This window comes from Sporosarcina sp. BI001-red (genome assembly GCF_003384035.1).
In the GTDB taxonomy this organism is placed as follows: domain Bacteria; phylum Bacillota; class Bacilli; order Bacillales_A; family Planococcaceae; genus Sporosarcina.
In genome coordinates this window covers 115,198-171,909 of record NZ_QQAK01000017.1, presented here as the reverse complement: position 1 = coordinate 171,909, position 56,712 = coordinate 115,198, and the positions used below count along the sequence as shown (strand labels likewise).

General features: G+C 42.8%; 65 protein-coding genes and 2 riboswitches (2 of these 67 cut by a window edge). Of the genes, 14 read left to right on the top strand and 51 right to left on the bottom strand.

Going from position 1 to position 56,712, the window contains the following annotated elements; all coding sequences use genetic code 11:
- Positions 1–277 carry the start of a peptidylprolyl isomerase gene (locus DVB69_RS17360; RefSeq protein ID WP_304466162.1) on the bottom strand. 476 nt of this gene lie to the left of the window's left edge, so the window shows 277 of its 753 coding nt (coding positions 1–277); it begins with the start codon at positions 275–277; the stop codon falls past the left edge of the window.
- A 125-nt stretch (positions 278–402) separates the two neighbouring features.
- On the opposite strand from DVB69_RS17360, the gene DVB69_RS17355 reads away from it, so the two are divergent.
- Together DVB69_RS17355 and DVB69_RS17350 are read left to right on the top strand one after the other, a co-directional pair.
- Positions 403–1,632 carry an MFS transporter gene (locus DVB69_RS17355; RefSeq protein ID WP_116020356.1) on the top strand — a complete coding sequence of 410 codons (1,230 nt, stop codon included), beginning with the start codon at positions 403–405 and terminating at the stop codon, positions 1,630–1,632.
- 73 nt (positions 1,633–1,705) lie between these two features.
- Positions 1,706–3,559 carry a transglycosylase domain-containing protein gene (locus DVB69_RS17350; RefSeq protein WP_116020355.1) on the top strand — a complete coding sequence of 618 codons (1,854 nt, stop codon included), beginning with the start codon at positions 1,706–1,708 and terminating at the stop codon, positions 3,557–3,559.
- On the opposite strand, the gene DVB69_RS17345 is transcribed toward DVB69_RS17350, so the two are convergent.
- Positions 3,556–4,158, bottom strand: a complete 603-nt coding sequence (locus DVB69_RS17345; protein ID WP_116020354.1) for a DUF5366 family protein — start codon at positions 4,156–4,158, stop codon at positions 3,556–3,558. The two genes, DVB69_RS17350 and DVB69_RS17345, sit on opposite strands and share 4 nt — an antisense overlap.
- Before the next feature lie 175 nt (positions 4,159–4,333).
- Here DVB69_RS17345 and DVB69_RS17340 point away from each other — a divergent pair, with 175 nt between their 5' ends.
- From DVB69_RS17340 to mnhG, 7 genes are read left to right on the top strand one after another with little or no spacing between them, the layout of a single operon-like run.
- Positions 4,334–6,742 (top strand): Na+/H+ antiporter subunit A, encoded by a 2,409-nt coding sequence (locus DVB69_RS17340; RefSeq protein WP_116020353.1) that lies wholly within the window; start codon positions 4,334–4,336, stop codon positions 6,740–6,742.
- Positions 6,729–7,151, top strand: coding sequence for a Na(+)/H(+) antiporter subunit B (locus tag DVB69_RS17335; protein ID WP_116020352.1), 423 nt, complete (start codon positions 6,729–6,731; stop codon positions 7,149–7,151). Before DVB69_RS17340 ends, DVB69_RS17335 begins: the two co-directional genes overlap by 14 nt.
- Positions 7,151–7,492: a Na(+)/H(+) antiporter subunit C gene (locus DVB69_RS17330; protein WP_116020351.1), complete on the top strand. Its 342-nt coding sequence runs from the start codon at positions 7,151–7,153 to the stop codon at positions 7,490–7,492. Before DVB69_RS17335 ends, DVB69_RS17330 begins: the two co-directional genes overlap by 1 nt.
- Positions 7,485–8,966 carry a Na+/H+ antiporter subunit D gene (locus tag DVB69_RS17325; RefSeq protein ID WP_116020350.1) on the top strand — a complete coding sequence of 494 codons (1,482 nt, stop codon included), beginning with the start codon at positions 7,485–7,487 and terminating at the stop codon, positions 8,964–8,966. The genes DVB69_RS17330 and DVB69_RS17325 overlap by 8 nt, the downstream gene beginning before the upstream one ends.
- Positions 8,967–8,972: 6 nt before the next feature.
- On the top strand, positions 8,973–9,452 hold the full coding sequence (locus DVB69_RS17320; RefSeq protein WP_116020349.1) for a Na+/H+ antiporter subunit E: 480 nt from the start codon (positions 8,973–8,975) through the stop codon (positions 9,450–9,452).
- Positions 9,449–9,730, top strand: a complete 282-nt coding sequence (locus DVB69_RS17315) for a Na(+)/H(+) antiporter subunit F1 (protein ID WP_116020348.1) — start codon at positions 9,449–9,451, stop codon at positions 9,728–9,730. Before DVB69_RS17320 ends, DVB69_RS17315 begins: the two co-directional genes overlap by 4 nt.
- Positions 9,714–10,079 carry a monovalent cation/H(+) antiporter subunit G gene (mnhG, locus tag DVB69_RS17310; RefSeq protein ID WP_116020347.1) on the top strand — a complete coding sequence of 122 codons (366 nt, stop codon included), beginning with the start codon at positions 9,714–9,716 and terminating at the stop codon, positions 10,077–10,079. The genes DVB69_RS17315 and mnhG overlap by 17 nt, the downstream gene beginning before the upstream one ends.
- 47 nt (positions 10,080–10,126) lie before the next feature.
- On the opposite strand, the gene DVB69_RS17305 is transcribed toward mnhG, so the two are convergent.
- From DVB69_RS17305 to DVB69_RS17295, 3 genes are all read right to left on the bottom strand, one after another.
- Complete coding sequence (locus DVB69_RS17305; RefSeq protein ID WP_199562895.1) at positions 10,127–10,417, bottom strand: hypothetical protein; 291 nt, start codon at positions 10,415–10,417, stop codon at positions 10,127–10,129.
- Positions 10,418–10,617: 200 nt separating this feature from the next.
- Positions 10,618–10,923, bottom strand: coding sequence for a hypothetical protein (locus DVB69_RS17300; protein WP_199562894.1), 306 nt, complete (start codon positions 10,921–10,923; stop codon positions 10,618–10,620).
- A 62-nt stretch (positions 10,924–10,985) separates the two neighbouring features.
- The gene (locus tag DVB69_RS17295) at positions 10,986–12,500 is read right to left on the bottom strand and encodes a leucyl aminopeptidase (RefSeq protein WP_116020345.1); all 1,515 of its coding nucleotides are present in this window, start codon (positions 12,498–12,500) and stop codon (positions 10,986–10,988) included.
- Positions 12,501–12,617: 117 nt separating this feature from the next.
- Between DVB69_RS17295 and DVB69_RS17290 the strand changes: the two genes are divergently transcribed.
- Entirely contained in the window at positions 12,618–13,094 is a 477-nt protein-coding gene (locus DVB69_RS17290; RefSeq protein ID WP_116020344.1) for a divergent PAP2 family protein, read from the top strand.
- 35 nt (positions 13,095–13,129) lie between these two features.
- On the opposite strand, the gene DVB69_RS17285 is transcribed toward DVB69_RS17290, so the two are convergent.
- The 3 genes from DVB69_RS17285 to DVB69_RS17275 all read right to left on the bottom strand — a co-directional run bounded on the left by DVB69_RS17285 (position 13,130) and on the right by DVB69_RS17275 (position 15,614).
- The gene (locus DVB69_RS17285) at positions 13,130–13,471 is read right to left on the bottom strand and encodes a YuiB family protein (protein WP_116020343.1); all 342 of its coding nucleotides are present in this window, start codon (positions 13,469–13,471) and stop codon (positions 13,130–13,132) included.
- A 126-nt stretch (positions 13,472–13,597) separates the two neighbouring features.
- On the bottom strand, positions 13,598–14,815 hold the full coding sequence (locus tag DVB69_RS17280; RefSeq protein ID WP_116020342.1) for an NAD(P)/FAD-dependent oxidoreductase: 1,218 nt from the start codon (positions 14,813–14,815) through the stop codon (positions 13,598–13,600).
- A gap of 433 nt (positions 14,816–15,248) precedes the next feature.
- A complete protein-coding gene (locus DVB69_RS17275) occupies positions 15,249–15,614 on the bottom strand; it encodes a HesB/IscA family protein (RefSeq protein ID WP_116020341.1) in 366 nt (121 codons plus the stop codon).
- A 119-nt stretch (positions 15,615–15,733) separates the two neighbouring features.
- Here DVB69_RS17275 and DVB69_RS17270 point away from each other — a divergent pair, with 119 nt between their 5' ends.
- Positions 15,734–16,411, top strand: coding sequence for a DUF2225 domain-containing protein (locus DVB69_RS17270; protein WP_116020340.1), 678 nt, complete (start codon positions 15,734–15,736; stop codon positions 16,409–16,411).
- Positions 16,412–16,458: 47 nt separating this feature from the next.
- Here the strand turns inward: DVB69_RS17270 and DVB69_RS17265 are convergent, their stop codons facing one another.
- The gene (locus DVB69_RS17265; protein ID WP_025782972.1) at positions 16,459–16,695 is read right to left on the bottom strand and encodes a NifU family protein; all 237 of its coding nucleotides are present in this window, start codon (positions 16,693–16,695) and stop codon (positions 16,459–16,461) included.
- An 82-nt stretch (positions 16,696–16,777) separates the two neighbouring features.
- Between DVB69_RS17265 and DVB69_RS17260 the strand changes: the two genes are divergently transcribed.
- Positions 16,778–17,107 carry a YuzD family protein gene (locus DVB69_RS17260; protein ID WP_116020339.1) on the top strand — a complete coding sequence of 110 codons (330 nt, stop codon included), beginning with the start codon at positions 16,778–16,780 and terminating at the stop codon, positions 17,105–17,107.
- Positions 17,108–17,211: 104 nt separating this feature from the next.
- Here DVB69_RS17260 and DVB69_RS17255 read toward each other — a convergent pair whose 3' ends face one another.
- Positions 17,212–18,276 (bottom strand): NAD(P)/FAD-dependent oxidoreductase, encoded by a 1,065-nt coding sequence (locus DVB69_RS17255; protein WP_116020338.1) that lies wholly within the window; start codon positions 18,274–18,276, stop codon positions 17,212–17,214.
- A gap of 139 nt (positions 18,277–18,415) precedes the next feature.
- Between DVB69_RS17255 and DVB69_RS17250 the strand changes: the two genes are divergently transcribed.
- Positions 18,416–18,652 (top strand): YuzB family protein, encoded by a 237-nt coding sequence (locus DVB69_RS17250; RefSeq protein WP_116020382.1) that lies wholly within the window; start codon positions 18,416–18,418, stop codon positions 18,650–18,652.
- A gap of 117 nt (positions 18,653–18,769) precedes the next feature.
- Here DVB69_RS17250 and DVB69_RS17245 read toward each other — a convergent pair whose 3' ends face one another.
- From DVB69_RS17245 to DVB69_RS17140, 22 genes are all read right to left on the bottom strand, one after another.
- Complete coding sequence (locus tag DVB69_RS17245; RefSeq protein WP_116020337.1) at positions 18,770–19,534, bottom strand: TIGR01457 family HAD-type hydrolase; 765 nt, start codon at positions 19,532–19,534, stop codon at positions 18,770–18,772.
- Complete coding sequence (gene hepT, locus DVB69_RS17240; protein ID WP_116020336.1) at positions 19,521–19,985, bottom strand: type VII toxin-antitoxin system HepT family RNase toxin; 465 nt, start codon at positions 19,983–19,985, stop codon at positions 19,521–19,523. The genes DVB69_RS17245 and hepT overlap by 14 nt, the downstream gene beginning before the upstream one ends.
- Positions 19,986–20,073: 88 nt before the next feature.
- Positions 20,074–20,433 (bottom strand): YutD family protein, encoded by a 360-nt coding sequence (locus DVB69_RS17235; protein ID WP_116020335.1) that lies wholly within the window; start codon positions 20,431–20,433, stop codon positions 20,074–20,076.
- A 6-nt stretch (positions 20,434–20,439) separates the two neighbouring features.
- Positions 20,440–21,369 carry a lipoyl synthase gene (gene lipA / locus DVB69_RS17230; RefSeq protein ID WP_116020381.1) on the bottom strand — a complete coding sequence of 310 codons (930 nt, stop codon included), beginning with the start codon at positions 21,367–21,369 and terminating at the stop codon, positions 20,440–20,442.
- 412 nt (positions 21,370–21,781) lie between these two features.
- Positions 21,782–22,489, bottom strand: coding sequence for an ABC transporter ATP-binding protein (locus DVB69_RS17225; protein WP_116020380.1), 708 nt, complete (start codon positions 22,487–22,489; stop codon positions 21,782–21,784).
- A 2-nt stretch (positions 22,490–22,491) separates the two neighbouring features.
- Positions 22,492–23,268 (bottom strand): ABC transporter ATP-binding protein, encoded by a 777-nt coding sequence (locus DVB69_RS17220; RefSeq protein ID WP_116020334.1) that lies wholly within the window; start codon positions 23,266–23,268, stop codon positions 22,492–22,494.
- The gene (locus tag DVB69_RS17215) at positions 23,258–24,208 is read right to left on the bottom strand and encodes a branched-chain amino acid ABC transporter permease (protein WP_116020379.1); all 951 of its coding nucleotides are present in this window, start codon (positions 24,206–24,208) and stop codon (positions 23,258–23,260) included. The genes DVB69_RS17220 and DVB69_RS17215 overlap by 11 nt, the downstream gene beginning before the upstream one ends.
- A 13-nt stretch (positions 24,209–24,221) precedes the next feature.
- Positions 24,222–25,097 (bottom strand): branched-chain amino acid ABC transporter permease, encoded by an 876-nt coding sequence (locus tag DVB69_RS17210; RefSeq protein ID WP_116020333.1) that lies wholly within the window; start codon positions 25,095–25,097, stop codon positions 24,222–24,224.
- Positions 25,098–25,176: 79 nt separating this feature from the next.
- Positions 25,177–26,361, bottom strand: coding sequence for an ABC transporter substrate-binding protein (locus DVB69_RS17205; RefSeq protein WP_116020332.1), 1,185 nt, complete (start codon positions 26,359–26,361; stop codon positions 25,177–25,179).
- Between the two features lie 291 nt (positions 26,362–26,652).
- Positions 26,653–28,230 carry a Na+/H+ antiporter NhaC family protein gene (locus DVB69_RS17200; RefSeq protein WP_116020331.1) on the bottom strand — a complete coding sequence of 526 codons (1,578 nt, stop codon included), beginning with the start codon at positions 28,228–28,230 and terminating at the stop codon, positions 26,653–26,655.
- Between the two features lie 134 nt (positions 28,231–28,364).
- Positions 28,365–28,545: riboswitch (Lysine riboswitch) on the bottom strand.
- 54 nt (positions 28,546–28,599) lie between these two features.
- On the bottom strand, positions 28,600–29,367 hold the full coding sequence (gene yunB / locus DVB69_RS17195) for a sporulation protein YunB (protein ID WP_116020330.1): 768 nt from the start codon (positions 29,365–29,367) through the stop codon (positions 28,600–28,602).
- 54 nt (positions 29,368–29,421) lie between these two features.
- Positions 29,422–30,804: a bifunctional metallophosphatase/5'-nucleotidase gene (locus DVB69_RS17190; RefSeq protein ID WP_116020329.1), complete on the bottom strand. Its 1,383-nt coding sequence runs from the start codon at positions 30,802–30,804 to the stop codon at positions 29,422–29,424.
- Positions 30,801–31,625, bottom strand: coding sequence for a sulfite exporter TauE/SafE family protein (locus DVB69_RS17185; RefSeq protein WP_116020328.1), 825 nt, complete (start codon positions 31,623–31,625; stop codon positions 30,801–30,803). The genes DVB69_RS17190 and DVB69_RS17185 overlap by 4 nt, the downstream gene beginning before the upstream one ends.
- Positions 31,626–31,627: 2 nt before the next feature.
- Positions 31,628–32,488 (bottom strand): DUF72 domain-containing protein, encoded by an 861-nt coding sequence (locus tag DVB69_RS17180; protein ID WP_116020327.1) that lies wholly within the window; start codon positions 32,486–32,488, stop codon positions 31,628–31,630.
- Between the two features lie 123 nt (positions 32,489–32,611).
- On the bottom strand, positions 32,612–33,322 hold the full coding sequence (locus DVB69_RS17175) for an N-acetylmuramoyl-L-alanine amidase family protein (protein WP_116020326.1): 711 nt from the start codon (positions 33,320–33,322) through the stop codon (positions 32,612–32,614).
- Between the two features lie 159 nt (positions 33,323–33,481).
- Entirely contained in the window at positions 33,482–34,306 is an 825-nt protein-coding gene (locus DVB69_RS17170) for an urease accessory protein UreD (RefSeq protein WP_116020325.1), read from the bottom strand.
- Entirely contained in the window at positions 34,307–34,918 is a 612-nt protein-coding gene (gene ureG, locus DVB69_RS17165) for an urease accessory protein UreG (protein ID WP_116020324.1), read from the bottom strand.
- An 18-nt stretch (positions 34,919–34,936) separates the two neighbouring features.
- Positions 34,937–35,623 (bottom strand): urease accessory protein UreF, encoded by a 687-nt coding sequence (locus tag DVB69_RS17160; RefSeq protein ID WP_116020323.1) that lies wholly within the window; start codon positions 35,621–35,623, stop codon positions 34,937–34,939.
- Positions 35,616–36,071 (bottom strand): urease accessory protein UreE, encoded by a 456-nt coding sequence (gene ureE / locus DVB69_RS17155; RefSeq protein WP_116020322.1) that lies wholly within the window; start codon positions 36,069–36,071, stop codon positions 35,616–35,618. Before ureE ends, DVB69_RS17160 begins: the two co-directional genes overlap by 8 nt.
- Before the next feature lie 11 nt (positions 36,072–36,082).
- On the bottom strand, positions 36,083–37,795 hold the full coding sequence (gene ureC / locus DVB69_RS17150; RefSeq protein ID WP_116020321.1) for an urease subunit alpha: 1,713 nt from the start codon (positions 37,793–37,795) through the stop codon (positions 36,083–36,085).
- The gene (locus tag DVB69_RS17145; protein WP_116020320.1) at positions 37,795–38,115 is read right to left on the bottom strand and encodes an urease subunit beta; all 321 of its coding nucleotides are present in this window, start codon (positions 38,113–38,115) and stop codon (positions 37,795–37,797) included. Before DVB69_RS17145 ends, ureC begins: the two co-directional genes overlap by 1 nt.
- 22 nt (positions 38,116–38,137) lie before the next feature.
- On the bottom strand, positions 38,138–38,440 hold the full coding sequence (locus tag DVB69_RS17140; RefSeq protein WP_116020319.1) for an urease subunit gamma: 303 nt from the start codon (positions 38,438–38,440) through the stop codon (positions 38,138–38,140).
- A gap of 315 nt (positions 38,441–38,755) precedes the next feature.
- Between DVB69_RS17140 and DVB69_RS17135 the strand changes: the two genes are divergently transcribed.
- Complete coding sequence (locus DVB69_RS17135; RefSeq protein ID WP_116020318.1) at positions 38,756–39,685, top strand: urea transporter; 930 nt, start codon at positions 38,756–38,758, stop codon at positions 39,683–39,685.
- 48 nt (positions 39,686–39,733) lie between these two features.
- Here the strand turns inward: DVB69_RS17135 and DVB69_RS17130 are convergent, their stop codons facing one another.
- From DVB69_RS17130 to DVB69_RS17040, 19 genes are all read right to left on the bottom strand, one after another.
- Positions 39,734–39,949 (bottom strand): hypothetical protein, encoded by a 216-nt coding sequence (locus tag DVB69_RS17130; RefSeq protein ID WP_116020317.1) that lies wholly within the window; start codon positions 39,947–39,949, stop codon positions 39,734–39,736.
- A 109-nt stretch (positions 39,950–40,058) separates the two neighbouring features.
- The gene (locus tag DVB69_RS17125; RefSeq protein ID WP_116020316.1) at positions 40,059–40,670 is read right to left on the bottom strand and encodes an ATP-binding cassette domain-containing protein; all 612 of its coding nucleotides are present in this window, start codon (positions 40,668–40,670) and stop codon (positions 40,059–40,061) included.
- A 24-nt stretch (positions 40,671–40,694) separates the two neighbouring features.
- A complete protein-coding gene (locus tag DVB69_RS17120; protein WP_116020315.1) occupies positions 40,695–41,477 on the bottom strand; it encodes an ATP-binding cassette domain-containing protein in 783 nt (260 codons plus the stop codon).
- Positions 41,446–42,318 (bottom strand): ABC transporter permease, encoded by an 873-nt coding sequence (locus tag DVB69_RS17115; RefSeq protein ID WP_116020314.1) that lies wholly within the window; start codon positions 42,316–42,318, stop codon positions 41,446–41,448. The genes DVB69_RS17120 and DVB69_RS17115 overlap by 32 nt, the downstream gene beginning before the upstream one ends.
- Complete coding sequence (locus tag DVB69_RS17110; RefSeq protein ID WP_370453001.1) at positions 42,318–43,310, bottom strand: ABC transporter permease; 993 nt, start codon at positions 43,308–43,310, stop codon at positions 42,318–42,320. Before DVB69_RS17110 ends, DVB69_RS17115 begins: the two co-directional genes overlap by 1 nt.
- Positions 43,311–43,322: 12 nt before the next feature.
- Entirely contained in the window at positions 43,323–44,924 is a 1,602-nt protein-coding gene (locus DVB69_RS17105) for an ABC transporter substrate-binding protein (RefSeq protein ID WP_116020377.1), read from the bottom strand.
- Positions 44,925–45,201: 277 nt separating this feature from the next.
- Entirely contained in the window at positions 45,202–46,599 is a 1,398-nt protein-coding gene (sufB, locus tag DVB69_RS17100) for a Fe-S cluster assembly protein SufB (RefSeq protein ID WP_116020313.1), read from the bottom strand.
- Positions 46,600–46,621: 22 nt separating this feature from the next.
- Positions 46,622–47,059 carry a Fe-S cluster assembly sulfur transfer protein SufU gene (gene sufU, locus DVB69_RS17095; RefSeq protein WP_116020312.1) on the bottom strand — a complete coding sequence of 146 codons (438 nt, stop codon included), beginning with the start codon at positions 47,057–47,059 and terminating at the stop codon, positions 46,622–46,624.
- Complete coding sequence (locus DVB69_RS17090) at positions 47,059–48,279, bottom strand: cysteine desulfurase (protein ID WP_116020311.1); 1,221 nt, start codon at positions 48,277–48,279, stop codon at positions 47,059–47,061. Before DVB69_RS17090 ends, sufU begins: the two co-directional genes overlap by 1 nt.
- On the bottom strand, positions 48,279–49,586 hold the full coding sequence (gene sufD, locus DVB69_RS17085; RefSeq protein WP_116020310.1) for a Fe-S cluster assembly protein SufD: 1,308 nt from the start codon (positions 49,584–49,586) through the stop codon (positions 48,279–48,281). The genes DVB69_RS17090 and sufD overlap by 1 nt, the downstream gene beginning before the upstream one ends.
- A gap of 18 nt (positions 49,587–49,604) precedes the next feature.
- Entirely contained in the window at positions 49,605–50,384 is a 780-nt protein-coding gene (gene sufC, locus DVB69_RS17080) for a Fe-S cluster assembly ATPase SufC (protein WP_116020309.1), read from the bottom strand.
- A 336-nt stretch (positions 50,385–50,720) separates the two neighbouring features.
- Positions 50,721–51,914: a dicarboxylate/amino acid:cation symporter gene (locus DVB69_RS17075; RefSeq protein ID WP_116020308.1), complete on the bottom strand. Its 1,194-nt coding sequence runs from the start codon at positions 51,912–51,914 to the stop codon at positions 50,721–50,723.
- A 139-nt stretch (positions 51,915–52,053) separates the two neighbouring features.
- The gene (locus tag DVB69_RS17070) at positions 52,054–52,896 is read right to left on the bottom strand and encodes a MetQ/NlpA family ABC transporter substrate-binding protein (protein WP_116020307.1); all 843 of its coding nucleotides are present in this window, start codon (positions 52,894–52,896) and stop codon (positions 52,054–52,056) included.
- A gap of 246 nt (positions 52,897–53,142) precedes the next feature.
- The gene (locus DVB69_RS17065; RefSeq protein ID WP_116020306.1) at positions 53,143–53,811 is read right to left on the bottom strand and encodes a methionine ABC transporter permease; all 669 of its coding nucleotides are present in this window, start codon (positions 53,809–53,811) and stop codon (positions 53,143–53,145) included.
- Positions 53,808–54,830: a methionine ABC transporter ATP-binding protein gene (locus DVB69_RS17060; protein ID WP_116020305.1), complete on the bottom strand. Its 1,023-nt coding sequence runs from the start codon at positions 54,828–54,830 to the stop codon at positions 53,808–53,810. The genes DVB69_RS17065 and DVB69_RS17060 overlap by 4 nt, the downstream gene beginning before the upstream one ends.
- Positions 54,831–55,198: 368 nt before the next feature.
- Positions 55,199–55,304, bottom strand: a riboswitch (SAM riboswitch).
- A gap of 50 nt (positions 55,305–55,354) precedes the next feature.
- Positions 55,355–55,654 (bottom strand): thioredoxin family protein, encoded by a 300-nt coding sequence (locus DVB69_RS17055; protein WP_116020304.1) that lies wholly within the window; start codon positions 55,652–55,654, stop codon positions 55,355–55,357.
- Positions 55,655–55,721: 67 nt separating this feature from the next.
- Positions 55,722–56,105, bottom strand: a complete 384-nt coding sequence (gene gcvH, locus DVB69_RS17050) for a glycine cleavage system protein GcvH (RefSeq protein ID WP_039043418.1) — start codon at positions 56,103–56,105, stop codon at positions 55,722–55,724.
- 77 nt (positions 56,106–56,182) lie between these two features.
- A complete protein-coding gene (locus tag DVB69_RS17045; protein ID WP_116020303.1) occupies positions 56,183–56,542 on the bottom strand; it encodes an arsenate reductase family protein in 360 nt (119 codons plus the stop codon).
- 88 nt (positions 56,543–56,630) lie between these two features.
- A protein-coding gene (locus tag DVB69_RS17040) for an acyl-CoA dehydrogenase family protein (protein ID WP_116020302.1) crosses the window boundary here: on the bottom strand, positions 56,631–56,712 show its 3' end. It continues 1,706 nt past the right edge of the window; 82 of the gene's 1,788 nt are visible here — the last part of the coding sequence; the start codon falls outside the window, past its right edge; it ends in the stop codon at positions 56,631–56,633.

Below are 56,712 nucleotides of genomic sequence, written 5' to 3'. Positions count from 1 at the left end.
TGACCGTTTTTGGTGCTTTTTCTTCAAATAGCTTGATTTTAATTGGACCAAGCGTGGTATTCATTGTAATAAGCTTTTCTCCTGCTGCTACTTCATTAGATAATTGCGGATACATCTGAGAGTCCTCCTTAGGAATCGTTTTATTTGGTTCGTCTGCTTGAGTCGTTTCACTTTTTTTAGGTGTCGACTCGTTCTCTTTAGCCTCTTGCTTTCCGCACGCGGATACCACAAGGACCAATGCTAAAGAAAGCATGAGCATATAAAGTTTTTTATGCAAATCTCTCACCCTGAATTAGTTTACCACATGACTCAGTGAAACCGAACTACGAGCACTTGACTTCCTTCGGAGGCCGAATTGTTTTATACTACTTAAATACAATTTTTTTAGAAGGAAGGCCACCAATGGATATTCAAAAGAGAAATTTCATCATTATCTGGGTGTCAAACTTTCTAGTTGCCGGAACAATGACCATGATTATGCCATTCTTATCATTATATATTGAGACTTTTGGCAACTATTCAGATGCATACGTTCAAAAATGGTCGGGTCTCGTTTTTGGAGCGACATTCATATCCGCCCTTATCATGTCTCCGATTTGGGGAAGAATTGCAGATAAATACGGATTTAAACCCATTCTAATCATTAACGGATTTGGGATTGCGCTTTCAGTATTCTTAATGGGATTCGTACATTCTGTTGAAGCGTTCTTCGTACTCCGTCTACTGAATGGTGTTGTTACTGGTTTCATCCCCACATCTCTTGCATTCATCTCCGCGAACACAAAACGAGAAGAAGCTGGTAAACGATTAGGTACGCTTCAAATGGGAAGTGTGACAGGTACGTTATTCGGACCTGTGTTAGGCGGTCTTCTCGCCGATGCTTTTGGATTCAAATACACATTTGTCATTACTTCGATTTCTGTAATCATCGCTGCCCTCATAATTGTGTTCGGTATTAAAGAGCAACGGAAAGTGAAAACGGGTCGGGAAGTTGTCTACTCACGGAAGACGATTTTAAGTGGTCTCCTCCACCACCGTTTGATGTTGAACGTAATGGTTGTCACTGCACTCATTCAAATCGGGAACTTCAGTATACAACCGTTGCTTTCCCTCTATGTCTCGCATTTGACCGACGCAAAAGATGTCGCTTTTCTAGCAGGGATCACATTTAGTGCTGCAGGTGTCGGGAACTTATTGTTTGCTCGTAAGTGGGGCAAGCTTGGTGATGATATCGGGTATGAAAAAGTCCTTGGATTTCTATTGTTGCTGTCGTTCATCTTCATCGTCCCTCAAGCATTTGTCGGTAGCTTATGGCAGCTTGTTATCTGGCGATTGCTCTTCGGTATTGCCATGGGCGGTATGATTCCGATTACGACCGCACTCGTTCGAAGGGAAGCACCACTTGATATACAAGGTGAAGTGATGGGCTACAATACAAGTTTCCGTTTCCTAGGGAATATCATCGGGCCTATGTTCGGTGGAATTATAAGTGGCTTCGTTGGTATTTCATCGGTCTTCATATTCACTGGCGTGTTGTTCTTGCTTGGTTTCGGTTTCCTCTATTATGCAAAACGCAAACCGACACAAGATTTCGAAGATTTCTTGGCAGAGTCAGAGCAAAAAAACACCTAAAAATATAGCACACTCCATATACTGGAGTGTGCTATATTTTGTATAGGCACTTGTAAGAACGGAGGGACCAGTTGTGAGACAGCTTGCAGGATTTGCTGTCGCTTTGTTAAGTCTCCCGCTACTTTTCTGGCTTCAACAAGGAGTCGCAGCGGAATGGCATGAGGCGAATGCGTATAAAGAACAAGTAGAAGAAACCATCGAATTCTCAGAACCTGAAGTGACAATTCCAATGTCACTCTACGATCGTAACGGACAATTATTTGCAGAAGAATATGCGGAGTGGCGAGATCCTCTTCCTTTATCCGAAATTCCATTGTTCGCTAAACAATTGTTTCTTGAAAGCGAGGACAAAGGGTTTTACGAACATAGAGGGTATGATGTCGCTGCGATCGCACGAGCATTCGCGGTAAATGTGAATTCAGATGGATTGAGTCAAGGAGCTTCAACTATTACTCAACAAGTTGTACGCATGCGTTTTCTATCTCCTGAAAAAACCTATGAGCGTAAATTCAAAGAAATTCTTTATGCTGCTGAACTGGAAAACCAATCGACAAAAGATGAAATCTTGGAAATGTACATGAATGAGATGTACTTTGGAAATCAAGTCTATGGAATTGGTGCAGCAGCTACCTATTACTTCAGCAAGCCATTAGCACAGTTAAGCGAAGCGGAAACAGCTTTTTTAGCAGCGATTCCGAACAACCCTTCTTTGTATGATCCATTAAAGCATTTTGATCGTACCAAAAAGCGACAAGAGCGACTCCTACAAGTTCTTGTGAACAATCAGGTGCTTTCTAAGGATGAAAGTAAAATTGCTCAGAGCGCTCCTGTCGAACTTCGTCTTAAACAGAAAAACAGTCGATTCCCTGCCTATCATAGCTTGGTAGTTGACGAGCTTAAGCAGTTAATCAGTGAAAAAGAAGGGTTTTCCGCCCAACTACAAACAGCAAAAGATGAAGATGCAAAAAAAGCGATTCAGCAAACATTATCGAAGCGTATCGCTGAAGTGATCAATTCTGGCGTCCGGATCGACACTTCGCTAGATCCTGTCAAACAAAATAGTCTCGAGAATGGAATTTCAAGTGCGCTTACGGGGAGTGGTATCCAATCCGGTGCAGCCGTTGTGGATAACGATTCTCGTGAACTTATAAGCGTGTATGGAGGATTCGGTTATCGCAAAACGGACTTCAATCGTTCGTTTCAAGCTGTGCGACAGCCTGGCTCGATTATAAAACCATTACTCGTATACGCTCCTTACTTAGAAAGCGGACCGTATACCGAGAACTCTCTTATCGATGGTAGTAGTATTTGCATCGGTAATTTCTGCCCTGAAAATTTCGGCAGGTATTCGTACGGAGTTTCAACTGTCAAAAAAGCGTTTAGCCAAAGTTATAATACGACGGCAGTCCGGATTTTTCAGCGCGTTGGTATTGAAGAGTCGTTTGCTCACCTAGTTCCATTTGGATTCAAATACGTTACTGAAAAAGATCATCAGTCTACTGCAGCTCTTGGTGGATTTGAAAATGGCATGACCCCGTATGAAATGGCAAATGCCTATACGAGCTTCATAGATGGTACGTTTAAACCCGCTAGAGCGATTCGTTCCGTAAAAGACCGGAAAGGGAATGTGTTATATCAGTGGGAAGATGAACGTAAAGAGGTGTGGTCGCAGAAGACAACGGCGGCAATCCGATCCATGCTTGAAGAAACTGTTAGGACTGGAACAGCTCGTGGTCTTCGTTCCACAACGGAGTACACAGGGGCAAAAACAGGAACAACAAGTCATTATAAAGACTTATGGGTTGCGGGATTGAACGACACATATACTGCTGCTGTCTGGATCGGGTATGACCGGCCCCAGTCACTCCAGCGAGAAAGCGAACAAAAATTACATTTGAAGGTATTTTCAGCCGTCCTACCCGACTAGCTGCCTATTGGCAGCTGGTCTTTTTCGACTCCAGGGATACTTGCGGCAATCCCGTTATAAAGTCTTAGTAAGATGTAAACTACAGCAGAAAGTAATATTGCCCACACGATGAACTCGAAGAAGATAATTCCAATGACTGCTGAAAATGGTAGATGATGATGCAACATATACGTGCTGTAGACAAAGTAAATGAACGTGACTGTCAAAAACACGATAAGCAACCAGTAAATTGATTGGATAGCGAAAGCAGAAACAAGCGCCCCGATGAAGTAAATGAGTTTCCCTCCTCGATCGTCTATCACACGCTTGACAGGAGAATCCATGGTAGGAGCCGCTTTATAAAAGAATAACATGGCTGTCTCATGAATCGTTGCTGCAATAAGTTTGAGCGCACTAAAAATCATGAAGTAAAAGAGCGCATAGATGGTTAGCAAGAACAATCGAAGCTGGGTATCTGTCAGAAACTCCAGTAGACCATTGTACAAGCCTATTTCTCGAAATAAGCTCAATGAAAAACTGACTGTATACACGCCAAACGTTAAACTAAACAGCATAATTGTGAAGAAAGGTAAATAACTGAACAAATACGGATTTTTCATACTACACCTCAGACTGACTGGTTATTTTATATGGATTTCCCAATGACTCTATAATATAGGAAGAGATTGATTTACCGCAATCCCTTTCAAGTGCCCACAGTGCAAAATGCGTATGTTTACGTTATACTTTAAACCAATGTCTACATCTTGTTAGTACGAGGAAGGAGGATTTTTAGTGGAATTTGTTTGGTTGATTTTCTTGCCAGCTTTAGCAGCTCTTTTCATCCCGACGTTGTTCCGTCGTGTTGCTGGCATACATACAGGCTGGTTTGTTCTGATTATCCCAGTTGTACTGTTTGTCTATTACAGTACGTACGTACCACTGACAGCAAGTGGTGAACACGCAGTCTCTTCGTTCGATTGGATCCCCTCACTAGGAATCTCTTTTGTCTCCTACCTAGATGGCCTCAGTCTTCTATTCACACTGCTCATTACTGGGATTGGTGCGTTGGTTGTACTATATTCGATTTTCTATCTAGATAGGCACAAAGAAAAGCTCGGTAATTTCTATGTATATTTACTGCTTTTCATGACGGCGATGCTTGGTGTTGTCCAGTCGGATAATATTATTTCACTTTATCTTTTTTGGGAGTTAACGTCCATTTCTTCTTTCCTGCTAATTGGTTATTGGTACACGCGGGATGGTTCCCGTTTCGGTGCCTTAAAGTCAATGATGATAACCGTTGGTGGAGGATTAATGATGCTCGGGGGCTTCGTAATTCTCGGGATTTTAGGGGATACATACTCAATTCGCGAATTAATTTCCGGGTTATCTGATTACTCGGGAGATCCGTTATTTACACTTGCAGCAGTGCTTCTATTATTCGGGGCATTTACAAAGTCTGCTCAATTCCCGTTTTATATTTGGCTTCCGGACGCAATGGAAGCACCGACTCCGGTCAGTGCCTACTTACACTCCGCGACAATGGTCAAAGCTGGTCTTTACCTAGTTGCTCGCTTTACGCCGATTTTCGCAGGATCGTCTGTGTGGATCTGGCTCGTTTCCGGTATTGGATTGCTCACATTAATGTGGGGTTCGTTCTTTGCTGTGAAGCAAACCGATCTAAAAGGGATTCTCGCATTCTCAACAGTCAGCCAGTTAGGTCTCATCATGTCCTTACTAGGTGCAGGAGCAATTGCTTATCATTCAGACGATACGCTGTTCCGTTTAGCGATGTTTGCAGCGATTTTCCACTTAGTGAATCACGCAGTCTTTAAAGGCAGCTTGTTCATGATTGCAGGGATTGTCGACCATGAAACCGGCACGCGTGATATACGTAAACTTGGTGGCTTGATGAGTGTCATGCCAATTAGTTTCACCGTTGCATTCATCGGCGGGCTTTCAATGGCAGGTATTCCACCATTTGGCGGATTCTTGAGTAAAGAATTATTCTTAGAATCTATGGTCGCATTGAAACACTTTGAACTATTCAACTTTGATACGTGGGGTATTCTATTCCCTGTAATTGCATGGATTGCAAGCGTATTCACATTCGTCTATAGTTTCTACTTTGTCTTTAAGACATTTACAGGTGAGAAGAAGTTTGACAAGCTTCCGCTTAAGCCACACGAAGCACCAATTGGCATGCTGATTTCGCCTATTATTTTAGCGGTCAGTGTCATTGCACTATTCTTCATTCCTAATGTTGTTGGGAAATGGCTTGTCGCACCTGCTGTTATGGCTGCACAACCTCAGCTGTACAGTATGCCTTCAGAAGCTGCTGTTCCTGTACATGCCTGGCATGGAATCACTTCGGTTCCGATGTGGTTGACAGTCGGCGTTATTGTAATTGGTACATTGCTATTTACTTCAATAAAAAAATGGCAGCCGGTATATGGCTTGCAGCCAGAGAAGTTATCACTGAACGCTCTTTATGACGGCGTGATGACGTTCTCAGAAAAAGGAATGAACAAGCTATCCCGTTTCTATATGAATGGGTTAATACGAACGTATTTACTATATATGTTCTCGTTTTTCTCGGTTATGACAATTGTCGTTTTATTCGCTAAAGGTGCGTTTGAATTGGATATGAACAGTCTTTCACCAATTACGTTGTTTGCTGTTTTGAATTCAATTGTCGCAATTCTAGGAACTGGCATGGTGATTATGTCGAAGAACAGAATATCCGCCATCATTGCACTAGGTGCAGTTGGATACTCAGTTGCGTTGTTCTTCGTATTGTTTAAAGCACCAGACTTGGCGTTAACACAGCTCGTAATTGAGACAATTTCAGTCGCTCTCTTCTTGCTCGCCTTCCGTCACCTCCCTGCTTTAAAAACGCACGGAGAAACAAAGAAAAACAAAGTAGTGAACGGAATTATTGCAGGTGGTGTCGGTCTTTCAGTAACTCTTGTAGCCTTGTCTGCACATTCCAATAAGCTCGTCGCTAGTATTTCACAGTTCTATAAAGACACCGTCCATACAGAAGCAGGCGGAGGAAATATCGTGAACGTCATTCTCGTTGACTACCGAGGTTTCGATACATTATTTGAAATCGCCGTACTATCAATCGCTGGAATTGCTGTTCTTGGCATGATCCGTCTTCGCTTGTCGAGAAAGGAGTCCGATGATGAAAAAGAATAATGTCATTTTACAGACGACTGCAAAAGTCACATTCTTCATCATTTTCCTTTTCTCGATCCATATTTTCTTTGCGGGTCATTTCGCTCCTGGTGGCGGATTTGTCGGAGGTTTGTTAACGACAGGTGCAATCGTATTGCTGTTACTTGCGTTTGACCTAGAAACTGTTCAAGCCACATTACCATTTAATTTTACTGTAGTGATTGGTATCGGTTTACTGTTGTCTTTAGGAACAGCAGCAGGCTCCATTTTGTTCAATGTCCCATTTTTCACGCATGCATTTGCACATTTCGATTTACCGCTCTTCGGTGACACTGAGCTTCACACAGCTATGATTTTCGACTCAGGTGTTTACCTTGTGGTTGTGGGTGCAGCAATTACCATCATTCAATCGATTGGAGGGGATGAGTAATGGAGTTACTCATGGCTATTGTAGCTGGGCTTATATTCACGGCTGCAATTTACTTAATTCTCTCAAGAAGCTTGATTAAAGTAATCCTTGGAACCGGTTTGTTAAGTCATGGTGCCCATTTGTTCATCTTGACGATGGGTGGTCTTGGTGGCAGCTCACCTCCAGTACTGGCAGATGGTGCAACTAATTTTGCGGATCCCCTTCCGCAAGCACTGATTTTAACTGCGATTGTTATCAGCTTTGGGGTGACGGCGTTCATACTCGTTCTTGCCTATCGTACGTATGCCGTACACAAGACTGATGATTTGAATTCGATGAAAGGAAATGATGAGCATGATTAACCTTCTATTGTTTCCGATCATCATCCCGTTTTTCTTTGCGATTGTACTGCTGTTTTTTAAAGAACAAGTACGCATCCAGCGAATCCTCACTGTTATTGGGCTAAGTGCAAGTATCGTTGCCTCATTTGCGCTCATTATGAAAGTGAAACAGGATGGGATCCAAACACTGACACTCGGCAGCTGGCCCGCTCCATTCGGTATATCGATGGTCTCGGACATGTTCTCTGCGCTGCTCGTAACCTCTACATTAGTGATTACACTATTCGTGTCTATTTATAGCTTTAGCTCAATCGGAGAAGAACGAGAGCGGTTTTTCTACTATCCTGCAATCCTCTTCATGATTACAGGAGTGAATGGTGCATTTACGACTGGTGATATTTTCAACATGTTTGTATTTTTCGAAGTTTTACTGATTGCGTCTTACCTTCTCATCGTTCTTGGCGGAGAGAAAAGACAGCTGCGTGAATCTATTAAGTACATACTTGTAAATGTCATTTCTTCTGCTTTCTTTGTCATTACAATTGCCTATTTGTATTCTGTCGTTGGAACCCTCAACATGGCGGACATTGGGCAAAAAATTGCAGAAATCGGCCAGCCGGGAATCATTTCGGTCATCGGGATTATGCTGTTACTCGTATTTGGAATAAAAGCGGGAATCTTCCCTCTCTATTTCTGGATGCCTGGATCCTACGCCGCTCCCCCTGTTCCCATACTTGCGCTGTTCGGTGCACTGCTGACAAAGGTCGGGGTGTACGCCATTACACGTACTTATACGTTGTTCTTTGTCCATGACCTTGCGTTTACACATACCATTTTAATGGTGCTTGCATTGCTCACCATTGTTGCAGGCTGTATCGGTGCACTCGCCTATTTCGATTTAAAACAGATTATCATCTACAATATCTTAATTGCGATAGGCGTCATTCTATTCGGAGTTTCACAGATGAATGAAGCAGGTATGCAAGGTGCTATCTTCTACCTGATTCACGACATGCTCATTAAAGGAGCATTGTTCCTGATTATCGGAATTATGATTGTTGTCACCGGTACTTCAAACTTGCGAGAGATGGGAGGACTTATCAAAACCCATGCATCTCTCGGTTGGCTGTTTCTAATAGCCGCCTTTGGTCTTGCAGGTATCCCGCCTCTTAGTGGTTTTGTCGGGAAATTACTAATTGTTCAAGGTGGTTTTGAAAACGGTCAGCTATTCGGAACGATTGTCATTCTCGCTTCCAGTCTAGTTGTTTTACTATCAGTCATCCGAATTTTCGTTTATGCATTTTGGGGGGAACCTGTTCCCATACAACCTACGAACCGTAAAACCTATAAGCAAATGATGTTCCCTGCTGTAATGCTAGTAGCTCTGTCCGTTCTATACGGAGTCGGAACTGAGTGGATTTTCCCGTACGTATCTGATGCAGCTCATGTGTTGCTCGATCCGTCGAGTTATATAAACGCCGTGTTAAAGGAGTAGATCACGTTGGCTTTCCAAATATTACTTAACTTTTTCATCGCAATTACGTGGGTGCTCATCACGGCGTCATTCACCCCTTCTACTTTTATAATCGGCTATATCATCGGTTTACTACTGCTCGTCTTGACTAGACGTTTTTACAAAGATCGCTTGTATATAGGCCGCCTATGGGCGTGCTTGAAATTGACGCTCATTTTCTTTAAGGAATTGATACTTTCTAATATATCAGTTGCAGTACTTGTCCTAAAACCAAAGTTAGAAATACAGCCGATGATTTTTGCGATGCCCACTGTTCTTGAAAAGGACTGGGAAATTACGTTGCTTTCAAGTTTAATAACATTGACTCCTGGAACAATTGTCGTACATGTTTCGGATGACCAACGGACACTGTACGTTCATGCAATCGATGTGGATGATGTGGAAGAAGCCATCAGCTCCATTAAACAGTCATTCGAAAAAGCAATCTTGGAGGTGAGCCGGACATGAACATATTCATATGGGTTTGCTTAATCATCATCTTCCTATCCATGCTTGGAACGCTCATTCGCGTATTCAAAGGACCTTCTACTCCAGATCGCCTGATCGCTTTAGATGGAATTGGTGTGATGCTAATTTCCATTATCGCGCTGCTGTCGATTGTATTTGATACGATATTTTTCATTGATGTAATTTTGCTCATTGCGATCATGTCCTTTATCGGGACAGTTTCGTTCTCGAAATTCATCGAGAAAGGAGCGATTATCGACCGTGATACTCGTCGCTAATATTATTATCGCTCTGTTCATGCTTGTAGGCGTGTTCTTTACAGTAGTTACTGTAGTCGGGATATTACGATTGCCCGATGTGTACACACGGGCTCATGCCGCTTCAAAGAGCGCTACCCTCGGTGTTCTCGGAATCCTGATTGGCGTGTTCCTTCACTTTTGGTGGATTAAAGGACATTTCAGCATTCAATTGTTGCTCGGTAGCGTTTTCTTATTCATCACTTCTCCTGTTGGGGGACACTTAATGAGCCGCGCTGCTTATATGTCTGGTGTTAAACCGACTGAGCTAACCGTTGGTGACGATCTTGCAGAAGCAATTGGTGAACAAAAGTCTCATGAAGAAGAGTAAACAAAAAGAAGCAGCATCCGAAATCGGACGCTGCTTCTTTTTGTTGTTTACCAGTATCCATAGGGGCTGTAGTAAGGTGGGTAGGAGTATGGATAATATCCTCCACCGTATGGCGGATATCCCCCACCATAGCCGCCTCCATAACCGTATCCGTATGGTGAAATTGCATTACCAAGAACGCTACCGGCTAATCCACCTAGGAAAGGTCCGCCGAAGCCGTATCCAAAACCACCTCCGCCGAAACCTCTTCCTCCATCAAAACCTCTTCCACCGCCAAAGCCTCTTCCTCCACCGAAACCTCTTCCACCGCCAAAATTATTGCCTCCATGTCGTGGCATTTTTCTCCCCCTTTCCCACTATCCTATTCATTGGGCCAACAAAGGGGTAGGCAGACACCTATTACACTTCTCAAGCGTTTTCAGCTAAGCACTCGATGAACGTAGCTAATGTTCTTGTCATGGCACCTGTAGCGCTTTTAGGTACTAGCGCGTGTGGTGAATTCGCTTCAAATGTTCCTCCAATATCCAAGAACTATCACCTAAAAACATCGATAAGGGTTGTAATAAGGCGGGGGCGCGTATGGATAATAGCCACCGTTTGGCGGGTAGCCACCGGGATAGCCACCGTTTGGCGGGTAGCCACCAGGATAGCCACCATATGGCGGATACCCACCACCACGGCCACCACCAAATCCGTATGGTGTAATTGCACTCCCTATAAAACTACCAACTAATCCACCTAGGAAAGGTCCGCCGAAGTCGAAGCCCAAGCCACCTCCGCCGAAACCTATTCCTCTTCCAAAGCCTCTTCCTATACCAAAATTATTGCCTCCGTATCGTGACATCTTCCTCCCCCTTTCCCACATATACTATTCATTGGGCCGAGAAGGGAGTAGGCTGACACTTATTACGCTTCGGAATTGTCTTCGGCTAACCTTTCGATGAATGTAGCTAATGTTCTCGTCATAGCACCTGTAGCGCCTTTAGGTCCAAGTGCGTGTGGTGCATCCGCTTCAGACGTTCCTGCAATATCCAAGTGGATCCAAGGAGTATCTCCTACAAACTCTCCAACAAATCCGCCGCCAAAGATCATGTGCCCATCACGGCCTGGTGAGTTGTTTAGGTCTGCCACTTCACTTTTACGAAGACGTTTTTTATCGCTTTCCGTTAACGGCAAGCGCCAAACGAATTCTCCTGTTTCTACAGAAGCCTCCATGAAGTCTTCAAAGAATGCTTCGTTGTTCGTCAATGCGCCAGTTTTATCTTTACCAAGTGCAACGATTACTCCGCCAGTAAGCGTTGCAATGTCGATGAGATAGTTAGCACCTGATTGTTTTGCATATGTGACCGCATCTGCCAAGACAAGACGACCTTCAGCGTCTGTGTTCAAGACTTCAATTGTTTTCCCTGATAGCGATGTAATCACATCATCCGGTTTAAACGCATCTCCTGAAACCATATTGTCAGTAGAAGCGATGACCGCGATGACGTTTTTAGCAGGACGGAGTTCACCGATGATTTGCATTGCACCAAATACAGCGGCAGCACCACCCATGTCCCCTTTCATACCAACCATTCCCTCACGTGGTTTCAAAGAGTATCCGCCAGTATCATACGTAATCCCTTTACCAACTAGACCTACGACGTCAGTCCAGTCCTCTTTACCGCCAGCGTATTTAAGAACAATTAGACGAGGTTCTTCAACAGACCCTTTGTTGACAGCAAGAATCGCGCCCATTCCGAGTTCTTCCATTTCCTTTTTCCCGAGAATCTCGACTTCAAATCCGTATTTCTCAGCTAACATTTCACCGTGTTCCGCCATTTTAACTGCCGTTAAAATATTTGGAGGCGTGTTGACGAGTGTCCGCGCTGAATTTACAGCATCGGCATGTACAAGGCCTACTTCCATTGCCGCTTTAAGTTCATCTTCATCAGCCTCACTCAGAAGTTCAACTGTATCAAATTCAAAGTCTTTTTCGTTTGAAGTTGTTTTGTAGTGTGCAAATTGGTAGCTCCCTAATACAAGACCTTGGAGAGAGGCAAACGCAACATCATCTGCTTCAAGTTCTTCTGTTGTGAATGAATCTACCCAAATGGAAACGCTTTCTGCTTTCATCGATTTAAGCTCTTTTCCAAGCTTAGAGAATACTTCAAGCAATCCTTCGTCTGTTAACTTTTTAGGCGCTCCTAAACCAATGAAAACCACGCGCTTGAACGTACTTTCTCCGATAGATGGTAGTTTAGTGACTACGTTTAGATCCGTCTTCACATCACCTGTCTTTACCCAATCCGTTACCTTGCCATTGAATGCGTCATTTATGACATTCCAATTGGTTTTGTTTTCTGGATGTTCGGGAACACCGATCACGACCACATCAAGGTTGGTCTCCGTAATCTGTTTGTTTGTAATGATAGTTTTCATTTGACTACCTCCTCATTTTCATACATTCTTAATTATATACCACTTGAAGAAGAAACGAAAAAATTTCTTCGGTTTCCGGATTATTTTCCATCATTATTTTTAACGAGGAGTGCCTACATGACGATCTTGAACAACGTGCCACTGTTGGTTGCACTATTCGGAATTTTCTTCGCTCAGTTCGTAAAAATCCCTATTCATTTTTTACTCACTAGGGAGCTCGATTGGAAGCTAATGACGTCTACTGGGGGTATGCCAAGTTCTCACTCGGCTGCAGTTACCGCTCTAACGACTGCAATTGCTTTTGAACATGGATTGGATTCTCCCATGTTTGCGATCTCCGCAATTTTTGCAGTCATCGTGATGTTCGACGCGAGCGGTGTTCGTTACCAAGCAGGTCAACAAGCCTTGATCATCAATCAGATCCGTGCTGATTTCCAAACATTCATCAGCGGAACAAAAGGTTGGATTAAAAAAGACGAAGAACAAAAGATTGTAGAATTGAAGACTCTACTCGGCCATAAACCAAGCGAAGTCTTCGCAGGCGCAGTCACCGGCATCCTCATTTCCGTTATCACATATTCATTTATCGTATAAAAAAACGCTCGGGCAGCTTTTGCCTGAGCGTTTTTTTAAAACATCTGATATCCCTGTTTGCGCAGAAGCTTACTTACAATCCCTGAAATAATGGCTCCCACTAAACCGCTTGAGAGAATCACTATATCGACTGTATGTAACGCCATTAACTTATCTCCGAGCATACTGAACGCATGACCCGGTTTCGTAATATATTCATATGCCTTCACTTCATCAATAATCAATATTACGACAATCGGGTAGACAATCGCCATGACCCACGACATGCGTAATAACATGTTCAGCAAAAAACCGATGCCGAAAAACATAACAATAAAGATGAGGACTGACAGAATAATCTCTGTAAGTGAAATTGTTCCCAAAATGATGACCTCCATTTTCCTTAGTTCATTTTACCGGATTGTGGCTCTTCTTTCAACAGCAGAAGCAAGTGTCATGAAGTTGTTGGAAATTATAAAAAACACTCGTCCCTACGAAAGTGGACGAGTGTTTCCAATTCTATATTAAAGAATGTCAAACTTTCCTTTTTTCAATGTTAGACCAGCGCCACCGATTAAGTATAGTGCACGATTGTCGACCATTTTCTTCATGAAGGATGCTTTCTTACCTGTCATCTTCTTACCGAAAGCGACTCCAATTGCATCGTTAGATCCAAGTGAAGCAATGCTTCCTTTCAAGTCCGGAACGAACGCTTGAGTAGGCTGCCCTTTCATAAGAGCGATCAAGTTATTCGCACACATATCTCCTTGCTGCATCGCGATTTGAGCAGTTGGTGGGAATGGACGGTTGATTTCTTCGTTGATCATCAGTGCACAGTCACCAACGATGAATACATCGTCGTAGCCTGGAGCACGAAGATCTTTTTGAACTTTAACGCGAGCACGCATGTTTTCAATGCCTGTCTCTTCGATCAAACGGTTACCACGAACACCCGCTGCCCATACAACTGTACCAGCTTCGATGAATTCAAATTCTTCATCGCCTTTTTTCAATTTAACGCCTTCAGGAGTCGCTTCGACAACAGGCGTACCGATTGAGAATTCGATTCCTTTAGATTTCAACTGACGTACTGCGTATTCCACTAATTCCGGGTCAAATCCTGGAAGAACCATTGGTGCTGCTTCTACACAAAGTACTTTTACTTTCTCAGCAGGCACATCGAACTCTTCACAAAGTTCAGGAACACGATCTCCAAGTTCACCAAGGAATTCGATTCCTGTAAATCCAGCGCCTCCGACAATAATTGTTAGACGGCTATCTGCTTTTACGTCTTCAAGAGCCCATGTCGCAAACTGGTATTCAATATGCTCACGGATTTGACGTGCTGCATTCACGTTTGCAATTGAAAGTGAATACTTATCAAGACCAGGGATTCCAAATGTTTCTCCTTCGAATCCAAGACCAATGACTAGGTAGTCATATGTGTGTTGCCCAGCAGATGATGTAACCATTTTAGCCTTAACATCAATTGCTTGTACTTCAGCTTTCACGAATTTCACTTTGTCTTGTTTAATAACTTTGCTAATGTCATAGCGTACTTGTTCAGGTTTCAATGTACCTGCAGCCGCTTCATGAAGCCAGGTAGATTCATAGTGGTAGTCATTTTTATTAATAAGGATAATTTCAGCATCGTCTACGCCAAGAGATTTTTGTAGATTAACAACAGTTGATAATCCACCATATCCAGCACCTAGAACGAGGATTGTAGGTCTTTTTTTCACGGGAATCGGTTCCACCTTTTCATGTATGATGTGCCAGTTTGTAAAAATCACGTGATTCCTACAATCCAGCGCTACTTATTTATATTCCTCATCCATAGTAGCCTTTTTGACCTGTTATATCAATAGCTTATTAGGAATATAATCGGACATGTCGAAATATCTTCGAATAGTCCTCACAAACTGGTGAAAAATGTAGAATCTACCCAATTAACTGACGCAAGCTACCAATTCCACGTCTTTATAGGATACTGTACGAACATATATGACTCTCATTCTATTGATAATAGTCGTTTGCATTCCGAGTGAATGGGGAGTCACAACCAATCAGAGTGTATACAATTGATGAATAGATTTCCTTAGCAATAAAAAAGTCTCTTCGACTAGATTCTGTATGAACAGAACCTGTCGAAGAGACTTTTGTTATCTATATTGATCAATCACAGTTCGCAGGCGCTCCCGCTTTCTTCGCGGTTCTGAATGATGTCCCGCAACCGCATGAAGCGATGGCATTTGGATTTTCGATGGTGAACCCGCCACCCATCAAAGATTCTTTGTAGTCGATGACAGTGCCTGCTAGTATATCCGTATCCTCAGTCGATACGACTATCGGTACACCATGAAGTTCCAATAGCTGATCATCGGATTGCTGTTCAGCGTCAAAGCCCATACCATATGTTAGACCGCTACACCCTCCGCCATTGACGGAAACGCGTAAGAAAGAACCTTGTTCCCCGTTATGCTCCATCATTTCCTTGACGTGGTAGGCAGCTGCTTCGGATAAGTTAAGTAATTGTGTCAATTTAATCCCTCCTAAGTAATATCAATCATATCAATGTTGTAAATTGCAATGCAATGAAATCCCCTTGTTCTAGAAAGATTTGCTATAATAGGGTAGAAAGTACGAAAGGACGGTGCACCATGGAGCTTACACCATTTTATGATAAGAAAATGGGTTGCCTGAACTGTAAAGAATCATTCACAACAACCCGAGTTCGTTCACGTTTTGCAAGGGTTGCTTCAACGGATAGTGATTTTAAACCGAACTATGTGGACAGCGACGTGAATCCGCTGTTTTATAATATAGCTGTATGTCCATCTTGCGGTTTCTCATTCACAGACGATTTTGCTCCTTATTTTGCTCCGGGAACAAAAGAACAAATTGCTTCTGTCATAACAGCTGGCTGGAAACCTCATTCGTTAAGTGGCGAGCGTACAATTGAAGACGCAATTGCTGCTTACAAACTTGGCTATTTAAGTGCAATGGTTAAGAAAGAGAAATCACTCACAACAGCTGGAATTACGCTGAGGACAGCATGGCTTTATCGGATTCTTAACAATGTTGAAGAAGAGCAGCGTTTCTTAACACTTGCAAGAAATTTGTATGAAGAAGCCTACTCTGCAGATGACCACGCGGGAACCCAAATGTCAGAATCACGAGTCCTCTACATGGTAGCTGAATTGTCATGGCGTGTAGGTGATCGAGAAAAAGCAATCCAATATTTCTCGAAAATCATTGAGACACAGAGAACCTCCACTGAACCACAGCTAATTGAAATGGCGAAAGAACGATGGCAAGAAATACGAGAAGAAAAATAAAACAGGAACGGACACGAGTGGCCCATTCCTGCGAAGCCAATTGGCCCTTAAAAAACTTGTTCTACTTCTACAACGCCAGGTACTTCTTCAAGAAGAGCACGCTCAATACCGGCTTTCAATGTAATTGTGGAGCTTGGGCACGTGCCACATGCGCCTAGAAGACGTAACTTAACAATTCCGTCCTCCACATCAATTAGTTCGCAGTCGCCGCCGTCACGTAAGAGGAACGGACGTAATTTATTCAACACTTCTTGAACAGATTCGTTCATCGTTGCTTCTGTCATAAGTTTTAAACTCCCCTTTCCTTATAGTTATTATAAACTGGATCGAGAAAAAAATCCAATAGAGAATCAGGAGGCATTCGCTATGAACGCTAAACACGTTACAGTTGAAGTATACGGTGCAGAAATCGTTTGTGCAAGTTGTGTGAACGCACCCACGTCAAAAGATACATATGAATGGCTAGATGCTGCCATCCAACGAAAATATCCAAATCATCCATTTGAGATTGTTTATATTGATATCGAGTCTGTCATTGAAGACGAACGTCAGCGCAAACTGGCTGACCAAGTAAAAGATGAGGAATACTTCTATCCGCTTGTAATCGTGAACGAAGAAGTGATTGGTGAAGGGTATATTCAATTAAAACCTGTTTTCAATGAACTTGAAAAGCATGGTTTTGTTTCATCAATCTGAGTGATAATTCTTAAATTGTAATTGAGAAATTTCATGTATAATCACTACAAAAAAGCGTGTGCGACAGGAACCTACCCGTCTCGCACGCTTTTAATTTTCTTTTATCAACCATTATGCCATTTGTACATCCAGAGAACTCCAGATTTCAACAATCGTGCAATTCTACCCGTCACCGTGCGATCTGCTAAGTACGCAAATCCTTGTTTTTTACCGAGAGACCCCATAAATCCTTTAAGCTTGATTTCCGGCATTGTCTCTGGCAACGTTTCACCATTCCAAGTATGTTTGAGTACAGTGACAATTTGTTCTGCTTGTCCTTCAGCCAACTGGGCACTTGGTGCATGTGGAAGTGCAGCGATGTCCCCTACGACGTATACATCTTCGTAGCCAGGAACCTGATGATACTGATTGAGTACAATTCGGTTGGATTTGTCTTTTTCAACATCCAGTTCACGAACTACTTTCGTCGGTTGAATACCTGCAGTCCATACTACTGCATCCACTGCAATTTGCTCCTCATGGTTATGCAGTAAATTCATTTCAACCTTTGTAATATTTGAGTTTGCAATAACATCCACATCGTTTTTCTCAAACCAACTTTGAATGTAATTACTTAGGCGTTCAGGGAAGTCACGCAAAATACGGGGCCCTCTGTCGAATAATTTGATATTCAAATCTGAGCGACTTTCTCGCAGTTCACTCGCAAGTTCGATGCCGCTTAGACCTGCCCCTACGATTCCAACTGTCGCGCCACCATTTAGATTCAAAAGCTTTTTGTACGTTTCGCGAGATTGACCAATCGTCTGAATGCTGTATGAGAATTCGTCAGCCCCGGGCACGTCGTGGTAATTATCTTCGCAACCTAGTCCGATGACAAGCTGGTCGTAGTCTAGTTGTCTGCCATCTGTCAGTAAGACGCATTTTTCCCCAACTTCAATTCCTGCAATTTCCCCTTCGACTACTTTCAAACGTTCATGTGTCGGGAGTGCAACACGCACTTCTCTATCTGGTACAGTACCTGAAGCGAGTGCATAGAATTCTGTCTTTAAACTGTGGAATGATGTGCGATCTACTAGTGTCACGTCCACATCTGCAGGTAAATTATTCAATACTCGCAGTAAGATTCGCATATTACCGTATCCGGCACCTAATAATAGTAATTTTTTCATGATAGTCTCCTTTATCTGAGAGATTTCCGTTTTTTCCTCACGTATGAGTATAACAGTATGTGACGTTCTTCACAATAAGACAAGGGCTTTGACGAGTAAAGAAAAAAAGAGTACGATCGTACAAGGTGAGGTGATGGGTGTGAACCCGATAGTTGAGTTTTGCATTAGTAATTTAGCCAATGGTTCTCAAGAAACACTGGAAACACTTGAGAAGGATCCGAATCTGGACGTGCTGGAATATGGTTGTCTTAGTTATTGCACAAAGTGTGCAGAGTCACTGTATGCACTCGTGAACGGAGAAGTCGTTGAAGCGGATACACCAGGTGAGCTAACAGAGAAGATTTATGAGTTCATAGAAGAGAATCCTCTCTTTTAAAATATGAAAATAAAAAAGGACTTGTCCGGGTTTAAGGGCAAGTCCTTTCTTATTTTATTGGATAGGATCATATGTCACTATACAAATAAAAACCATAGTACAAGAATGATTTACTGCTCAATTATTCCATTCCGCAAGTGTTTTAAACATGAAAGTCGGGACTTCTGCTTTAGATAATACTTCTGCAAGTGCCGTGACTCCCCCTTGGAGATGGATTGTATCGATGCCGAAACCGATGCCTGATAGAATATCCGTCTCATAATTGTCGCCAATCATGATCATCTCATCTTTGCTTGCTCCACTTTGTTGTTGGATGAATTCCAGCATGTACGATTGTGGCTTCCCAAGTATTGTTGGTGTAACTCCCGTCGAGGCTTTTACAAGTTCGATAAAGGCTCCGTTACCAGGCACCAATCCAAGTTCGTTAGGCACCGCGAGATCTCCATTTGTTGCGAGAAAGTGTGCCCCATTTCGAATAGACAAGCAAGCTGTAGCTAATTTATCATATGTAATTTCATGATCAATCCCCATGATCACTATGTCCCCGCCATCTTCGACAAGTGTTATCCCCTCGTCTAGTAACGCTTCACGTAATCCAGATTCACCAATCATTTGAACCGTCTCTCCCGCGAACTCCTGTGCACAATATTTGGCACTCGCAATTGCTGAGGTCATGATCTGTTGCTCTGTCGTTTCAACACCGAGCATTTCCAATTTTTTTTGTTGTTCCAGCGCTGTACGGGAAGAATTATTTGTGATGAAATAAGGCTCGATTCCTGATTGTTGCAACGTTCGGATGAAAGCAACCGACTCTGGGATTGCTTGGCTCCCTTTATACACTGTGCCATCCAGATCCAAGCAAATTGTCTTATAACGTTCCATGGGGCGAATCCTCTGGCAGAAATGCAGATACTGGTCCCAATTCGTTCTCCAAATACGTCAACACACTGCTAGGAAACTTTTCGAGTGAAGAGTAGCTTGTAGTGATGGTTTTCTCAACTTCCCCTAAATCGACCTTCATAAAGTCACGGACGAGCATTTTTCGTAATTCAATCATTTCTTTTAGTGGTTTTTCCATTTCAGTGTCGATCACTTTTTCGTCTTCCATAATATCGACAATATCTTCGTAACTACCTGGATCCCGCATAATAAACCCATCAATCATGGAATTACCTACGTCAATAATGGACTCGATGATATTTTGCGCAATCCGTTCAAGTGCCAGCGTCTTCAACATACTATCTTGCCAGTTAGATTCACTTGAAAATTGCGCAAGAAGTTCCTCCATATAAGCAAGTGTTTCACTAATTTTTTTCCGATCGATAAAGTACATGCTAGTTCCTCCTCAAATGTTTTCCTATAAAGAACATACAGAAACGGGCGTCGAAGAGAATTCTCCAAGACGCCCGTATGGTAAGGGGTTATACCTTTTGTGGAATTTCTTCTGCAACAGGTGATTCCTGTTTTGCATCAGCATCCGGTTGTTCCTTCTTCGCTTTCCCCACCTTTTTCAATATAAAATGGGAACAGCCGAAGTTGCAGTATTCGTAAAGATAATCTTGCAACGTGCTGATTTTGGTTTCGTAAGTCGCTTTTGCGTTACGATCATCAAAAAAACCTTTAAGACGGAGTTGTCCATATCCCCAGTCTCCTAGAATATAATCGTATTTCAACAGAATTTCACTGTATCGACTAATCAGCGCTTCGTTGTCAAAACCTTCACGAAAGTTTACAATAATCTCAAATTCGTACTGATCCAACGTAATTAATGGTTCTGTCATGTCGACTCAGCCTTTCACAGTCAAGGATTCAAGCATCTCTTCGCCTCTACGTTGACGCTCTTTCGCCGCAGCATTCACTTGCTCATCGGCATGATAACTTGAACGAACGAGTGGCCCGGATTGGCAATGCGAAAAGCCTTTACTCATCGCAATTTCAAAGAGTTCCTTGAATTCCTTTGGCGTGTAATATTTTTGTACGGTTAAGTGCTTTTTACTAGGTTGTAAATATTGCCCAATAGACATAATATCCACTTGGTTTGCACGTAAATCATCCATTGTTTCTAAGATCTCGTCCCATGTCTCACCTACACCTAGCATAATCGATGACTTTGTAGGAATTTCAGGATACATTTCTTTTGCACGTTGAAGTAATTCTAACGAGCGATCATACTTAGCGCGCGCTCGGACTCTTGGCGTCATTCGTCTGACCGTTTCAATATTGTGATTCAAAATATCCGGTTTTGCATCCATTAACCGTTTAATATTATCATACTCTCCTCCCATATCAGAAGGAAGTACTTCGACTGTTGCAAACGGATTTTTTCTACGAATCGCACGGATTGTTTCTGCAAACACGCCAGATCCTCCATCTTTTTGGTCATCACGAGCAACCGCTGTTACAACGACATGTTTTAAATTCATTAGCGCAACTGAATCTGCTACACGTTCCGGCTCTCCTAAATCGAGCTCAGTCGGTAATCCTGTTTTAACGGCACAAAAACGGCAGGCGCGTGTACACGTATCTCCAAGAATCATGAATGTAGCTGTACGGCGTTCTCCCCAGCACTCATGGATATTCGGGCAGCGTGCTTCTTCACAAACGGTGTGAAGGTTTTTTTCACGCATCAATTTTTTTAAATCGGTATAATTTTCATTCGTATTCAACTTAATTTTAAGCCAATCCGGTTTACGGATGTGCTCTTTCTTACTGTCCACCCCTGGTTTGCAAGACAAATTCTTCAGCTCCATTCCATATCAATTGCGTCTTGGCGTAATTGCGTTCAGATCTTTTCGAGTGATCTAGAAAAGATTACTTAAAAGTCTGTGACATCCGCGGGCCGACACGATGTCGGTCAGGCAACTTGTGTCACAGTATGTGATGCACTTAGGTTGCCTTCCTTTAGCTTTATTCAGCCGGTTTTACCCCCACTAAAAGAAAAAGGTTCGAATTCATATCGACATTTAATAGAAGTAAAAGACTTCTGCTGAATTTAGTTAACCGTTTACTATTTTCCCCACTTTCAATAATGTAACATATATTCAGAAAGCGAACAACTTGATGCCTAAAGGGTTGTAACCAGAAAAGCGCCCGTTAATTGGACGCTTTCCCTAGAGATAATTTAGTTGTTTAATGGCCACCCAAATAAGCATTTTTCACTTCTTCACTTGCTTGCAATTCAGCTGCAGTACCTGAAAGAATGACACGCCCTGTTTCGATCACGTAGCCACGATTTGCTATGGAAAGTGCAATATGTGCATTTTGCTCCACCAACAGAACCGTCGTGCCTGCCTTATTAATATCTTTAACAGTTTCAAAAATGGTTTTGACCATAAGCGGCGCCAGTCCCATAGAGGGCTCATCTAGTAGAAGTAACTTAGGTCGTGCCATAATTGCCCTACCCATCGCAAGCATTTGCTGCTCTCCACCGGAAAGTGTACCAGCTGATTGTTTACGACGTTCATACAATCTAGGGAAAATGCCGTAGACTTTCTTAAGATCTTTTTCGATTTCTCCTTTGTCTTTCCTCAAGTACGCACCCAACTCAATATTCTCCTCCACCGTCATATCCGCGAAAACCCGTCTCCCTTCAGGCACTTGAGAGACCCCCATTTTCACGATGGATTGAGCTGGCTTCCCACTTATCAATGAATCTTGATAATGGATGGTACCTTCTTTGGGCTTCAGTAAGCCAGATAACGTTTTCAGCAACGTACTCTTACCTGCACCGTTCGCTCCAATAAGAGTAACGATTTCTCCTTCATTTACTTCGAGAGAAACTCCTTTTAATGCATGGATGCTGCCGTAGTAGACGTTCAAATCTTGGATGCTCAGCATGCTCATACAATTTCCTCCCCTAAATACGCTTCAATCACTTTTGGATTGTTCCTGATTTCTTCAGGTTTACCTTCTGCTAAAAGGACCCCATGGTCAAGAACGTAAATTCGTTCACAGATCCCCATGACCAAGTTCATATCATGCTCGATCAATAGAATCGTCAATCCAAATTGCTTTCGGATAAAGGCGATGAGATCCATCAGTTCTTTCGTTTCAAAAGGGTTCATTCCAGCCGCCGGTTCATCCAATAGCAACAGATGTGGATTTGCCGCTAGTGCCCGTGCAATTTCCAATCTTCGCTGTTTCCCATAAGGGAGATTTTTAGCGGTTTCGTCTTTATATTTGTCGAGTTCAAAGATTTTTAAAAACTCCATTGCTTTGTTTTCCATCTCATGCTCGTTTTTAAAATAAGATGGCAACCGTAAAACTGAACTCATTACAGAATCATTCGCTAGGGAATGATAAGCGACTTTCACGTTATCCAGTACAGAGAGTTCGTTAAACAACCGGATATTTTGGAATGTACGACTCATTCCTAAACGAGTCACTTTAAAAGGTGGAAGTCCATTGATCTTTTTTCCATCAAAGAAAATATTGCCTTCCGTAGGGACATAAACACCAGTTAATAAGTTGAAACTAGTTGTTTTACCTGCACCATTCGGTCCAATCAATCCAACTAACTCACCTTTATTGATTTTCATATTGAATCCTGAAACTGCTTTTAGCCCTCCGAATTGGATGCCTGCGCTTTGCACATCTAATAATACTTCACTGCTCATGCTGGCTTCCCCCTTTCGGACGCATCCACATCTTCAAGTAGTCTGTGAATTCCATTTTGCCCATCAATCCTTTTGGTCGGTATAACATCACGATAATTAGGACAAGACTGTAAATAATCATTCGAGTCTCTGGGAAGTCTTGGAGGAATGTCGAAACAACCGTAAGTAGGATTGTTGCAACAATCGCGCCTGATAGACTGCCGAGTCCTCCTAGAACTACATAGATCAAAATATCAATCGACTTTAAAAATCCAAAGTTAGCAGGTTGGATAATGTAAAAGTTGTGTGCATATAACGCACCTGCAACACCTGCAAAGAACGAACCGATTGCAAACGCGAGAACCTTATAATACGTTGTATTAATGCCCATTGCGTCTGCTGCAATTTCGTTTTCTCGAACTGCGATACAAGCACGACCATGCCTGGAATTTGTAAAGTTCACAATGACTAGAATGGTTACGAAGAGACAAATGAATGTATACGTCCATGTCGTTAAGTGTGTCACTTGCATCCCAGCTGCTCCACCCACATAATCGATGTTTAAGAAAATGATCCGAATAATTTCAGCAAATCCAAGCGTTGCAATGGCTAGATAGTCACCTCGTAACCGTAAACTTGGAATCCCAACAACGAGTCCAGCAAGAGCCGCTGCAATCCCAGCGATAATAATCGCTGCAAAGAATGGAAGGTCGAGTTTCATTGTCATGATTGCGGATACATATGCACCCACTGCTAGAAAACCAGCGTGGCCCAGTGAGAATTGACCCGTTATTCCGATGACTAAGTGCAAACTAACAGCTAGCATTATATTGATTCCCATGAAGATCAGTGTATTGGAATAGAAATTATTTAAGAATCCACCGCTAATCATGAACTGGATAGCAGCATAGATCGCAATCGCTAAAACGGCAAAGACCCAAAACTGCTTAGACTTTTTCATCATTTCAATTCACCTACACTTTCTCTCTTGTGTTTTTACCGAAGATGCCAGAAGGTTTAAAGATTAAGATTAAAATCAAAATGATGAATGCCGCGGCATCTCGCCATAAGGAGAACCCAAGAGCACTGACGACCGTTTCGACTACACCTAGTACAAGTCCGCCAGCAACTGCTCCTGGAATAATTCCAATTCCACCAAGTACTGCTGCGACAAACGCTTTCAGACCTGGAATAACGCCCATCAATGGATCGATTTTCGTATAATAGACTCCGAAAATGACACCAGCTGCACCAGCAAGTGCTGACCCGATCGCGAATGTCGCCGATATCGTATTATCTACATTGATGCCCATAAGTTTTGCAGCTTCCGCGTCATAGGATACAGCACGCATCGCTTTTCCGATCTTTGTCTTATGTACAATGAACTGTAAAATAATCATCAGGACTACAGAAACAGATAAGATAAGAATTGCCTGGGTGCTAATTTGTGCACCAAATAGGTTAAATGATTTGTTTGCAAACACTTCAGGATAGGCTGCGGGTTGTGCACCTCTGAAGTAGATCACTCCGTTTTGAATAAGAAGTGATACACCGATCGCCGTAATGAGAGCCGCAATCCGTGTTGCATTCCGTAGGCGTTTGTAAGCGATACGTTCGATGACGACTCCAATCACTGCACAGACCGCCATTGATAGTAAGAGTGCTGGGAAAAAGCCTAACCCCCATCCAGTAATCGAAATATATCCAATAAATGCACCGATCATGAACACTTCACCATGTGCAAAGTTGATTAACTTAATAATGCCGTAAACCATCGTGTAACCAAGCGCAATAAGCGCATAAATACTGCCTAAAGAAATACCGTTGATGAGTTGCTGTAGCCATTCCATGAAGTCTCACTCCTTTTTCCTCATCTGCCGTTCATCCAAAAAAAGAAGGCGGGGAGAGAGCTCCCCACCCCTCATGAAATTAAGGATTCACCTTCGTATTGAACACTTGCTCGCCGTCCTTGTATTCAAGGATGGTTGCCGATTTAATCGGGTGGTGGTTTTCATCCACTGAATATTTACCTGTTACAAGATCCAGTCCATCTGTTTCAGCAAGTGCGTCTTTAATCTTTGTAGAATCCACGCTACCTGCACGTTCGATTGCGTCTTTCAACAAGTACACTGTGTCATATCCAAGTGCGTTGAACGCATCAGGAGACTTGCCGTATTCTTCGTTGAACTTATCACTAAACGCTTTAACAGCGCCATCTGGATCGTCAGATGAATAGTGGTTCGTTGTATACGTATTGTTTAGAGCATCTGCTCCTGCAAGTTCCAACAGAGTTGGGGAATCCCATCCGTCAGCACCCATTAGTGGTACGTCAATGCCCATTTCACGTGCTTGCTTAACGATTAAGCCAACTTCTTCATAGTACCCTGGGATGAAGATGAATTCAGGCTTCGCAGATTTGATACGTGTTAGTGTAGAACGGAAATCAGAGTCTTTTGCAACGTAAGATTCTTCCGCAACAATTTTCCCGCCTGCTTTTTCAAAGTCCTTTTTAAACGATGAAGCTAGACCTTTAGAATAGTCACTGGAGTTATCTGAGAAAATTGCAACGTTTTTAACACCTAAGTCATTCGCTGCAAAGTTTGCTGCTACAGTTCCTTGGAATGGATCGATGAATGAAGTACGGAATACGAACTCATTAACTTCTCCTTTTTCGTTCACTGTAACTGTTGGGCTTGTTCCAGATGGACTAATAAGTGGTGTTTTATTGTCATTAGCAATTTGGGCTTGTGCAACCGTTGCTCCACTTGTCGCCGCTCCAATAATAGCAACTACTTTTTCTTGTGTTGTCAATTTGATCGCTGCGTTTGTCGCTTCCGCAGCATCTGACTTATTATCAATCTTTACAATTTTAATTTTCTTACCGTCAATTCCACCATCATCGTTAATTTCATCGACTGCAAGTTGAATACCGTCCGCTTCGGATGTTCCGTATGAAGCAACTGCTCCTGAGAGTTCGAGGTTCACCCCTACTTTAATTACATCGCTGTCCTTCGATCCGGATGCTCCGTCCTTATCGTCTTGACCGCAGCCTGCTAGGAGACCAACGCCAAGCGTCATTGCTGCTAGTAAACTCCATGCTCTTTTAAACTTCATTTTTCTTCCCCCTTATTTAACTATTCTGAAATTAATACAGAAAGGTCCGCCTTAGTCCGAGTGTGGACTTCCGCACCCCTTCTTTTCTTTCTGTATCCCTATTCTAAAACAAACTTCTAATTCAGTCTATACAAATTTTCAAAATCTTATTACTAGATTGTTAAATTGTTTCGGTTCCCGTCACTTCTGCCTTCTAGATAGTGGGAACTATTGCTAATTTCCTAGTAAAAATAATTTTTCAAAACACAAAAAAGGTATTCCTCACAACTATGTAGGAATACCTTTTTGCTATTATTCTGCTGCTACGCGAACGGCTTTTTTTGAACTTCGCACATTCCAGATAGTAAACAACGCCGCTAGAATAATAATTACTGCAGCAAGACCAATCCAAATCGATCCTGTTAAACCAAGCACAATGTATCCAGCAGTCGCAATCCCAGCTGCAATAAGCGCATAAGGCAACTGTGTCGAAACGTGATCGATATGATTGCTTCCCGCTCCTGTTGACGAAAGAATTGTCGTATCTGAAATCGGTGAACAGTGATCACCAAACACCGCTCCCGCAAGTACCGCTGATAATGCTGGTAATAGTAATTCCGGTGCTGCATTCACCATAATCGTTCCTGCAATCGGAAGTAAGATTCCGAATGATCCCCAAGACGTTCCCGTAGAGAATGCCATTAAACCAGCTAATACAAATAGTACCACCGGCAAGAAGGCGACTGGAATATTCGACTTCCCAACTACTTCAGACAAGAATAATCCTGTTTCTAAAATATCAATCAAGTGAGTGAGTGACCAAGCTAGTATAAGAATGAGTACTGCCGGCATCATCGCTTTTACACCGCTGACAAAGGCACGGCCGATTAACCCGGCAGATGCGGTCTGATTCACCTTAAATTGAGAAGCATATAGAATGATGGCAATTGCAGTACCTGCAAGACCGCCAATGACTAGGGACAACGGAACATCCGTGTTTTCAAAGATCGTCCATAGATTCAACTCTCCGCCAATTCTGTATCCGGTAATCACCATCGAAGCCAATGTTACAGCTACAAGTGTCACAATCGGTGCTACTAGATCTCTTACACGTCCATGAGCGTGCTCCGGGAACTCATCTTTCAATTGTCCTGGGATCTCTTTGTTAGGATCAAACAGTTCCCCTTTTTCTTCTGCACGCTTTTCATGATCTTTCATTGCGAAAAAGTCGATATTCGTCCAAGCGAAGAAGAATACCATCGCTAATGTAGCAATTACATAGAAGTTCATCGGTGCCATCATGAGAAATGCTGAGAGCGGTGAATAATTGACAGATGCTGTCGTTGCTAAAATAATTGCAAGTTGACCAATAAGAAACGCTCCCCAGCTAGATACCGGTGAAATGACACATACCGGAGCTGACGTCGAGTCGATGAAATACGCGAGTTTTGCACGTGAAATTTTATGACGGTCAGTAATCGGACGTGCGATTTGACCTACCGCCAGTGCGTTGAAATAGTCATCTACAAAGATTGCGATTCCTAATACCATCGTAAGGAGTTTTGCACTTCGGCGAGTTCGGATTCGTGTTATAGCCCACTCCGCAAAGGCGCGGCTTCCGCCTGATAGACTAACAAGTGCTGTAATGACACCTAAAAATAAGATGAATAACATAATGAAAATATTGTACGTATTCAACTCTCCATCTGCCCAAAATGAGACGATGAGCGCTTTTCCTAACTGCGTCAATGTTTCCAGTGGTGCAAAGGAAGCGACTAGTAATGCAGCGGACAGAATCCCTGCCCCGAGTGATAACAACACCCTCTTTGTCGTGAGCACCATCACAATGGCGATCACTGGTGGTAAAATCGATAACCAAGTTCCAATCATTCCAATCTCCTCCTTGAAGTTGTTGATGTAACCAGGGAAACAAAAAAGCCGATACCCGTTTCACTTTGTTCAAGTGGACCGGGTACCGGCTGTCTACATGTCGTTTGTTTGATAATCACTTTCGATATCTCACTGACGATTGTAGCTCATCATGGACAATATAGCTGTCCCTGACAGTGCCATCCCTTTTCGAAATGACCCCAGCCTCATGGAATTGACGTTCCATCAAACTTCGGCAATGCTTCCTTTCACGCATGGTCTACGATGTCACTCTCGCATGCGGTACTCTTAAACAATGCAGCCTCTACCCTATCGATTACGTTATTACTTTTTAATCATAACAATAATCGATAGAACATGCAAGGTGACTTATGGTAAATTAACATCATCTAACGGTACTTGAATATTTGGGGCAGTCCCTCCCCCATTGGAATAAATTTGAGGAACAACTCCTTGAATGATGCCAATTGCAACGGGGATCTTTTGTTCGACAGTACTCTGCTTTGTTGCTAACGGTATAATAATTTGCACATTCACGGTCATTATAACGTTAATTTCCATGTATACATTATTAATCCCATATTCTTTTATTTCTGTGTCGATATCCGCATGGACGTCACCCACAATATGAAACCGAATCGGAATTTTAGGCCCTAAATTACCGAGAAGTGGTATATCTGCAACTTGCCCGATGGGAACAAAAAAGACCACACCACCGCGCTTCTCCATCTCTTCAGTGTCGAAATCCAAACCGTCACTCTGTGGCAACATTTCAAGATCACCAGATTCAGCACGATCTAAATGGATTTCCACAAGTTCATGTATTTCTGCGATCACTTTACTAATCGCATCTGCGTCAACTTGCATGGTTACAGTTTCGGACGTACCGTTTGGGATATTTATAAGAGCATCATTCACATCCAGTACTCCGGAACCTCTAGATTGAATTGCCTGACTAATGACGTGCGCCGCAATCTTACGTGTTTGAAATTCTGCATAATTCATATAAACCGGTTTCAACTTCATATTCAAATAATAGAAACTTAAAGCTATTGTCAAAAGAAGTGCAGGAATAATTAGTTTAAGCCACCTTCTCTTCGGCTTTCGTTTCTTAGGGACTTGCATATGAAATCTCAAAAAGCGACGCCTCCCTTTCCTATAATATGAAAGGGAGAAGCCGCTTATTCCTTGTTATGAAGTTGTTCCGAATTCCTCTTGTCCATACCATCCTGCAATATCACGAATGAGTTCAGGCACAAGGTAGTCGATCTTTTCAAATTTCATGTTGGGATAAAAGAACCCGAACGTAAACATATCAAGAGTTGCTAACTTGTACTCTTTTTCAGGATCCACAACTTTTTCACCGACATACAGTACGTCTCCGATCATCTTCAGATTCACATGTACCATAACGCCCATCATCGTTCCCCTGAAGCCAAGTCCTCTCACTTCTGTCCGAGGCCAATCGGGATGACAGGATATCTCGTAATAATCCCTTAGCGAACGACCTTTCACAGTGAGGACGCAAGCATTGATAGGATGAGGAAGCACACGATGCAAGTCTCGTTTAGTAACACTTCCTTGTGCTAAACTTCCAAGGAAAATTCCAGCGTTAAACAATCCACAATCCACTTTTGTATATGCGAGTAATGCTCGTCCAAAAAAGTTAGATAGTGGGCTTTCTGCGAAAAGGTTTTGTTTAAGAGGTATAGGAGCTGAGAAAACTTCTTCATCCAACAGTTCCGATCCCTCAGTGATCATCTGCTGAACAGCTTCAATCTCATGTGATTCCGCGATCAGCTCGTCCGCTGGTAATACAGCGGCCACCTTATCCACAATTTGACCATTTTCCAAGGTAAGTGTGACTTGCCCTACATACTGACCAAATTTTCCTGTCGCAGCTAACAACGTGTCTTCAACAATTTCACCATGGACAAATAAATGATGAGTATGCGCACCTAATATGACATCGATGTCGGAGGTTTCCTTTGCTAAAAGTCGATCTTCGTTGACTCCAAGATGAGAGAGACAAATAATGCAATCCACCGACTCGCTTATATCAGAAGCGAGTTTCACTAACAGGTCTCGTGGTTCTTGAATCATCCAACCTAATTTTCCATAGAATAGCTCATACACAGCAGTAGCACCGATCACAGCAAGTTTCACACCGTTGTGCGTCGTATAACACGTATATGGCACAGCCCACTTTAGCTCTCGCCCATCGCTATTCCTAAGGTTTGCAACAATCACATCAAACTGGGCGGCTGAATACAATTCCTCGAGTGCTTCATGAGATAACGTAATTCCTTCATTATTTCCTATCGTCACCGCATCATATTTAGCTCGATTCAGCAGCTCGATATTTCCTTTCCCCTTAGTTGCTTCTGTAAATGGATGGGACCGATCAACGAAATCCCCAAGATCGAAAACAAAACAAGACTCTCCAGCCTGTTCGTGTTCTTTACGTTTATCCAAAAGGAATTCACTGATTCCTGGCCAATTGTCAAAATGACTATGAATGTCGTTTGTATGATAAATATGAATGGTTTCTGTTTTTTCAGCGATCGTTGTCACCTCCAAATCCCATCAATAATTGAATTCAACCCGAACAATAGCAAGAGTATGCGTAACACGACAACCAGTGTTTCAGAACTCATCTTTTTGTTCAACATGGATCCCAGTGTTCCTCCGATATAAGCACCTGGAATGACTGCGAGTGAATAGAGCCAAGGAACGTGCCCTAGATAAATATGCGTCCCTGAATTAATAAGTGCAGACAAAAACACCATGAGCATTGACGTCCCGACTGCCACGTGCGGTGGAAATAGGAATAATAGAAGCATCGCAGGTACGATCATTGCACCGCCACCTATTCCAAATAAGCCTGACATTAAGCCAATAACAAATGTTAACAGAAGGGCAAACCAGATCGGATATCCATACACATGGGTTTCACCTTGTGGATCTGTGAATGTGATTTCTTTTCCGTGATTCACAAACCAATTAATAGGTTTCAAATACTTTTTGACGAGCAATAGACCCGCTAAAAAGATCAGTAAAATGCCAAAGTATAAGTTAAAAGAGCCTAAATCTAGACTCTTATTAAAAAAAGCTCCTAGAATCGTGCCTGGGACACTACCTGCGAAAAAGATGTATCCACTCTTATAGTCCACTGTTTTAGCTTTCATATGAAAAAGTGTGGAAGACAGTCCGTTAAATACCATCATGATCACGGACATCCCTACGACCGTCTGGGGTGTCACATGGGGAATCCAACCTAAGTCAATCCCCACTAATATCGTGACTGGGACAAAAATTGTACCTCCACCCAGTCCTACGAGTGAACCGACCACTCCTGATAGCATTCCAATGACAATTAGCAAAACATATTCCATCGTTATTCCCCCTCAAAGATGTCGAGCTGTTTAGGAGCCAGGTCTTCGAAGGAGAGATGAAGCATTTTCTGAAAACGTTTGGCATTCTCTGCAGCATGCCCACCTGAATTATTATTGAAAATAACGGCAACATAATCGGCTTGCTTTACTACCTGCTCTACGGTTGCTTGGACACCTTTTAACTCACTATCATTATAATCATACAAATAACGTACTTCCCGCCACGCTTCCCTGCTTCCACCCGGGTTACGCCAACCTGCTACATTGCGCCCATGGAGCCGAATAACCGCTTTATCGCTCCGAGTGACACTTGGAACGAAAGGAACACTTCCCGTACCTGCTTGCGGCTCATCTGCAATTACATGGATCAGATGGTTGGCTTCAAGGAAACTGAGTGTCTTTTCGCGGTATTGTTCTTCATACCAAGACTGGTGACGGAACTCTATGCCGATATCGAATCCTTCTAATTGCTTACTTATGTATCGTATTTCATCGACATTCTCTTTGACACAATCGAACCAAGGTGGGAACTGCACTAAAATCAGCGACAGTTTGCCCGCTTCTAGCAGGGGTTGCATGGACAGTCGGAAGAGCTCAAACATTTCTTCCTTCGATTCATACGGCAGTTCTCCGCGTATATGTCCGGTCATCCCCTGGTACGCTTTGACGATGAACCCGAAGTGATCAGGCGTTTCCCGAATCCATTTCCGGATATTCCGTTCAGGCTGGATTGCATAGAATGTTGCATCAAGTTCTACAACTGGAAAATGCGAACTATAGTCCATCAATTTTTCCTTTGCTGTGGATGAGGGCGCATACACATCAGGGTGGTCGCCCCATCCAGTTAAGCCGATTTCAATCATGTACAGCCCTCCAATCGTGTACGAATCAGGTACCCTCATCATATCATAACTAATCCGTTTTTCTGGACTTCAGAACTGTCTTTTGACAAAAAACGACCTTTGCACTTAGGCAAAGATCAGCTGTTACGATTCTTCTTTTACATAGACGGTCCATCCATGTTGCTTTCTCAAACGTTCAGCTGCAACTACTGCATCTTCTTTGGATAGAAATGTCCCCGTGACTAAACGAAATGTCATGGATGCGTTTGAAGGAGACGCTGTGTTGGACTTCTTTTTAAGTCGGTAATAATCGATGATTGCATCAGCTATTGCTTCACCTTGGGCTTTCAAGGTATGAGGATTTCTGAGTGCATGGATATCTGTTCGGGAATCCATGAAGCCCCCTTCAATGAGGATAGCAGGCATTTTAGTTTCACGGAGTACATGTAAGTTTTTCTTTCGTACGCCTCGATCTCTCAGACCCATCGCTCGCACGAGTCTTGGCTGAATGAGTTGTGCAAGCTTGTCTGCCTTCGAACTTGAACGATTCCCCTCGAACGTATACGTTTCGACGCCACCCCAGTCGCCCCAAACACCTGTATTGGCGTTGTGATGAAAGGATAGGTAGACGTCAGCATTCCATGCATTCGCCTGGTCTGTACGCGTTTTTAATGGGATATCCGTCTTACCAGTTGGATCATCCACTCGCAACAACTCGACTGTTTCATACATTTTCAGTTTCGTCTGGGCCGCTAAAAGAACTGCATTGTTAAACATCCATTCTTTCTCACCATTCGGCGTTTGTTTTCCAGGCGTCCTTAAACCATGTCCAGCATCAAGTACAATTTTAACCATCCCCTATTCTCCTTCCTAGTGCTAGTTAGTTATTCATCTGTTATATAGATACTTACTAACACAAAGGATACGATTCGGGGGTGTATAACGGAAACTAAAAAGGTGCTCCCTTAGAGTAGCCATGACGACTACTGCTAAGACAACACCTACATCGCATAATCAATACTTTCTCAAAAAACTCGGCTTCGTCTGAAACCATTCATTACAGACAAAGTGATGACACCGCTCAATGATTCGTTCTACAACTTGGGTTTGGTTCGCTAACACCCGGACCGAGAATCCGCCCATTGGTAAACGGGAAATTCCAATTCTGCAATCGATTTCGGAATCTGCAACTTCTTGATACAGCTGATTGACGAACTTTTCAGTGATGTTTTCACGTACTGCTAAAATGGAGCCTAAGTGTGTGTACCCTTCCATTGAACCAAGTGAATCCATTTTCTGATGTGCTGGCTCCAATTTGATATGGTCAAACACTGCCAATTCATCATCCACATAGATTTCGGTTATCAAACGAAGCTGCTCATAGCTAAAATTCCGGTCTTCTGGCGACCAGCCAGGGGTCAAAATATCTGAATAGAACAATGTTGACGTTCGATCCATTCGCACAACCGTTTTTTGTGTAAAACGAGCCTGTTCATAAGCAATAAGCGGATCAGGGAGATACTCCAAGTAGCTTCCTTCCTTCAAGTGGAATTCTGCTTCTTGAAGAACGTGGTTCCGAGGGGTTTTATAGACTTTAGTTGCAGATTGGGTCGTAAGGGTAAGGCGTGCTTGTTTTTCAGCCGTTATTTCCATCCGATACCTGTCACCATCCAGATAACCACCGCCTGGATTCAAAAGATAATAACATGCTTGTCCCGATGCCGAAAGATAAATCGGTCGCATCACTTTAAGCGCACCTTCAAAATAGACACGTTTCGGCACCGTCTTGCCATTTCGGTCTTCTACTGATAGACGTAAAAGTCCTGTCCACTCAGACAATTAGTGAAGACCCCTTAGCAACACATGCTCCTCTATCCAATGAATGACTTCATCAAGCCCTGAATTATCTTTAAGGTTCGTAAATACAAACGGCTTATCTCCTCGGAATACCTTCGTATCCGCCTCCATCACATCCAAGCTAGCACCAACGTAGGGAGCCAAATCCGTTTTATTGATGATGAATAAATCGGATTTGATCATCCCTTGTCCACCCTTACGTGGAATCTTTTCTCCCTGCGCTACATCGATAATATAAATAGAAAAGTCCACAAGTTCCGGACTAAAGGTAGCTGCTAAATTATCGCCACCACTTTCCACAAAAATAAGCTCCACATCGGGATGCTTGCCAATCAATTCATCGATGGCTGAAAAGTTCATGGAAGCATCTTCTCGAATTGCCGTGTGCGGGCATCCCCCAGTTTCCACTCCAATGATTCGATCTTCTGGTAATATCCCATGTTGGATTAAGAACTTTGCATCTTCTTTTGTATAGATATCGTTGGTAACAACCGCCATACTTACTTGCCCCTGCAAGGAACGAGTCAATTTTTCCACTAGAAGCGTTTTACCTGCACCAACTGGACCACCTACACCAATTTTTATCGGTTTCATATGAAATCTCCTTTACCATCACGACATGAAGATACGAATATTAACATGTTCGTGCTTCATCTGTGCTATTTCCAAACCTGGTGAAACAATACCAAAGTCTTCTACATCCAAGTGTTGAATGATTTCCGTGGCTTTTTGTAATTCATCGTGAAATTGCTGAATGGTTTTCTGTCCATCTGTTTGACCTAAAGGAATTGCTCGGACCGCATTTTGTATCAAACTACTACAAGTCGAGTACAAATAATACAATGTAGTGGAGTATGAAGATATGTTCAAATGATGACCAACAATAGTAAATACAATTGAAGGATGACCAAATGATTGTTTCTTCTTTATTCTGTCCAGATAGGTGGTTAAAACCGGAATGTCGTAGAGGGATTGAACGAGTTTTGCCATTCCTTGTCCAATTTTTTGGGTCCCTTCCCGAGTCTCCGATGGCAAATTTTGTACAGTCAGTTTATGATCCAAATCCCATAGTGTATCTAAATCATCCTGTTCCAACGCAATGAACGCAATCTTACAAGCCAGCCCATCCGTATAGATAAGTTGTTCGTTTAAAAATGCCGTCAGCCATTGGGTAAAAGACTGTCGATCAATTATCTGACCTTCCTGAATATACGTTTCCAATCCATAGGAGTGACTGAATGCACCCGTTGGAAAGTTCGAATCGCAAAGCTGCATTAAAGGTAAATACTGCTCAGTCATGACTATGTCCAATATGACGGAATGCTTGTCGTACTTTACGTTCCTCACGTACGAAAGGAATCTTCATTTGTTGAAGCAACTCTTCGACAAGATAGTCATACTGAACCAGCATGTCATCTTCTTCAAATTGTGCCGGAAGATGACGATTTCCCAAGTTATGTGCAATCGTTCCCATTTCTTTCAAACTGCGTGGCTGGATGACAATCAAATCGTCTGAAATGACGTCAATCATAATTAGGTTATGATCATCCATGAACAAGACATCGCCTGCTTGAAGATCACGTGGCTGTTTCAATCGAATGCCGATTTCTTTTCCATGATCTGTTTTCACACGTTGGACTCTCTTGACTAAATGTGCGCTTTCCAAATAGACTTTTTCAATGTGCCTCTTTTGGACTTCTGCATCATCCAACTGATGGATATTCGTTACAACTTCCTCTACTATCATGCTTTCTCACCTCAAAATAGAAAATATCGTTGTGCCATCGGTAATTTGTCTTCCGGTTCGCACGTAATATACTCACCGTTCACGTGTACTTCATATGTTTGTGGATCCACCGTGATTTCAGGTGTTTCGCAATTTAATTTCATATCTTTTTTCGTCAAGGTACGTATTCCTCCAACAGGTAAAATGATCCGTTGCAGTCCGAGTTTTTCATGAACCTTATCATCGTAAGCTGCTTGTGAAATAAAGGTGATGGCAGTAGTTTGCATCGTCTTCCCAACTTGCCCGTACATCGGACGATAAATCACAGGCTGAGGTGTAGGAATCGATGCGTTCGCATCCCCCATCAGACTCTCAACAATAAAACCGTTTTTTAAGATCATTTCCGGCTTCACTCCAAAAAATGCGGGGGACCATAGCACAAGATCTGCATACTTACCGACTTCCACAGAACCGATGAATTGGGAAAACCCATGGGTAATCGCAGGATTAATGGTATATTTTGCGACATATCGTTTCACCCGTGTATTGTCGGAGTGTTCCTCGTCGCCTTCCATCGTACCTCGTTGTTTCTTCATTTTGTTAGCCGTTTGCCAAGTACGCAACACGACTTCCCCCACGCGCCCCATTGCTTGCGCGTCGGAACTCGTCATACTGAATACCCCCATGTCTTGGAGGATATCTTCTGCAGCAATCGTTTCACGGCGAATTCGAGAGTCAGCAAATGCCAAGTCTTCGGGTATAGATGGATTCAAGTGATGACATACCATCAGCATATCTAAATGTTCATCCACTGTATTGACGGTAAATGGTAATGTCGGATTGGTGGAAGAAGGTAAAATGTTTGGATAGCCTGCAGATTTGATTAGGTCGGGCGCATGCCCACCGCCTGCTCCCTCGGTGTGATACATATGAATGACACGGTCTTTTATGGCAGCCATCGTATCTTCCATGAACCCACCTTCATTTAACGTATCCGCATGCAATGCGACTTGAACGTCGTACTTATCCGCCACGGTTAGTGCATGATCGATTGCTGAGGGGGTGGCACCCCAATCTTCGTGAACTTTCAATCCTATAACTCCCGCTTTTACCTGATCAATTAAAGGCTTCTCATCTGCAGCCTGTCCTTTTCCAGTAAAGCCAACATTGATCGGCAATCCCTCTGCCGCTTCGAGCATCCGGTGAATATGCCATTCACCCGGAGTAACCGTCGTCGCTTTCGAACCCGCCGTAGGCCCTGTGCCACCGCCAATTAGGGTAGTCACTCCGGAAGCTAATGCGGTTCTAACCTGATCAGGATTGATGAAATGGACATGTGTGTCAATTCCACCCGCCGTTACAATTAATCCTTCCCCTGCAATTATTTCCGTGGATGCACCAATGACAATGGTTACACCGTCCATAATGTTAGGGTTACCTGCCTTGCCAATTCCAGAAATTTTGCCGTCACGGATTGCGATATCCGCTTTAATAATCCCTGTATAATCGACAATCACCGCATTGGTGATAACCGTATCTGGAGCGCCATCTTCACGTGTAACAAGTGGATCTTGACCCATTCCATCGCGGATTACTTTCCCACCGCCAAATACTACTTCATCACCATATACGGTATGATCTTTTTCCACACGAATGAATAAATCCGTATCTGCCAATCGGATCGAATCACCCGTTGTGGGGCCATACATTTGTGCGTATTGTTCACGTGACATTCTAAAACCCATTACTGGCACCTACCTTCTATAGAACCATCTACTTTATTGTTAAAACCATATACTCGCTGTTCGCCTGCGTAGCAAATCAATTCAATTTCTTTCTCATCACCTGGCTCAAATCGTACCGCTGCACCCGCTGGGATATTCAATCGTTTTCCAAAGGCCTTCTCCCGTTCGAACTGCATGGCTCCGTTCACTTCATAAAAATGATAATGTGACCCCACCTGAATCGGTCGGTCTCCAGTGTTCTTTGCCGTTAGGGTGGTAATAGTTCTATCATCATTAATGATGATTTCATCATCTTTCAAGATTAATTCTCCCGGATGCATTGTACGTTCCTCCCATGTTGTATTAATTAATTGGTTGATGAACTGTGACTAGTTTTGTTCCATCAGGAAAGGTCGCTTCCACTTGCACGTCATGGATCATTTCAGGAACACCGTCCATCACATCCTCGCGTGATAAGATAGTTCCGCCAAACTCCATTAACTCGGCAACGGTTCTTCCATCTCGTGCTCCTTCCAATACTTCATTCGTAATTAGTGCAACTGATTCGGGATGGTTCAATTTCAAGCCTCTTTCTTTCCTTTTTCTAGCCACATCTGCGGCTACGACTATGAGAAGCTTATCAATTTCTCTGGGTAATAAGTGCATTTTACGGTCCTCCCATTCAATATGGTCTCTATAGTACAACCAGTCTTCACTTACCATATTGTCCATGGCCATTTACATTTATTCTTAATCCAAAATTATTCACGTATTTCTCAAACAACACTTTTCATTAACTTCTTAAAGGACTAAGAATTTAAATAGCTTATAGAATTAATCCGGAAAGCCATTGAGTCAAATAGGTGTAAATACTTAAGTAAAACATTACTTCATCATGTCTTCCTTATAAATTTGTTTAAATTGCACATATTATAGCTACATATATATGTTGACAACAGATTAGAAAAGGTGGATTCCGTAATGTCTATAAATCCCGTTATTACTTGGCGTGAGATTACGACTGCAACTTGCAAAGGCGTTTCACAGGTACTTTTTATTGAAAATACAATAACTGGTATATTCATTTTACTTGCTATCGCGGTTTCCTCCCCATTGCTTGGCATAGTTGCTTTACTCTCTTCTCTTTTCGGTACACTGATTGGAATAGCTGGTAAAGCCGATGAGCAATTGATACACCAAGGCCTTCTAGGATATAGCCCTGTTCTCACAGGCATGGCTCTTATGCTGTTTTTGACAGGTCCTTACCATTGGATCATCGCTTTAGTGGGCGCAGTCGTAACAGCATTCTTTTCAGTTACGGTCATGCATTTTATGAGACATAGTGAAATTCCTGTCTTAACATTTCCGTTCATTATTGTTAGTTGGATAATATTGTTGGCGTCCTATCGACTGGACATTATTCAATTGTCTTCCGATTTAGTTCCACAAGACTTATCTCGCTGGGACTTGCATATTGCTGGGAAAGTCAGTGCTGTGCAGGCTATGCTCAACGGTATGGGACAGATCTTTTTTCTTCATAATTTAGCGTCTGGTGTTTTGCTGTATATCGGGCTATTCTGGGCAGGTTGGCGATTCGGTGTTTTTGCGATTGTAGGGAATATTTTTGCTGTTCTAACGGCTTTTGCTTTATTTGCAGAGCACTCATTAATCCACGCAGGTTTGTATGGCTACAATGCGATTTTAACTATTCTCGCGGTATCGGTTGTTTTTAAAGATGCAACAAATCGCTTGGCAATTTTGACAGGAATTCTAGGGGCATGTCTTTCGGTTCCAATGACTGGTGCAGTCACTACCTTGCTCATGCCGTATGGGCTCCCTGCCTTCACGATGCCATTCGTATTATGCACATGGCTGTTGTTAGGGGCTCGAAAGCTACTCCCTAATTTCTAATCAAAAAAACTCGCTTCCGATTTCGGAGCGAGTCTTTTTAACAATTCATTATAATTGTTTCTTTGTAATTTCATGTACTTTCTCTTCTACCTCTTTGACATGTCGATCCAGCAATGCCTGTTGAGGCTGTGGATGATACCAAGTAATTTCCCCGCTCTCTAGGATTCCCGTGTACTCTTCGCCTTCTATTACGAGACTAAATTGATTAAGCTCGTGCACTTGATCTTCAAAAAGCGGCTCAATTATTTTAAAATCATCAAACACGCAATGACCCCCTTCCCATAGTTTTCACTTTACGTTGAACAGTATGTGTATATGGTAAAGATCGTAACCATTTTTTATGAAAATAAATGGCACGCGTGAATGGAAAAGTTCAATCAGCCAACTTTGAAAAATCGAGCCTGCGTGTACTGATGCGATCTAGCAAATAAGAGTCATGGCTAATCGCCAAAATACCAATTCCTCGCTCTTCCGCCAATTTCAATAGTAATTTCCACAGTTTTAGTTGTGTCACAGTATCCAACATGGCAGTTGCTTCATCCGCTAATAGATAGGATGGGTTCGTTAGTAACGCACGTAACAAACAGAAGCGTTGCAGCTGTCCTGCCGATAATTCATGGGGATATCGGGAAAGCCATTGCGATTCAATTTGTAATTGTTCCATCAGATAGTCGTCTGACGCCCCGGCCTCTTCGAGTAACTTGGACAACTTCCATGTTGGATTAATCGTTTGCTCTGGATGCTGCCAAATTAGTTGAATAGGATGCGCTACTTTCGTAACTGTTTTCACGATGCTTTCCCCACCTAATTCAATCAAGCCCTCTGCCGGTTGAATATAACCCGACAGAACTTTGGCCATTGTCGTCTTGCCCGAACCGCTTTTTCCAGACAATCCGACTACTTCTCCCGGGGGAAGTTGCAAGTCCAAATTGCGAAACAACCACTTCCCAGAATTACGATAACCAATTTTCTTCGCTTGGAGCATGATTACACCTAACTTTCTCCCCCCTTATAGGGAGAATGAATTTTCAGGTAGAGCTCTCCATAATGCTTTAGTATAAGGGTGTCGCAGTCTATCTCCCCTACCGGAAAAATATTTAACATCCGCAACTTCCACAATCCTACCCGCTTTACAGACTGCAATTCGGTCGGCAATTTGCACCGCCATCCTGATATCATGCGTGATCAGTACAATCCCTTTTCCTTCTACAGACAACTGTTTCAAAAGACTGACCACGGTGTGAAGGGATTCTTCATCCAGTCCTGGCGTCGGTTCATCAGCAATCACCAAATCTGCTTCAATTGCCAGCGCCATTGCCCCTAACACTTTTCTTGCCATTCCTCCTGATAATTCAAATGGATGAAGTGAGTAGGTTTTTCGGGGCAGTCCGACCTTATCCAATAACTCCAAAGTGACCTGCATCTTATTTCCTTTTTTCAAAACAGATTGGATCTGTTTTCCTACCTTCATAAACGGATCCAATGCTTCCACCGATTGTGGAAGTAGGAAGATACTTTTGCCGCGAAGTCGTTGTTGCTCAGCAGATTGAATTTTTCTCCCTTTGAACAGCATACGACCACCCCAATATCCATTTGAAGGCAATAGCCCAATAAAAGCCTGTGCCAACAAGCTCTTTCCCGATCCACTTTCCCCAATTATGGCCACGATTTCTCCTGAACGAATCGAGAAGTCTATACCATGAATCATGACTTGACGGTTACCAACCGATCCTTCAAATCCAACCGATAACGACTGTGCCTCAAAAAGAGGAGGATTTGGTTTCCCTGTCATGATGTTGCCCCCCTTTCACTTTCAGCTGTTCCCCTAGTAATCTTCCATACCAATCAACCGAAAGCACGGTAGCCAGTAATATTAAACCGGGGAATACTGCCATCCACCAAATACCTGCAGTTAAAAATCCCATCGCTTCTGATAGAATACTGCCAATTGCAGGTTGTTCCGGGGGCAATCCAAACCCTAGAAAGGTGATCGCCGCTTCATGCAAAATCGCGTGAGGAAACATTAATACGAACCCTACGACGATTTGCGGCAACAAAAGAATCACTATATGATTCCCGGCAATCCATGCTTTCGTTTTACCTAGTTGTTTAGATACATGGATGAAAGGTTCTTCATTGATCTGAAGAATTTCACTGCGTAATAAGCGATAAAGTTTTGGCCAATGTGTCAATGTTAAGCCGATAATCAGCCCTTTTAAACCACCGCCCATGGCGAATGACAGAAGCAGAAGCATAACTAAGTGAGGTAGGCTCAATAATAGATCTGCCACCCACACAATGACTGTATCTATTCTAATGTGCCACCAGGACAGAATGCCGAATGTTACAGCTAACAGCGTACTGAATAGGGCAGCAAATAAACCGATAGTGAGACTTCTTGTCAATCCGGACATCGTTCGAAAAAACAAATCCCTCCCTAGCCAATCGGTTCCAAAAATATGTGTCAGACTGGGAGGCTCATTTCTCAACTGTAAGTTCACCACCACTTGCCCATTGGAAAAAGCACCAAATGCAAGCAGAGCTAAGAGCATACTTAACGGCAACCAGAAGAACCAGCGATTGCTACGTCTGCGCTTCACTTTTTGTGAATTGGTTTCATTTCCTGCTTGCATTAGATTGCCCCCTTTCTCAATCGGGGGTCAACAGCAATATATAAAACATCCGCTAATAGGTTGCCAACAAATACAAACAGCGCACTTGCAAGGACCATCCCTAAAAGCAACGGCACATCTCCGCCCAATCCTGCTTCCACTAGTGCTTTGCCCATTCCAGGATAGGAAAATACTTGCTCCGCCACAATGGCACCTCCAAATATTTCACCAAAAGAAGCAAAATGCATCGAAACTGCCGGCAGGAGAACGCTGCGGAAACCATGAAGTCGGAACAATCTTAAACCCTTCATTCCTTTTCCTTTGGCAAATTGGATAAATGGTTGTTGATAGATTTCGATGACTTTTTCTCTAGTATGCAATGCAACATTAGCAACACCTAGAATACTAAGCGTTGCAATTGGTAGAATCACATGATGTAGACGATCCATCCACGTTACTTCCCCAGCAAGCAAACCGGCGGGCGTCCCTAGTCCAACTGGAAACCAGCCCAGGTGCACTGCAAAAAACATCAGAAACAGTAAACCAACCCAAAATCCCGGAGAAGACGCTAACACGTAGCAATATAAGCGAATCCCCTTATCAACAAATGTTCCAGTATTCAGACCAGAAAACACTCCAAGCATGAAGCCCAATATTCCTGATAATATCCATGCACCGCCCGTCAGTAAAAGGGTAGCTCCAAGTCGTTCCGCTATCAGATCCGCGACAGGAGTCCGGTAAATCATAGAGGTACCTAAATCTCCGTGAAATACTGCCTTCATCCAATGGACAAATTGCTCTAGCGGATTTCGATCCAGTCCCCAATAAGAAGAAATCCTCTCCAGCTGCTCGGGACTGACTGTCATCATATCAGCTCCTATATAAGCTCTAACAGGATCAATCGGAGAACTTTTCACGAGCATAAAGGACAACAGACTTACACCTATTAGTAACAAAACAAGCCGCACACACTTCCGCAGTAACACCTCAAATAACTTCATAGCCCGCATCATCCATCAGTCCCCTTACTCGATTAACCGCCAGTTCTGTATGAAGTCTGTCATCGGCCATCCATGACCATGAGGCTGAATCTTTTGCTTACCAATCTCTAAATCTTCACGAACGACATACAAATGCTTTACATTCACCAACCAAGCCCACGGTGCATCCCCTTCTACTGAAAAACCTGTTTCTCCATCCCATTGAGCCTTTTTCCAATAGTCATTGGCTTCTTCTGGTGAACTTGCATGGATTGCTTTCTCCATATATTCATCCACTTTTTCATTTGAATAATAGGTTGGATTATTGAAACCTTCCCCCCTAGTACTTGTACTATATAGGTTATACATTTCAAGAGGTGTATGGCTTCCCCACCCGAATAATACTGGCTCAGAATACATAAGTTTTTCTAAATCATTCCAACTTTTACCTGACGTTTCAACTTTGATACCAAGCGGTTCCATCATACTGGCAAACGCCATCGCCAATGATTGCCGCTGTTCATCACCAGTCGCATACAGCAATGTAAAGCTCGCTGGAATGCCATCCTTTTCACGTACACCTTTCGAATTCATCTTCCATCCAGCTTGTTCCAGCATCTTAGCTGCTTCTTCCAGATTGCCGTCTTCCAAGGCTGTATCTGGATTCCACCAAGGTAGCTGATCTGATACTGAATATGCTGGTGTACCATACCCCTCTAGCACATTGTCAACTAGCTCTTCACGGTCCACCGCAATATTGATTGCTTTTCGTATGATGGGATCTGACGTAACGTCATTTCCAATTGGATCTCCATTTTCATTTACTTGACCCGAAGGCAAATAAGGAAATGAAATCCCACGATTGTCCACACTTTCCAATTCGACTAACTTCATGCCATCTATTTTTTTATGAGCCAGACGTGGTTGAACGGTAGCGATGTCTACTTGTCCTGCTTGTGCAGCAGCATACCCAGCATCCATTTCTGTGAAAAGGAATGTCAGTCGTTTAAAAAACGAGTCATTTCCGTAATAATGAGGATTTTTCTCCACTATCAACTGCTGACCGCGATTCCATTCAACCAATTGATAAGGGCCAGACCCTATAGGTTTTTCATGATAGTTTTCACTATAGGCGTGTTGCGGTACGATTCCTATGCTAGCTAAGTGAGTAGTGAATGTGGAATCTGGCTGCTTCAATGTAAAAACGACTGTATGATCATCGGAAGCAATCACATTTTCTAAATTGCCCAAGTCAATGACCGAGTCACTGTTCTTTGCTTCTGTAAAAGTGAATACGACATCTTTCGCCTGTAGCTTTTCACCATCTGAAAATTTGACGTCTTCCCTAAGCTCGACTTGCCATTCCAAACCATCATCGCTTAAAGCGTAGTCTGTCGCCAAATCACCGACCAGTTGAAACTCTTGATCATAAGTTAACAATGTACTTTGGAATAGCGGTGAACCATAACGTCCCCATCCAGTAATCGGATCAAAACCATCTTCCGGTTCACTTCCGATCGCAAGTACCAACTCATCCTTGCGTGTTTGTTTATCTGCTTTGTTTTCTTCTTTAACAACTGTTACCTTTTTACCCCCGCAAGCCGATAGCACGACGACTAGCAGACAAAGTATGAATAGTGGTATCATTTTCCCTTTCACTGCAGACACTCCTTTAGCTTTCCATAATAGTAGTTCAACCTATTTATATTACGCTTCGCTACATTATATGAATGCCCGTCCAATGAAAAAGACACCATTTCGTTCAATAATGAACAAAATGATGTCTTCCCTTATTTTTTCTATCTTTACGCCTTACATATAGAGCTACGTGAATCATTCTATATAACCATCAGGGAATACGGGGATGACCGGAAACAAAAAAGCCGCGTACACTTGTGTGAACAAGTATACGCGGCTGTATTAATTAACCGATAGAACCTTCCATCTCGAACTTAATGAGACGGTTCATTTCTACGGCATATTCCATTGGAAGTTCTTTTGTGAATGGTTCGATGAAGCCCATAACGATCATTTCAGTCGCTTCTTGTTCTGAAATACCACGGCTCATCAAGTAGAAGAGCTGCTCTTCAGAGACTTTAGAAACTTTTGCTTCGTGCTCAAGTGAAATGTTGTCGTTTAGGATTTCGTTGTATGGAATCGTATCTGATGTCGATTTGTCATCCATGATGAGCGTATCACATTCGATGTTAGAGCGTGCGCCTTCCGCTTTACGTCCGAAGTGAACGATTCCGCGGTACGTTACTTTACCACCATGTTGCGAAATGGACTTCGACACAATTGTTGAAGACGTATTCGGAGCCAAGTGCATCATTTTCGCACCAGCATCTTGGTGTTGCCCTTTACCTGCGATTGCAATGGACAATGTCATTCCACGCGAACCTTCACCTTTGAGGATGACTGCAGGGTATTTCATTGTAAGTTTAGAACCGATGTTGCCATCGATCCATTCCATCGTTGCGTTCGCATCACATACTGCACGCTTCGTAACTAGGTTGTATACGTTGTTCGCCCAGTTTTGGATTGTTGTGTAACGGCAATATGCATCTTTCTTGATGATAATTTCAACTACTGCACTGTGGAGTGAGTTTGTTGTATAGACAGGAGCTGTACAGCCTTCTACGTAGTGAACGCTTGCGCCTTCGTCTACGATGATGAGCGTACGCTCGAATTGTCCCATGTTCTCTGAGTTAATACGGAAATACGCTTGTAGCGGAGTTTCCACTTTAACACCAGGTGGTACGTAGATGAATGATCCACCCGACCATACTGCTGAGTTAAGAGCTGAGAACTTATTGTCAGAGTTCGGAATAATTGTCCCAAAGTACTTCTTGAATAGGTCTTCGTTTTCACGAAGTGCCGAGTCTGTATCTTTGAAGACAATTCCCAGGTCAGTCAGTTCTTTTTTCATGTTGTGGTAAACCACTTCAGATTCATACTGCGCAGAAACACCTGCAAGGTATTTTTGTTCCGCTTCAGGAATACCTAGTTTGTCAAACGTACGCTTGATTTCTTCTGGTACTTCATCCCATGAAGTTTCTGTTGCTTCAGATGGTTTTACGTAATACGTAATTTCATCGAAATTCAACGAATTCAAGTCTCCGCCCCATTGTGGCATTGGCTTGCTGTAGAACAATTCCAATGACTTCAGGCGGTAGTTCAACATCCATTCCGGTTCTTCTTTCATACGTGAGATTTCTTCGACAATTTCTTTCGTCAATCCACGTGCAGAACGGAATACGGATACGTCTTTGTCATGGAAACCGTATTTGTAATCGCCAATTTCAGGCATTTTTTTAGCCATTTGATAGTCCTCCCTCGTTCAATTATTCGGAATCGCTCGCGATTCCTTTTTCCATCGCTTTCCATGGCAGAGTTGCACACTTAATGCGCGCAGGGAATTTAGCGACCCCTGTCAACGCTTCAATATCACCAAAATCCATAGAATCATCAATATCTTTTCCCAACATCATATCTGAAAAGGCGTGAGCTGCATTCACTGCATCTTCGGTATTCTTGCCTTTAATAAGTTGCGTCATCATAGAAGCGGATGCCATAGAAATCGAACATCCTTCCCCTTCAAACTTAGCATCTTTAACGATGTCGTTTTCTACTTGAAGTGTTAAGTGGATCACATCGCCACAAGTAGGGTTATTCATATCGATTGTAACGTTGCTGCTTTCAAGAACTCCTTTATTACGAGGAGTTTTATAATGATCCATAATAACCGAGCGATACAGCTGATCTAGTTTTTCGTTTCCCATTATTGAAAATACTCCTTTGCCATGCGAAGGCCTTCAACAAGACGGTCCACATCTTCTTTCGTGTTGTAGAGATAGAAGCTGGCACGTGCTGTTGCAGATACATCCAACCATTTCATAAGAGGCTGGCAACAATGGTGTCCGGCACGAACAGCTACACCATTCATATCTAACACGGTTGCTAAATCGTGAGGATGAACTCCATCAAGATTGAACGTAACAATCCCTGCACGCTTGCTTGAATCCCGTGGGCCATAAATTTCGAGACCTTCAACAGTCTTCATTTGTTCCATTGCATATGCGACAAGTTCGTGCTCATGCTTCTCGATATTATCTAGTCCAATGGATTCAATATAATCGATGGCAGCAGCCATTCCGATTGCACCTGCAATGATTGGTGTTCCACCTTCAAATTTCCAAGGCAGTTCCTTCCATGACGAATCATATAGTCCAACGAAGTCGATCATCTCACCGCCGAATTCAACAGGCTCCATTTCATTCAGCAACGCTTTTTTACCGTAGAGCGCACCAATGCCTGTTGGACCGCATAGCTTATGTCCTGAAAACGCGAGGAAATCACAGTCCAAGTCTTGGACATCCAGCTTTAAGTGAGGAGCCGCTTGAGCTGCATCCACCACCATGATCGCATTGTGCGCATGAGCAATTTCTGTGATTTCTTTAATTGGATTCATCGTTCCTAAAACGTTCGACACATACATAATCGAAACAATCTTCGTGCGATCTGTCATCGCATCGCTCACTTTTTCAAGTGATAACGTGCCATCTTCTTCAAGATCGATGTATTTCAAGACAGCTCCAGTCGCTTTCGCTAGTTGCTGCCAAGGAATGATATTCGAGTGATGCTCCATATATGTGATAAGAATTTCATCGCCTTCGCCGATGTTTGCACGGCCGTAGCTTTGAGCAATCAGATTCAAAGCAGTAGTCGTTCCACGGGTGAAGACGATTTCTTCTGTCGATGAAGCATTCAAGAACTTACGCACAGTCTCCCGTGCGCCTTCATACCCTTCTGTTGCTCTGTTACCAAGTGTGTGGACACCTCGGTGAACGTTTGCATTATCGTTTTGATAGTAGTTGGATAGCGCCTCAATCACTTGACGCGGCTTCTGAGAAGTCGCCGCACTGTCAAGGTATACAAGAGGATAACCATTTACTTCTTGGTCGAGTATTGGAAAATCGTTGCGAATGTCTTTGTTCAGCATTAGCGCACTTTCCTTTCAATGACCTCCGTCAACTGTTTCTTGACGCCTTCGATCGGCAATTTACTAACAACCGGCTCAAGGAAACCATGGATGACGAGGCGTTCTGCTTCCTGCTTCGAAATTCCGCGACTCATCAAGTAGAACAACTGGAGCGGATCTACACGTCCTACAGAAGCGGCGTGTCCTGCAGTTACATCGTCTTCATCTATTAGTAAGATTGGGTTGGCATCTCCACGAGCTTTTTCGCTAAGCATAAGAACTCTTGACTCTTGCTCCGCATTTGAACGTGTTGCACCTTTTTCAATTCTACCAATACCGTTAAAGATGGATGAAGACGCATCTTTCATAACGCCATGCTTCAAAATATGGCCTTCAGTATCAAGTCCCCAATGAACAATTTCAGAAGTGAAGTTTTGTTTTTGTGTTCCGCGTCCAACAACAACAGATTTCATGTCACAGCGTGAGCCGTTACCAACTAGGTGTGTCAAGTTGTCTGAAATCGTATCGCTATCGTTCATCAAGCCAAGCGCCCAATCGATGCGGCTATCCCGGCCTGCAATACCACGGCGGTTTACATATGTTGTAAACCCTTCAGCAAGTACATCCACTGCGCCATAAGTGACGACCGCGTTATCGCCTGTGAATACTTCTGAAATGATATTTGCAAGTCCTTCAGCGTGAGGGACTGTAGATAGATAGTTCTCAACGTATGTGACAGCACTATTCGCTTCAGCAACCACAATGACGTGGTTGAAAAGGGATGCTTGTGCATCGTCATGCAAGAACAATACTTGAATTGGTTGTTTCACTTCTACATTTTTCGGTACATATAAGAATACGCCACCGTTCATGAGTGCTGCGTGGAAAGCTGTAAGACGGTGCTCGTCCACTTTCACGCCATCTGTCATGAAGTATTTCTTTACGAGGTCACTATGTTCACGAGATGCCGTGAAGATATCTGTCAAAATAACGCCCTGCTCTTTTAATTCATCAGATAGTGATAAATAAGCAGGTGTGTTGTTATGTTGTACATAAATATTTTTCTGGTTTTCTGCGTCTACAAGTGATTTCGCATCGTCTGGAAGTTGGCTAAGATTCTCATATACTGCGCTTTCAACAGCATGTACAGGAAACTCAGTGAAATTCCATTTATCAATCTTTGTTTTATCTGGCTTCGGCATTGGAAGTGAGTCTACTTTACCCAGTGCATCCAAGCGGAGATCGGTTAACCAGCTCGCTTCTCCCGTAGTTGCGGAATAAGAGCGGACGTCTTCTCCGGTCAATGCCAATTTAGTTTCAACCGTCATTTTCAATCGTCCTCCCTCTTACGCTTCTTGTTCAACCGACTCTTCTTCGATTCCCAGCTCTTCTTTAATCCAGTCGTAACCGTGCTCTTCTAATTTACGAGCAAGCTCTTCTCCACCGGATTTCACAACTCGACCTTGCATCATGACGTGCACGTGATCAGGTGTGATGTAGTTCAAGAGGCGCTGATAGTGAGTGATGATCAGGCAGCCGAAGTCCTCACCGCGCATTTCGTTAATGCCTTTAGAAACAATACGCAATGCATCGATGTCAAGACCGGAGTCGATTTCATCTAGAATTGCGAACTTTGGCTTCAACATCATAAGTTGCAGAATTTCGTTACGCTTTTTCTCTCCACCCGAGAATCCTTCGTTCAAGTAGCGAGTTGCCATATCTTCGTCCATTTCAAGCATTTCCATTTTACTATCCAATTCGCGGATGAATTTCATTAAAGAAATTTCATCACCTTCTTCACGACGAGCGTTGATGCCTGAGCGAAGGAAATCAGCGTTTGTTACGCCAGTGATTTCACTTGGATATTGCATGCCTAGGAACAAACCGGCTTTCGCACGTTCGTCCACTTCCATTTCAAGAACTTCTTCTCCATCTAGAAGAACGGATCCTGATGTTACTTCGTATTTTGGATGACCCATGATTGCAGACGCGAGCGTGGATTTACCTGTTCCGTTCGGTCCCATAATTGCATGGATTTCATTTGTGTTGATCGTTAAATTGACACCTTTAAGTATTTCTTTGTCTTCGATTGAAACATGAAGATCTTTGATTTCCAAAGTAGCCATTCCAATACCTCCAGTATGCTTAAGATGAGCTTTTATCATCTTCTATTTATCATCATTCTAATCTTATCCTATATACGTAGTACATGCAAATCATTAAGAATGATTATAAATTATAAAAGAAACCTTCTATATTCTTGATATTGCAACCTATTTCCATTTTCAATTGCCGTTTTGTGAATGAGAATTTATCACGAGCTGTTCACAACCTATTTTTTAAGATTCCCGCTCTTATATAATATATTTCTCAACTACGCGTTCATCTCTTATAGAAACAAACAGCGCACCATCCTCCACTAGATTAGGAGATAGGCGCGCTGTTTCTTATGACAATCCGTTCTATAGTTTGGCAGATGTACCGTCTTTTGAGAAGCTGTCAACGACAATCGCTAGCGCTCCATCGCCTGTAACGTTCGTTGCAGTACCGAAGCTATCTTGCGCCATGTATAGGGCAATCATGAGGGCAACCATAGATTCGTCGAACCCTAACATTGAAGACAGAAGTCCTGTCGCAGCGACAACTGCTCCACCCGGTACTCCAGGTGCAGCGATCATTGTAATACCTAGCATGAAGATGAAGCCGAGGTAAGCAACAAAGCTAATCGGCGAATCATTCATGAGCATGACACCGATTGAACACGAAACGAGTGTTATCGTGCTTCCAGACAAGTGGATCGTTGCAAACAATGGAATCGTAAAGTCTGTCACCCGAGCAGACGCACCCGTTTGCTTTGCTTGACGCAATGTTACTGGAATCGTTGCCGCTGAGGATTGTGTTCCTATCGCCGTGAAATAAGCGGGTGCCATAGTCTTCATAAGACGGAACGGATTTCGCTGGGAGACAGCTCCCGCAACTGTGTATTGAATTGTCAGCATGATTAAATGAAGCACAATGATCATAACAAAAACAAAAATGAAGATAGAAAGGACTTTTGCCACTTCGCCAGTATAGGTCATATTCAAGAAAATCCCGAAAATATGAATTGGTAAGAGCGGAATAATAATGCCTGTAATCACTTTTTCGATAATCGTATTTAATTCTTCAAACATGTGCAGCATCGTTTTGCTACCAATTGCAGCCATTCCAATTCCTAATACGAATGCTAGAATTAATGCGGTCATCACCCCCATAAGAGGTGTCATTTCTAGGTCGAAGAACGATTTCGCAGCTTTGTGAGTTGCTTCAAGTGAAGTACTACCGAGTCCATTTATATATCCTGGTAATAAGTTGGTTGCTGCAAAGTATGCAAGAAGCCCTGCGATGATTGTTGACGCATACGCGAATAGCGTCGCAAGTCCAAGCAATTTCCCAGAACCTTTACCCAGTTTTGCAATTCCAGGTGCGATGAAAGCCAAAATAATTAATGGAACTACAAAATTCAGGAACCCTCCAAAGATCATGTTAAATGTCGCGAAGAATCGTGTGAATCCTTTTGCGAATCCTTCACCTATCATAGGTGTCAAATAACCAAGCCCTACTGCTAGAGCAATAGCAATGACAATCCGCCAAATCAATCCTAATTTAAATTTCATGTTCCAAACCCCTTTCGTGCATTGAATAAGTAAAACTGTTTCCATCATACATGAAAACATTTTACAAATGTATGTTACTTTCTTGAACTTTTCCCATCAAAAAACCTCTCAATATGAAATAAATGAGAGGTTTCTTCTATTATTTAGTAACAGGTACAACGGATCCTTTCCACTTATCGAGAATGAAGTCTTGAATTTCTTTTGATGTAAGAACTTCAACAAGTGCTTTAATCGCTGGTTTGTCTTCGTCGCCAGTATTCACTGCGATGATGTTCACGTATGGAGAATCAGATTCTTCAAGTGCAATGGAATCTTCCATTGGGTTGATACCTGCATCAATTGCATAGTTCGAGTTGATAAGAACTGCGTCACCTTCATCACTATTATACATTTGTGGAAGAAGTGCTGCTTCGTAGTTCGCATCGAACTTAATGTTTTTTGGGTTATCCACAATGTCTTTCACTTCAGCTTTGGTTTTGTCCACACCGTCTTTTAGCTTGATGAGACCTTTTTCTTCAAGCATTGCAAGAACACGTCCATGGTCAGCAACGGAGTTACTAATTAGAATTGTCGCGCCATCCGGAAGTTCTTCTAGTGATTTGTATTTCTTTGAATAGACACCGATCGGCTCGATATGAATGCTACCTGCGTTTGTGAAGTCATATCCGTGGTCCGCAATTTGCGTTTCCATGTAAGGGATGTGTTGGAAGTAGTTTGCATCCAAGTCTCCTGAATCAAGATCTTGGTTCGGCAATACGTAATCCTGATACGGTTCGATCTCCAAGTCATAGCCTTTTTCTTTTAATAAAGGCTTTGCTTCTTCCAAAATTTCTGCGTGAGGAACGTTGGAAGCACCGACTTTGATGACTTTTAGGTCTTCATCAGAACCACTTGCATTTCCGTTTTTGTCGTCTTTCGATCCACATGCTGCAAGTGCTAATACAAGTACTGCTAGTAAAATTCCAGTTAAAAACTTTTTCATCCATTCCACTTCCCTTTTCTTTTTTTTGACTACGATCATTCACGGTGTTGATTTACGCGCCAGGCGGAAGCTTTCCGAGGGGCTTGATTTCAGCCTCCTCGCTCGCTCTGCTCACTGTGGGGTCTTCAATCTTCGCTGATCCCTTCGGAGTCTCCGCCTTCTGCTTCAATCAACGGGCTATTATGATAGAAACCCTTTATAGAATAGTCATTATATAGTAGACAGGCATGCCTGTTTTTCCCTGGGTTATCGTTTGTCTAATCTTTTAACGGCGAAGTCTCCTGCGAATTGTAGGATGAACACGACGACTAGAATTAAGACGGTTGAAACGAGTGTGACGTCTTCACGGTTTCGTTGGAATCCGTCAAGGAATGCGAGTGTTCCAAGTCCTCCAGCCCCTATAATTCCTGCCATTGCTGTGTAACCAACAAGTGCGATTGCTGTAACAGTAATGCCGGAGATTAAAGCGGGCATTGACTCAGGTAATAATACTTTGAAAATGATTGTTGAGGTTTTCGCCCCCATTGAGCGTGCGGCCTCTAGCACACCTTTGTCAATTTCGCTAAGCGCGATTAGCACCATCCGTCCATAAAATGGAGCGGCTCCTATGATTAGCGCCGGCATGGCAGCTTCAGGACCCCTAATGGTTCCGATTAAAAACTTGGTAAACGGTATAAGAAGGATGATCAATATAATGAAAGGAATCGATCTGAAAATGTTAACGATTGAACCCGTTAGCAAATTAACGAGCTTATTTGCCCATATATGGCCAGGAGCGGTTAGGAAAAGAAGAATTCCTAGTGCGAGCCCGATAACGAATGTAAATATGGTAGAGACTGCCGTCATATAGAGAGTTTCTACTGTAGCATCCCACATTTTTGTCCAGTCTACGTTCGGGAGATATGTTTCAATCATTTCTCATACACCTCCGATTGGACACCTTGTTCATGTAAATATTGAATTGCTTTTGCTGTTGCTTCCGGGTCCCCTGTTAGTTGTAAAATCATTGTCCCGTATGCACCGCCCCGAGTTTGCGAAATGTTACCTTGAAGAATGCTGACATCGATTGGATACTCTCTTATTAAACTAGCAAGTACAGGTTGTTCTGTACGTTCCCCAACAAACGCCAACTTGACGAGTATTCCGTCCGGGTAGTCCTGACGCATGAGCGACATCACTTTTTTCGCGTCTTCCGGTTCCGTCACTTGTGAGACGAACCGCTTTGTAATCGGTTCTTTTGGTGACTGGAAAAGTTGCAGTACGTCTCCGGTTTCTACAACGCGTCCAGCTTCCATTACTGCAACTTCATGACAGATTTTTCGGATGACATGCATTTCGTGCGTGATGAGGACAATCGTTAATCCAAGGCGTTCGTTAATGCTTGTTAACAAGTCTAGAATTGCATCCGTCGTTTCTGGATCCAGTGCCGAGGTCGCTTCATCACACAAGAGCACTTCAGGGTCGTTTGCAAGTGCTCGGGCAATCCCGACACGCTGCTTCTGGCCGCCTGATAATTGAGATGGATACGCATTTTCACGACCTGCTAACCCGACGAGCTCTATTAACTCAGATGCTTTTCGCTCCCGATCAGCCTTTTTAACCCCTGCAATTTCTAATGGGAATGTGATATTTTCTTTTACGGTACGAGACCAAAGTAAGTTGAAGTGTTGGAAGATCATACTGATTTTTTGACGTGCCTGGCGAAGTTCTCTTCCCCCAATGGACGAAATCTTTCTTCCGTTTACTTCGACAAATCCTTCTGTCGGTTGTTCCAATCCATTGAGCAATCGAATTAGTGTACTTTTTCCGGCGCCACTATACCCGATAATGCCATATATCTTTCCTTCTTGAATCGTCAGGTTTACTCCGTCAACTGCAGTAATCGCAGTGCTTGAAGTCCCAAATCGTTTGTTGACATTTGATAATTGAATCATTCGACACCCACCTCACTGCTTATCATTCTGTCCAATACTAATTGCTATATAAGTTGAATTAAACAATCCGACCACTTGCCGTTGTTTTCCTCTCCAGGCGGACGCTTTCCGAGGAGCTCGATCTCAGCCAATCGAACAACGAAGAGTTCGATTTGCCGTATTTCTGAGCTCTTTGCAGAAATTAAGGCATCCACACCTTGCTCCTAACGCTTCGCTAATCCCTCCGGAGTCGCCGCCTTGCGATCCAAACAACTAAAATGTCTGAACCAATGAAGATTTTCACTTCAACATATATAATAAAAATAAAAACGCCTTTCTGTAGATTCACAGAAAGGCGTACGCTTAAAAATTCATGGCGTTCATCCGATCTCTCATCTTTCAAAGCATGCGCTTTGTGTGACTTGGCACCATTTCAAGTAAATTGACGGTTGCCGGGCTTCACAGGGTTCTCCCCTCCACCTCTCTGTATAAGAGTCAGTTATTCAATTGGTTGCTATTAGTTATACCATAGCGAATTATGGCTGTCAACTAAGCTTTTCGAGAATATTTTGAACCGATTGAAAGGCATAGACCTTCTCAGCGGGATGCCCTTTTCGAGTAATGAGCAGGCACGGAACGCTTTCAACCTGGTATTCTGTCACGAGTTCTTCCACATAGTTCAAATTTGCTTTTCCAATTGGCACAGTTGGCTTCAACTCAGTAACGACATTTAATATTTTACTTGCGACAGCACACGTACCGCATAACGGGGTGTACAAATAGAAAGCCGCAAGTTCTTTATGTTCAGCCGCATCTTTCCATTCACTATAAGTCCACTCATCCATAAGGTTCACCTGCACTCTATTTCAATAGAAAATATAAAAGACGCCAGATAGTCGGCGTCTTTTGGTATTATTCTCCGACAGTCATTTTGTCGTAGTCTTCAGGAGTCATAAGCTCGTCCAGTTCAGCTGGTTTAGTTGCTTCCACAACAACCATCCAAGCACCCTCGTAAGGAGATTCGTTGACAAGCTCAGGGCTGTCCTCTAAATCTTCGTTCACTTCAACGACTTTACCGCTGATTGGTGCATATAGTTCTGAAACCGTTTTTACAGATTCAACGCTACCGAATGGCTCGTCTGATTTCAATTCGTCGCCAACAGATGGCAATTCAACGAACACGATATCACCAAGCTCAGATTGTGCAAAGTGTGTAATACCAATTCGGTATTTACCGTCTTCTTCTTTAACCCATTCGTGTTCTTCAGAATACTTCAAACCTTGTGGTGTGCTCATTCTATTCCCCTCCAACTAGTAATTGTTATATCTATTTCTATTTTGCCACAGGTACCTTTGAAAGACAAGAAATGAAGTTAAGCCTTCCAAGTGTCTGCAAAAGTCTGCTCATTGAACCCGACAGTGGTGGTTTTGCCATCTGTCACAAGTGGACGCTTAATGAGCATGCCGTCAGACGCTAGCAATTGGATTTGCTCATCCTCACTCATAGTAGCAAGTTTGTCCTTTAACCCAAGTTCACGATATTTCATGCCACTCGTGTTAAAGAACTTCTTCAACGGCAATTCAGAACTAGTAATCATTTCTTTCAATGCTTGTTCACTCGGTGGCTGTTCAGCAATGTTCGTTGCTTCATATGGAATGTTACTTTCTTTTAGCCACTTTTCAGCCTTTTTACACGTTGTACATGTCGGATAGCCATAATAGTGCAGTCCCAATTCAATCACCTCATTGGTTCCATTTTACCACAAAAACATCCAGACTACTTAAATTGCAGTCTGGATGAGAGTGTACAAAAGTTATGAATTAAACAACATACTTCGCAGCATCGATCAACTTAACAGATGCTTCACGTTTCTTCGCAATCACATTATATGGGTTTGAGCGA

Excerpts from the sequence above, each read along its gene's own strand:
- DVB69_RS17355 (WP_116020356.1), top strand. The coding sequence starts at position 403 with ATGGATATTCAAAAGAGAAATTTCATCATTATCTGGGTGTCAAACTTT.
- DVB69_RS17345 (WP_116020354.1), bottom strand. The coding sequence starts at position 4,158 with ATGAAAAATCCGTATTTGTTCAGTTATTTACCTTTCTTCACAATTATG.
- DVB69_RS17335 (WP_116020352.1), top strand. The coding sequence starts at position 6,729 with ATGAAAAAGAATAATGTCATTTTACAGACGACTGCAAAAGTCACATTC.
- DVB69_RS17330 (WP_116020351.1), top strand. The coding sequence starts at position 7,151 with ATGGAGTTACTCATGGCTATTGTAGCTGGGCTTATATTCACGGCTGCA.
- DVB69_RS17325 (WP_116020350.1), top strand. The coding sequence starts at position 7,485 with ATGATTAACCTTCTATTGTTTCCGATCATCATCCCGTTTTTCTTTGCG.
- DVB69_RS17315 (WP_116020348.1), top strand. The coding sequence starts at position 9,449 with ATGAACATATTCATATGGGTTTGCTTAATCATCATCTTCCTATCCATG.
- DVB69_RS17305 (WP_199562895.1), bottom strand. The coding sequence starts at position 10,417 with ATGCCACGACATGGAGGCAATAATTTTGGCGGTGGAAGAGGTTTCGGT.
- DVB69_RS17300 (WP_199562894.1), bottom strand. The coding sequence starts at position 10,923 with ATGTCACGATACGGAGGCAATAATTTTGGTATAGGAAGAGGCTTTGGA.
- DVB69_RS17295 (WP_116020345.1), bottom strand. The coding sequence starts at position 12,500 with ATGAAAACTATCATTACAAACAAACAGATTACGGAGACCAACCTTGAT.
- DVB69_RS17290 (WP_116020344.1), top strand. The coding sequence starts at position 12,618 with ATGACGATCTTGAACAACGTGCCACTGTTGGTTGCACTATTCGGAATT.
- DVB69_RS17285 (WP_116020343.1), bottom strand. The coding sequence starts at position 13,471 with ATGGAGGTCATCATTTTGGGAACAATTTCACTTACAGAGATTATTCTG.
- DVB69_RS17270 (WP_116020340.1), top strand. The coding sequence starts at position 15,734 with ATGGAGCTTACACCATTTTATGATAAGAAAATGGGTTGCCTGAACTGT.
- DVB69_RS17265 (WP_025782972.1), bottom strand. The coding sequence starts at position 16,695 with ATGACAGAAGCAACGATGAACGAATCTGTTCAAGAAGTGTTGAATAAA.
- DVB69_RS17260 (WP_116020339.1), top strand. The coding sequence starts at position 16,778 with ATGAACGCTAAACACGTTACAGTTGAAGTATACGGTGCAGAAATCGTT.
- DVB69_RS17255 (WP_116020338.1), bottom strand. The coding sequence starts at position 18,276 with ATGAAAAAATTACTATTATTAGGTGCCGGATACGGTAATATGCGAATC.
- DVB69_RS17245 (WP_116020337.1), bottom strand. The coding sequence starts at position 19,534 with ATGGAACGTTATAAGACAATTTGCTTGGATCTGGATGGCACAGTGTAT.
- hepT (WP_116020336.1), bottom strand. The coding sequence starts at position 19,985 with ATGTACTTTATCGATCGGAAAAAAATTAGTGAAACACTTGCTTATATG.
- DVB69_RS17235 (WP_116020335.1), bottom strand. The coding sequence starts at position 20,433 with ATGACAGAACCATTAATTACGTTGGATCAGTACGAATTTGAGATTATT.
- DVB69_RS17225 (WP_116020380.1), bottom strand. The coding sequence starts at position 22,489 with ATGCTGAGCATCCAAGATTTGAACGTCTACTACGGCAGCATCCATGCA.
- DVB69_RS17220 (WP_116020334.1), bottom strand. The coding sequence starts at position 23,268 with ATGAGCAGTGAAGTATTATTAGATGTGCAAAGCGCAGGCATCCAATTC.
- DVB69_RS17215 (WP_116020379.1), bottom strand. The coding sequence starts at position 24,208 with ATGAAAAAGTCTAAGCAGTTTTGGGTCTTTGCCGTTTTAGCGATTGCG.
- DVB69_RS17210 (WP_116020333.1), bottom strand. The coding sequence starts at position 25,097 with ATGGAATGGCTACAGCAACTCATCAACGGTATTTCTTTAGGCAGTATT.
- DVB69_RS17205 (WP_116020332.1), bottom strand. The coding sequence starts at position 26,361 with ATGAAGTTTAAAAGAGCATGGAGTTTACTAGCAGCAATGACGCTTGGC.
- DVB69_RS17200 (WP_116020331.1), bottom strand. The coding sequence starts at position 28,230 with ATGATTGGAACTTGGTTATCGATTTTACCACCAGTGATCGCCATTGTG.
- DVB69_RS17185 (WP_116020328.1), bottom strand. The coding sequence starts at position 31,625 with ATGGAATATGTTTTGCTAATTGTCATTGGAATGCTATCAGGAGTGGTC.
- DVB69_RS17180 (WP_116020327.1), bottom strand. The coding sequence starts at position 32,488 with ATGATTGAAATCGGCTTAACTGGATGGGGCGACCACCCTGATGTGTAT.
- DVB69_RS17175 (WP_116020326.1), bottom strand. The coding sequence starts at position 33,322 with ATGGTTAAAATTGTACTTGATGCTGGACATGGTTTAAGGACGCCTGGA.
- ureG (WP_116020324.1), bottom strand. The coding sequence starts at position 34,918 with ATGAAACCGATAAAAATTGGTGTAGGTGGTCCAGTTGGTGCAGGTAAA.
- DVB69_RS17160 (WP_116020323.1), bottom strand. The coding sequence starts at position 35,623 with ATGACTGAGCAGTATTTACCTTTAATGCAGCTTTGCGATTCGAACTTT.
- ureE (WP_116020322.1), bottom strand. The coding sequence starts at position 36,071 with ATGATAGTAGAGGAAGTTGTAACGAATATCCATCAGTTGGATGATGCA.
- ureC (WP_116020321.1), bottom strand. The coding sequence starts at position 37,795 with ATGGGTTTTAGAATGTCACGTGAACAATACGCACAAATGTATGGCCCC.
- DVB69_RS17145 (WP_116020320.1), bottom strand. The coding sequence starts at position 38,115 with ATGCATCCGGGAGAATTAATCTTGAAAGATGATGAAATCATCATTAAT.
- DVB69_RS17140 (WP_116020319.1), bottom strand. The coding sequence starts at position 38,440 with ATGCACTTATTACCCAGAGAAATTGATAAGCTTCTCATAGTCGTAGCC.
- DVB69_RS17135 (WP_116020318.1), top strand. The coding sequence starts at position 38,756 with ATGTCTATAAATCCCGTTATTACTTGGCGTGAGATTACGACTGCAACT.
- DVB69_RS17125 (WP_116020316.1), bottom strand. The coding sequence starts at position 40,670 with ATGCTCCAAGCGAAGAAAATTGGTTATCGTAATTCTGGGAAGTGGTTG.
- DVB69_RS17120 (WP_116020315.1), bottom strand. The coding sequence starts at position 41,477 with ATGACAGGGAAACCAAATCCTCCTCTTTTTGAGGCACAGTCGTTATCG.
- DVB69_RS17115 (WP_116020314.1), bottom strand. The coding sequence starts at position 42,318 with ATGCAAGCAGGAAATGAAACCAATTCACAAAAAGTGAAGCGCAGACGT.
- DVB69_RS17110 (WP_370453001.1), bottom strand. The coding sequence starts at position 43,310 with ATGATGCGGGCTATGAAGTTATTTGAGGTGTTACTGCGGAAGTGTGTG.
- DVB69_RS17105 (WP_116020377.1), bottom strand. The coding sequence starts at position 44,924 with ATGATACCACTATTCATACTTTGTCTGCTAGTCGTCGTGCTATCGGCT.
- sufB (WP_116020313.1), bottom strand. The coding sequence starts at position 46,599 with ATGGCTAAAAAAATGCCTGAAATTGGCGATTACAAATACGGTTTCCAT.
- sufU (WP_116020312.1), bottom strand. The coding sequence starts at position 47,059 with ATGGGAAACGAAAAACTAGATCAGCTGTATCGCTCGGTTATTATGGAT.
- DVB69_RS17090 (WP_116020311.1), bottom strand. The coding sequence starts at position 48,279 with ATGCTGAACAAAGACATTCGCAACGATTTTCCAATACTCGACCAAGAA.
- sufD (WP_116020310.1), bottom strand. The coding sequence starts at position 49,586 with ATGACGGTTGAAACTAAATTGGCATTGACCGGAGAAGACGTCCGCTCT.
- sufC (WP_116020309.1), bottom strand. The coding sequence starts at position 50,384 with ATGGCTACTTTGGAAATCAAAGATCTTCATGTTTCAATCGAAGACAAA.
- DVB69_RS17075 (WP_116020308.1), bottom strand. The coding sequence starts at position 51,914 with ATGAAATTTAAATTAGGATTGATTTGGCGGATTGTCATTGCTATTGCT.
- DVB69_RS17070 (WP_116020307.1), bottom strand. The coding sequence starts at position 52,896 with ATGAAAAAGTTTTTAACTGGAATTTTACTAGCAGTACTTGTATTAGCA.
- DVB69_RS17065 (WP_116020306.1), bottom strand. The coding sequence starts at position 53,811 with ATGATTGAAACATATCTCCCGAACGTAGACTGGACAAAAATGTGGGAT.
- DVB69_RS17060 (WP_116020305.1), bottom strand. The coding sequence starts at position 54,830 with ATGATTCAATTATCAAATGTCAACAAACGATTTGGGACTTCAAGCACT.
- DVB69_RS17055 (WP_116020304.1), bottom strand. The coding sequence starts at position 55,654 with ATGGATGAGTGGACTTATAGTGAATGGAAAGATGCGGCTGAACATAAA.
- gcvH (WP_039043418.1), bottom strand. The coding sequence starts at position 56,105 with ATGAGCACACCACAAGGTTTGAAGTATTCTGAAGAACACGAATGGGTT.